Origin of the sequence: Streptomyces sp. SAI-135, assembly GCF_029893805.1 — a bacterium.
GTDB lineage: Bacteria > Actinomycetota > Actinomycetes > Streptomycetales > Streptomycetaceae > Streptomyces.
Genome location: NZ_JARXYP010000002.1, coordinates 865073 through 920807, shown reverse-complemented (window position 1 = coordinate 920807; position 55735 = coordinate 865073). Strand labels below are relative to the sequence as shown.

The window sequence follows — 55735 nt, the reverse complement described above, 5'->3', positions numbered from 1 at the left end:
GTCTGCCCCGGTGACAGGATGGAGAGGTGCCAGTCGTACCGAACGAACCAGCCGACGAGTCGAACCGGATCTTCGCCCTCCAGGAGGAGATCGGCCAGCTCAAGGAAGCGGTCGCCTCCCACGCGGTCGTGGACCAGGCCATCGGCATGGTCGTCGCGCTCGGCAGGATCACCCCGGACGAGGGCTGGCAGGTCCTCAAGGACGTCTCCCAGCACACCAACATCAAGCTGCGCAACGTCGCGGAGCTGATCCTCATCTGGGGGCGCTCGGGAGAGATCCCCCGGGAGATCCGCGTGGAGCTGGAGGAGGCGCTCGACCGTTACGGCCCCACGCAGATTCCGGGCGCGTGACCCGACTGACCCTGTGTGAGGGGCTCAGCCGTCGTCGGCCAGGACCTCCTCGCGCAGCTGCGCGCAGCACGTGCTGAGCAGCCGGGAGACGTGCATCTGGGAGATGCCGAGTTCCTCCGCGATGCCGCTCTGGGTCATGCCGCGGAAGAACCGCAGGTACAGGATGGTCCGCTCGCGCTCGGGCAGGGCCTTGAGGCGGGGCCCGACCGCCACCCGGTCGACGACGACGTCGAAAGCGGGGTCGGGACAGCCGAGCGCGTCGCCCAGGGCGTAGCCGTCCGTGCCGGGCATCTCCGCCTCCAGCGACAGCGCGGTGAAGCACTCCAGCGCCTCCGCACCGGTGCGCACCTCGTCCTCGGTCAGGTGCGCCCGCTCGGCGATCTCGGCGACGGTGGGCGCCCCGCCGGGGTTCTGCGCGAGCTCCTTGGAGGCCTGCCGGACCCGGTTGCGCAGGTCCTGCACCCGGCGCGGCACGTGCAGCGTCCACATGTGATCGCGGAAGTGCCGTTTGATCTCGCCGGTCACCGTCGGCACGGCGTACGCCTCGAAGGCGCTGCCGCGAGCCGGGTCGTAGTGGTCGACGGCCTTGACGAGCCCGAGGGCGGCCACCTGGTAGAGGTCTTCGAGGGACTCCCCGCGACCGCGGAAGCGGACGGCGATCCGCTCGGCCATGGGCAGCCAGAGCTCCACGAGCTCGTCCCGCAGGGCCTTGCGCTCCGGGCCTTCGGGCAGGCGGGCCAGGCGCCGGAACGCCGCGTTGGTGTCGGGGGCGTCGTCGTGCGGATGCGGCTTGGTTCTGGTGGCGACGGACATGTCGCGCACCTCCCTGAGCGGGTGCTGGAGGGACAGACACCGTGGGAGACGCGTACTCGGACTCTGAGGAGAGGTCCGGGGCCCGCCGGACGGGGTCCCCACGGACGTGCCTCCTGTCCGAAGCACGTAGAACCTCATTCCCGTTATGGGATGAAATGAAACAAAAACAGCAATCCGCACGTATTGCTTGACCAGACCTTGGGTGAGATACCTCTGACTCAGAGGTAATCTCGCGGGTGTGGAGGAGGAGACCTTCCCCGAAGAGCTGGCCGACGCGCTCGTCGGCGTCCAGCGGCTGCTCAGGCGCAGGCTGCGCGCCGGACTGACCGTGCCGCGGCTGCGCGGGGCCGAGGTCGAGCTGCTGCGCCTGGTGGAGTCCCGGCCCGGCATCGGTGTCTCCGACGCCGCCAAGGAGCTGTTCCTGGCCGGGAACTCCGTCTCCACCCTGGTCAATCAGCTGGTCAAGCAGGGGTACCTGGTCCGCGAGACCGACCCCGCCGACCGGCGCGCCGTCCGGCTGCTGCTCACCGGGAAGGCAGAGGTGCGGCTCAGGGACTGGAAGCAGCGGCGGGTCGCGCTCGTGAGCCGGCACGTCACCCGGCTGGACGCGGCCGATCAGGAGGCCCTGCGCGCCGCGCTTCCCGCCCTGCGCGCGCTCGCCGTCGATCTGCACGAGGAGGCCGAGGAGACATGACATCCCAAGCCGTTTCCTGCACGGGGCTGACCTACGCCTTCGGCGACACCAGAGCCGTGGACGGGCTGGACCTGACCGTCGGCGAGGGCGAGGTCTTCGGACTGCTCGGCCCCAACGGCGCCGGCAAGACCACCGCCCTCCGCTGCATCACCACCCTGCTCCCGGTCCCGTCCGGCATGATCCACGTCTTCGGCCGCGACACCGCCGAGGACCCGATGGGCGTGCGCAGGCTGCTCGGCTACGTCCCGCAGCAGTTGTCCGCCGACGCGAACCTGACCGGCCGGGAGAACGTCACCCTGTTCGCCCGTGTCTTCGACGTCGCCCGCAAGGAACGCGCCGAACGCGTCGCCCAGGCCCTGGCCGCCGTCGATCTCACGGACGCCGCCGACCGGCTCGCCGGCACCTACTCCGGCGGCATGGTCCGCCGGCTGGAACTCGCCCAGGCCCTGGTCAGCGCACCCCGGCTGCTGATCCTCGACGAGCCCACCATCGGCCTCGACCCGATCGCCCGCACCGGCGTGTGGGAGCACATCAACGCCGTACGCGAGGCGACCGGCATGACCGTCCTCGTCACCACGCACTACATGGACGAGGCCGACCAGTACTGCGACCGGGTCGGCCTCATGCACCGCGGCCGCGTCCGCGCCCTCGGCACCCCGGGTGAACTCAGGCGGGGACTGGCCGAAAAGCGGGGCACCGACACCCTGCCCACCCTGGAGGACGTCTTCCGTGACGTCGCCGGCAGCGGGCTCGAGGACGAGGGAGGGGATTTCCGCGATGTCCGAAGCACCCGCCGCACCGCGCACCGCGTCGGCTGACATCGGTCTGCTGCTGAAGCCGCCGGAGCCCCGCGCGGGCTGGCGGGTGCTGCCCGCCCGGGTCGCGGCGATGTGCGCCGTCGAGCTCCAGAAGCTCCGCCACGACCGCACCGAGCTCTACACCCGCGCGGTCCAGCCCGCCCTGTGGCTGCTGATCTTCGGCCAGACCTTCACCCGCATCAAGGCGATCCCCACCGGGGGCATCCCCTACCTCGACTACCTGGCGCCCGGCATCATCGCCCAGTCGGCGATGTTCATCGCGATCTTCTACGGCATCCAGATCATCTGGGAGCGGGACGCGGGCATCCTCAACAAGCTCCTGGTCACCCCCACCCCGCGCTCGGCGCTGACCACCGGCAAGGCCTTCGCGGCCGGGGTGAAGTCGCTGATCCAGGCCGTCGTCGTCATCCTCATCGCCGCCCTGCTCGGGGTGTCCCTGACCTGGAACCCGCTCAGGCTCCTGGGCGTCGGCGCGATCGTGATCCTCGGCTCGGCGTTCTTCTCCTGCCTGTCGATCACCATCGCCGGCATCGTGCTCAGCAGGGACCGCCTGATGGGCATCGGGCAGGCCATCACCATGCCGCTCTTCTTCGGCTCCAACGCCCTGTACCCGCTGTCCGTCATGCCGGGCTGGCTCCAGGCCGTCAGCAAGGTCAACCCGCTCAGCTACGAGGTCGACGCCCTGCGCGGCCTGCTGCTCGGCACGCCCGCCCGTCTCGCGCTCGACTTCGGGGTGCTGGCCTTGGCCGCCGCACTCGGCATCACCGCGGCCTCCTCGCTCCTCGGCCGGCTGGCCCGTTGATCATGCACGGGGAACGTGATGTGCGGCACGCCCGCGGAAGGGTTTTTCCAGCCGATCGGCGGATTCTTCCTGCGCACGGCTTGATCAGCGATCAAAGGGGGTGAATTCCCTGGCCACAGCGCATTCTGCTCATTTGACAGTGCATTGAGCACACAGATAGGAAGCAGCTCTCTGAGGTCGAAGAGGTGCACTGTGTACGAGCCGAACGTGGTCGGGGACTGGCAGGAGTACGACGAGCATGCCGGTCTGCGTGTCCGCGTCCACCGTCTGGAGGCGGCCGAACCGCCGCGTGGACGCGACGACGCCGCCGAAGGGCTCACGTATTTCAGCGTCCGGGTGACCGTCGAGAACAGGGGCGACCGGCATCCGACCGTCCATCTCGAGGACGGTCAGATCGACGTGCGGATCGGGCCCGACGGCGAGAGCGCCTTCATCGACTGGCGCAACTCGCAGTTCATCGAGGGGTTCGACGTCTACCCGCTGCGCCGCGCCACCGCCGTGCTGTTCGCGGCGGGACCCGAGACGAGCCTCGGTCAGATCGACGTGCAGATCCAGCTGCGCGTCGACGACGAGTGGGCCGACCGCCGCCTGTGGGCGGGCGGCATCGGACTCGACGAGGGCGCCGCGCACGTGGGCACGGCCCGCGAGGGTCTGGCCTGCCAGATCAGCAACTTCCTGCGGGACCAGGCCGAAGAGGGCACCGCCTGATCCCGCGCGGGCATCAGTGCGGGATGCCGTCGATGATCTCGCGGGCGCCCTGACGCAGCAGCGCCACCGCGACCGAGGTGCCCAGCGTGGCCGGATCGAGCCGGCCCGCCCACTCGTGGGCGTTGAGCCGCGTCTTGCCGTCCGCGGTGAACACACAGGCCCGCAGGGACAGTTCGCCCCCCTGGTCCACGCGCGCGTAGCCCGCGATCGGACTGTTGCAGTGACCCTGCAGCACATGCAGGAACATCCGCTCGGCGGTCGCCTCGCGGAAGGTGTCCGGATCCCCCAGCGCGCTGACCGCGTCGATCAGCTCGGTGTCGCCCTCCCGGCACTGGAGGGCGAGGATGCCCGCGCCGATCGGCGGCATCATCGTCTCGGGGGAGAGGATCTCGCTGATCACGTCCTCGCGGCCGATGCGCTCCAGACCGGCGACCGCGAGCAGCAGCGCGTCCGCCTCGCCGGCCGCCAGTTTCGCGAGGCGCCGGTTGGCGTTGCCGCGGAACGGCACGCACTCCAGGTGCGGGTGGGTGGCGGCCAGCTGGGCCACCCGGCGCACCGAGGAGGTGCCGATCCGGGTGCCCTCGGGCAGTTCGTCCAGGGTGAGGCCGCCCGGGTGGATCAGGGCGTCACGGACGTCGTCGCGCTTGAGGAACGCCGCGAAGGTGGTGCCCGCCGGGAGCGGGCGGTCGGCGGGCACGTCCTTCACGCAGTGCACCGCGAGATCCGCCTCGCCGGCCAGCAGTGCGGCGTCCACCTCCTTGGTGAACGCGCCCTTGCCCTCGACCTTGGACAGGTCGCCCATCCACTTGTCGCCGGTCGTCCGCACCGGCACGACCTCGGTGCGCACCGCGGGGTACAGGGCCGTCAACTCGGCTCGGACACGCTCCACTTGGGCCAGCGCCATCGGCGAGTCGCGGGAGACGATACGGACAAGTTCCGGGAGAGACATGCGGGACACGATAGACCCTGCGGAGGTTCCGTGTTTGACACTCAGGGTCCGACGGGTAGGGAGTAGCGCACCTTTTGCCTGGGGCGGGCGCCCAAGCGGTCGTAGAACCGCATCGCCCCGTCGTTCCAGGTCGGTGTCTGCCACTGCACCTCCTCCAGTCCCAGCGTGCGGGCCTCGGCGACCACGGCGTCCATGAGCAGCACGCCGAGTCCGAGACCGCGGTGCCCGGGGAGCAGGAACAGGCAGTCCATGTGCAGGTACTCGCGGCCCTCCCAGGTGGAGAGTTCGGGCGCGCAGGTGGCGTAGCCGGCCAGTGTGCCGTCCGGGAGTTCGGCCACCAGGCAGCGCAGACGGGGCGCGGGGGTGTCGAAGAGGAGCGCGGCCAGCCGGTCGGGCAGGTCCCGCGGGGGCGGCGCCGCCCGCTCGTACTCCGCGTGCCGGGCGGCCAGTTCGGCGACGGCGGGCAGGTCGGCGCGCACGGCCTGCCGGACCAGGGGAGCGCCGGTCATCGGATCTCGCCCGCGATCGTGTCCGCGCCCCAGGCGGTGAGCCGGCCGGCGAGCGGCCCGGTGCCGCCCAGGACGTGCCGGGAGTAGGCGTCCCGCTCGTGCGCGAGTACGGCGGCCTCCCACACGCAGGGCGCGAGTCCCGCCCGCCCGGGCCGCAGGGCGTCGGGCCTGCCCGCCGGTCCGGCGAAGATCGCCAGGTCCGCCATGTGGCCCTCGATCCAGCTGTGGACCAGGAGGTAGTCGCCGTCGCCGCCCGCGTGCACGATCAGGACGGCGAGTCCCAGGGAGCCCCGCAGCGGGCCGAGTTCGAGATGGCGCGCCGCGATCCGCAGCCCGGCCTCGGCGTCCTGGTCGGACACCGTGCGGCCGGGCGCCTCCAGCGCGTACACCTTCACCAGGTGACCGGCGGCCTCCCTGGTGCCCAACGGCCGGGCGGGACGGGCGTGGTGGGTGTCGGCGAGGGCGAGCAGGGCCTCGGAGCCGACGGCGGCGGGCAGTTCCTCGTGAAGATCCATTCGGCCATCATCGGATGCGGGGCCGGTCCTGTGCGACATGATGCGGGGACAGGTCTCAGGTCAGCGGCTCGCTGAGTTCGACCGAGCGCAGGGCGGCCGCGAGGGCCTGCTCGTCGCCGATGTCCAGGGCCGTGTCGGTGAGCTTGATGACGTGTTCGTCGCCGTGGGCCAGGGCGCGTGCCACGACCTCCTGCGCCGTGAGCCGCGCGGGAGGGACGTAGGCGACCGGTGCCGCGGGCGCGTACATCGCCGTGACCGCCGCCGAGGCCGTCCAGGCGGCGTGCAGGCTCGGCACCCACTGGTCGCGGGGCAGGGAGTCCAGGGTCCGCAGCACCGCGTTGGGCGCCGTCGCCGCGTGCACGAGCATGGTCGGCTCGCCGTGGCCATGGGTGGCGTAGCGGTGGGTCGCCGCGCGGACGAGCTCGGTGAGCCGCTCCTTCGCGGTGTCCGGATCGGTGACGTCGCGCGCCCACATGGGCAGCCGGTGTACGGCGGCCAGGCGGTTGCGGAATCCCAGGTGGCCCGGCTCGATGGCGGGTACGGCTTCCAGGGCGTCCGCGGCCGTTCTCGCGCCCGGCAGTTCCGCGAGCCCGGTCACGGGCTGGTGCCGTGCCGCCCAGTAGCCCAGCGCGTGCGCGAGTTCGGTGAGCCGGGGCGTGTTCTCCTTCGCCCGCACGGCGCGGACGGCATGGCCCACGCGGATGACGGTGTGGGTGGCACCGCCGTACATGCCCGGCAGCAGGCGCGGCCACCACTCGGCGAGGACGTCCTGCCAGGGGCGCTCGGCGAGCGAGCGGGAGTAGTAGTCGGTCCAGTCCGCGATCCGGCGCGGTTCGCCCAGTGCCGAGCGCCAGTTGTCGTCCGTGACGGGGTCGGTGCGGTCGGGGAAGTCCTCCAGCTTGTCCCGGTACAGGTCCAGCCACCGGTGCACCGCGCCGGCCTGCCCGTGCGCCGCGAGTGCCTCGACCACCATGGGGGCGTGGTTGCTCAGCCAGCCCTCCCGCTCCGGCCCTGCCGCGTGGACGCGGTCCAGGGCCTCTTCGAGGTGCCCGCTCGTGTCGCTCGTTTCGGTCGTGTCCATGAACAGGACGCTATGCGGGGCCGGGCCGGGGTGGATCGGGCGCGGGACGGAACCCGCGGGCGCGGGGGACCTAGGTCCAGCGCCCGATCGTGCCACCGGGTCAGGCGTTGGGGTCGAAGGAGATCCCCGACGGCTTCGCCGACGACAGGTGGGCGGCGAAGTTGGCGTCCTTGAGGCCGAAGTTGGCGCTGCCGAAGTCGTACGCGCTCAGCTTGTCGCGCAGCCCCGAGGGGTAGCCGTTCCAGCCGACCAGCGGCGGGTACTGCCAGGTGCCCTTGGCGTTCTCCGGCGGCTCGTCGTTCGAGTTGGCCAGCCGGAAGCAGTGCGTGCTGATGCCGTCCTTGTGGTAGACGATCTTCGCGTGGGTGCCGCTGAAGCGGACGCCGGAGGCCGCGCTGACGGTGAACGAGCCGTGGTTGGACGTCGACACGTACTGGACCGCGCCGTTCTGCACCCAGATCACGACGTGCTCCCAGTCGTGCCGGTGCCCGCCGATGCTGCTGTTCGCCAGCGCCTGGTCCTTCTCGAAGTACAGGCCGTACATGTAGGCGCACCAGCCGTTGTTGCACTTGTAGCGCGAGTACGTGTTGGTGTTGTCCAGGTCCGAGGCGTCATGGCAGTCGCCGCTGAGCGAACCCGTCGGCTTCAGACCGCCGTTGATCGTGCCGTCGGGGCCGATGGCGGGCGTCGGGTAGCAGCCGTCCGTGTCGTAGTCGAAGGCGGGCTGGTAGGTGAGCTCGGCGCTCTCGGCGTTGGCGGGCAGCGCCGTCGGCGGGGCGGCGAACGCGGCGGCGGGGAAGGCGAGCACGAGCGCCGCGGCGCCGGCCAGTCCGGTGAACCATCGCGTGCGGTGCTTCTTGAACGACGGTGACGACACTGCGTCCTCCTCGTGATCCGGGCGCAGCCCAACGGCTGTGGGTTACTGGGGAGTTCAGCTTCCCGGCTTTTCATGTCCGCGCCAAGAGGGTGAAGGCGTCGCTCCGGTTACGGCTCGCCCAATATCCGGATCACGAGGGCGCGTCGGGGAGGTCGGCCGAGGAGTCCTCCGGCGCGAGATCCGGCCGCAGCCGCAGCCAGGACGGCTGCCGCAGCAACCCCGCCCGGGTACGGGTGCTGTAGCGGACCTCGCCGACCAGCCGGGGCAGTACCCAGCGCGCGCCCGGGACCCGCGGCACGGGATCGAAGGGGCACGCGTCCGTCGCCGCGGCCGCCAACAGCGAGGCGAGCTCCGTGCGTTCCGTCTCGCTCCAGCCGGTGCCCACGCTGCCGACGTACCGCAGCCGGCCCTCGCCCCGCTGCCCGACGAGCACCGCGCCCGGCAGGCCCGTGAGCCGGCCCTTGCCGGGCAGCCAGCCGCCCACGACGACGTCCTCGCTGCGCATGTTGCGGATCTTGATCCAGGCGCGGGAGCGCACTCCCGGTTCGTACGGCGAGTCGAGGCGTTTGCAGACGAGGCCCTCCAGGCCGTGCTCACGGGTGGCGCGCAGGGCCTGTTCGCCGTGGCCCACGAGGGCGGCCGGGGTGGACCAGCGGGCTCCGGCGAGCTGCAGTTCGTCCAGACGGGCCCGCCGCCGCACGTAGGGGAGGGTGAGGAGGGAACGCCGGCCCAGGTGCATCAGGTCGAACAGCACGAGGTGCACGGGTGCTTCGGCCGCCCGGCGTGCGGCCCTGCCGGGGGAGTGGGCCAACTGCATGCGCGGTTGCAGTAACTGGAAGTCCGCGCGGCCCTGTTCGTCCAGGGCCAGGATCTCCCCGTCGAGCACCGCGGGCGTGCTGCCGAGCGCGGTGCCCAGCGGGCGCAGTTCGGGGTAGGCGGCGGTGATGTCCTCCCCGGACCTGGCGCGCAGCACCATCTCGCCGTCGCCGGTGAGGTAGGCCACCACCCGCTGGCCGTCCTGCTTGGTCTCGTAGGCCCAGCGCGCGTCCTGTGAGGCGGGCGGCAGGGTGCCGGGGGTGGCGAGCATGGGCGGGATCAGCGGCAGGGTCACGGGTGAGTTGTCGACGCGAGCACCGTCCGCCACGCGCCCCGCGCACCGGTTTCCCCTGAACGGGCGCGGCCCGGGGGCCTCTCAGCCCTCCTGGTACGGGTTCATCAGCTCTCCTGGTAGGCCGTCGACCCGGGCAGGACTCGGCACGGGAGTCCTCGCGGGGGCTCTCCACCCGGCGGTGGGGAGCGTGCCCCACGCCTCCGCGGTCAGATGATGCCGCCGTTGGCCCGCAGCACCTGGCCGTTGATCCAGTGGCCCGCCGGGCTCACCAGGAACGACACGACGTCGGCGATGTCCTTCGGGGTGCCGAGGCGTTCCAGCGGGGGCTGCGCCGCCAGGCGGGCGACGGTCTCCTCGTCCTTGCCGTCGAGGAAGAGGTCGGTCGCCGTCGGGCCGGGGGCCACGGCGTTGACGGTGACGTCACGGCCGCGGAGCTCACGGGCGAGGATCAGGGTCACGGCCTCGACCGCGCCCTTGCTGGCCGCGTAGGCGCCGTAGCCGGGGAAGGCGAGCCCGACGACCGAACTGGAGAGGTTGACGAGCGCGCCACCGGGGCGCAGCCGACGCGCGGCCTGCTGGTCGACGACGAAGGTGCCGCGGATGTTGGTGCGGTACAGGGCGTCGAGATCGGCGAGATCGAGCTCGGCGATCGGGGAGAGGGGCATCCTGCCCGCGGAGTGCACCACCGTGTCGACACCGCCGTACCTCGCCTCCGCGAGGTCGAACAGGGCGGCGACGGCGGTCTCGTCGGCGACGTCCGCGCGGGCGGCGCAGGCCGTGCCGCCCGCCTCCTCGACGGCGCGCACGGCGTCGTCCGCGGCGGCCTTGTTGCCCGCGTACCCGACGACGACCGCGAAACCGTCGGCGGCGAGCCGCTCGGCGATCTGCCGACCGATGCCGCGCGAGCCGCCGGTCACGATCGCGACACGCTGTTCCGTCCGGGGCTGAGTGGTCATGACTGCATCCTTTGTTAGCGCTGCTACGAGTTTCTCGTATCGACGATAACACAGTTGCGTAGCAGCGATAACCCTCAGCTCGTATCACCGCTACGAATGGCGTACGGTGAGGGCATGGATGCGAGGGAAAAGATCCTGGAGGCGGCCGCCGAGCTGCTGGCCGGCGCGTCGGCGGCCGATGTCTCCACGCGCGCGGTGTGCGAGAAGGCCGGGGTGGGCGCGCCGATGCTCTACCGGCTCTTCGGCGACAAGGCCGGTCTGCTGGCGGCCGTGGTGGACCGCGGGTTCGAGCAGTACCTCGCGTCGAAGCGGGCGGCCAGGCCGAGCGCGGACCCGGTCGAGGACCTGAAGAGCGGCTGGGACAACCACATGCGCTTCGCGCTGGAGCACCCCAGCCACTACCGGCTGATGTACTCGCCCGAGCTGACCGTGCCCCCGGCGGCCGCCCAGGAGGCGCACGACCTGCTGCACGGCATCCTCGAACGCTGTGCGGCCGAGGGGCGGCTGACGGTGCCGCCCGCCCTGGCCACACAGATGATCATGTCCGCCAATGTCGGGGCGGCCCTGTCGATGCTGACCAGGCCCGAGCAGTACGCGGACCCGAAGTTCTCGCAGCGGTTGCGCGACGCGGTGCTGGACTCGGTGACCCGGCCCGCCGACACCGGCACTGGCACCGTCGCCGGCGCGGCCCGGGAGGACGGCTCGGTGCCCGTCGCGGCGGCGACACTCGCGGCCCGTCTGCGTGCCGATCTGCCGCCCGCCCTTACGAGTGCGGAGGCGGCGCTGCTCCAGCAGTGGCTGGAGGAACTCGCCGAGGGCTGAGGGGTCAGCGCTCCTCGGGCGGCAGCGGTTGCACCAGACCCGACTGGTAGGCCATCACGACGAGCTGGGCGCGGTCACGGGCGCCCAGCTTGGTCATCGCGCGGTGGACGTGGGTACGCACGGTCAGGGGGCTGACGTAGAGCTTCCCGGCGATCTCCTCGTTGGAGTGCCCCTCGGCGACCCACGCCATCACCTCGCGCTCCCGGGTGGTGAGACCGGTCAGGTCGTCCGCGGCCGCGAGGCGGGTGCCGAGCCCCGGGGCCGCGAGGAAGCGGGTGATCAGGGTGCGGGTGGCGCCGGGGGGAGAGCAGGGAGTCGCCGGCCGCCACCGTGCGGATGCCGCCGAGCAGGGCCTCGGCGGTGACGTCCTTGCCGAGGAAGCCACTGGCCCCGGACCGCAGGGCCTGGGCGACGTACTCGTCGATCTCGAACGTGGTCAGGATCAGCACCCGGGTGTCCGACAGCTCCGGATCGGCGCAGATCGCGGACGTGGCGGCCAGACCGTCGGTGCCCGGCATGCGGATGTCCATGAGGATCACGTCGGGACGGTGGGCCCGCGCCAGGTCGACCGCGGCGGCACCGTCGGCGGCCTCCGCCACCACCTCCATGTCCTCGCACGAGTCGATGAGAATCCGGAAGGTGGCCCGCAGCAGGGCCTGGTCGTCGGCGAGCAGGATACGGATGGTCACGGGGTCCGTTCCTGGCGTGGCGCGGCGGAAGGCCCCATGGAGAGCCGGGGGTGCTCCGCCGGGTCCGGCCGGTCGCTGCCGGGCCTCCCCTCGCCGCCGTGCGGGAGTCCGGGCAGCCGCAGCCCGGCCGTGATGGCGACGACCGTACGGACATGATCGTCGGCGTAGCGCCGCAGGGGGATGCTCATGGGCTCTCCGGTCGTCCTGGAACCATGGTGGCCGCGGTCGCCGGGTGCGGCCACGGCGACCCGTGCCGGCCGAGGGCCACGTGTCCCCCCTCGCCCGCGGTCCGGATCGCCAGTCTGTCCCACACCGGGGCCGGTGTCGTCGTACCACCGCCGACCATTGCGGCTACTGAGAACGCAGTACACGCCGGTGGGTGAATCCTCCCTGGGCAGGACCCGATGGCCGCCGGTGAACGGCCATCGGGCGGGCGGCGTCAGCGTCCGGACGGCGTCTGCGCGGCCGGCGCCGGGGCCGCCGCCGTCTCCGTGGCGGGCACGGCGCCCGTGAGGAGGGCGGGCATGGAGCCGTAGGTGCCGGCGCCGGCTGAGGCTCAGCGCGTGGGGAGGAGCGGCTCGGCGGGAGCGGGGTCGCGCAGTCCGCGCAGCAGCAGACCGCCCAGCGCGGGCAGGGCGATCAGCGGCACCAGCGCGGTCCGCAGCGACGTGGTGTCGGCCAGCGCTCCCAACGCCGGTGCGGCCAGCCCGCCGACGCTCACCGTCAGGCCCAGCGTGACGCCGCTCGCCGTGCCCACCCGTCCGGGCAGGTAGTCCTGGCCGAGGGTGACGTGCAGGGAGAACGGCACGTACAGGCTGGCCGAGGACAGGGCGACGCACAGGTACACCGCCGGGCCGGGGACGAGCACCACCCCGGCGACGGCGAGCACCGTCAGGGCGTACGCCCCGCGCACCACCGGGAGGCGCCCGTACCGGTCGGCGAGCCGCCCGCCGAGGACCGTGCCCACGGCACCGCCCGCGTACAGCACGCACAGCGCCGCCGTACCGGCCGCATCGCCGCCGCCGACGCGCTCACGGACGTACAGCGAGACGAACGCGCTCAGTCCGACGAACACGACCGAGCGGCAGACCACCGCACCCGACAGCCGCAGGAACGAGGGCCAGTCGTCACGGCCGCCCCGCCCCGCCGCCGGTGCCGCCGCCGGGCGCGACCGGCACGCGCGCACCGCCGCCGCGCACAGGGCCGCGCCCACCACGGCCGGCACCAGCAGCAGGGGAGAGGCCTTCAGGCCCCCGGTGGCGATCACGGCGGCCACCAGCAGCGGGGCCAGGGCGAAACCGGCGTTGCCGCCGAGCGAGAACCACCCCATCCCCCTGTTGCCGCCGGACGCGACGGCCCGCGCGGCCCTCGCGGCCTCCGGGTGATAGGCCGCGACCCCGGCCCCCGACACGGCGACCGCCGCCAGGGTGAGCGGATAGGAGCCGACGACCCCGCTCAGCGCGACACCCGCGCCCGCGGTCAGCGCGCTCACCGGCAGCAACCACGGCATCGCCCAGCGGTCGGTGAGCGCGCCGAACAACGGCTGCACGACCGACGACAGCAGGGACGCGGCCAGGACGACGCCCGACGCGGCGGCGTAGGACCAGGCCCGCTCGGCGACGAAGAACGGCACCAGGGCGGCGACGGCCCCCTGGTACACGTCCACGCAGGCGTGACCGAGCGACATCAGCGTGAGGGAACGGTTCTTGGACACGGAACCGAGCCTCGCCCGGCAGCCGTCTGGCCCGCTTCCGATAACCTGCCCTGTTGTGTCGAACATCCGCCACACCCCGGTGGCCCCCACCCGCGCCCAGCACCTCGCCGCGGGCGAGCGCATCGAGGCCCACCGGCACGACGACCACCAGATCGTCTACGCCGGCTCCGGCGTCCTCGCGGTCACCACCGTCGCCGGCACCTGGTTCGCACCCGGCACCCGCGCCATCTGGATCCCCGCGGGCACCGTCCACGCCCACCGCGCCCACGGACACCTAGACCTGCACCTGGTCGGACTGCCCGCCGCGGACAACCCGCTCGGCCTGGACGCGCCGACCGTGCTCGCCGTGGGCCCGCTGCTGCGCGAGCTGATCCGCGCCCACACCCGTGACCCCGCCGACGACAGCCCCGAACGCCACCGTCTCCTCGCCGTGCTGCGCGACCAGCTGCGCGCCTCGCCGCAGCAGCCCCTCCGGCTGCCCGCCCCGTCCGACCCCCGGCTGGCCGCGGTCTGCGCGCTCTTGCACACCGACCCCGCCGATCCGCGCACCCTGGCCGCCCTCGGCGCCGCGACCGGCGCCTCGGAACGCACGCTCAGCCGTCTCTTCCGCAGCGAGTTCGGCATGACCTTCCCCCAGTGGCGCACCCAGTCGCGCCTCTACCACGCCCTGCGGATGCTGGCCGACGACGTCCCCGTCACCACGGTCGCCCACCGCTGCGGCTGGTCCTCCGCGAGCGCCTTCATCGACGTCTTCCGCCGCTCCTTCGGCTACACGCCGGGCACCCACAACCGCCGCTCCCCGTAACGAGCGAGGCCGCCGGACGAGGTTTTCGTACCGTCCAGTAATGTGCGCGGCAGCCCCCCCCGAAGGAGGAACCGTGTCACGGTCCCCACGTTCGCCCCTGCTGCTCGCCGGCCTGCTGGCCACCGCGGGCGCCGCCCACTTCGCCCGGCCGCGCCAGTTCGACGCGATCGTCCCCAAGGCCCTGCCCGGCACGCCCCGGACCTGGACCTACGCGAGCGGCGCCGTGGAGCTCGCGCTCGCCGCCGGTCTGGCGGCGCCGAAGACCCGGCAGGCCGCCGCGCTCGCCACCGCCGCCTTCTTCGTCGGGGTGTTCCCCGCCAACGTCAAGATGGCCGTCGACTGGCGCCACCGGCCCGCACCCCAGAAGGCGGCGGCCCTCGGACGGCTGCCGCTCCAGGTGCCGCTCGTGCTGTGGGCCCGCGGCATCGCCAGGAACGGGGAGGGCCGGGCATGAGCAGGGCACCGGAGACCGGCGACACCGTCGAGGACTTCGAGCTCCCCGACGAGACCGGCACCAGCCGCAAGCTGTCCGAGCTGCTCGCCGACGGCCCGGTCGTGCTCTTCTTCTACCCCGCCGCCCTGACCGCCGGCTGCACCGCGGAGGCCTGCCACTTCCGCGACCTGGCCGCCGAGTTCGCCGCCGTCGGTGCCCGGCCGGTCGGCATCAGCGGGGACACCGTCGAACGCCAGCAGGAGTTCGCCGGGCGCCACACCCTCGGCATGCCCCTCCTGTCCGACGCCGACGGCACGGTACGCGAGCTGTTCGGCGTCAGACGGGGCTTCTCCCTGGCCCCCACCAAGCGCGTCACCTTCGTCATCGCCGAGGACCGCACCGTGCTGGAGGTCGTCCGCAGCGAACTGCGCATGAACACCCACGCCGACCGCGCCCTGGAGGCCCTGCGCGCCCACCGCACGTGACGGCCGGGGCCCCGTTGCCCCGTTTCGGTTGATGCGGTCCGGCAATGGGACCATCCTGGACGATATGGAGCACGTCTCCGCTACGGCGGTCACCGATGCCGCGGGTGTCGTGACGGGGTGGAGCGAGGCTGCCCGGCGGCTGACGGGACACACCGCCCAGGAGGTCGTGGGGCGGACGGCCCGGGAACTGCTCGCCGAGGACCCGCCGCAATCAGCCGTGACAGCGCTGAAGGGGACCGTCGTACTGCGCCACCGCGACGGTTCCCTCCTCACCCTCGTCCTGGACGCCTGCCCCGTGCGGGGCGGCGACGGCACACCGACCGGATACGTGATCACCGGCCGGCGGCCCGGCCCCATCGAGCCCACTCTCGCCGGGCAGGCCTTCCAGCAGGCCTCCATGTCGATGTCGGTCTTCGACACCCGCCAGCACTACCTGCGCCTCAACGACATGGCCTGCCGGGTCATGGGAGTGCCGGAGGAAGCCCTGCTCGGCCGCTTCTTCGCGGACACCGTCGAGGACGCCGAACACACCCGCGGATTCCTGGCCACCTTGCGCCAGGTCGCCGAGACCGGCAGACCCGCCCGCTACGAGAGCTTCGCCGGCGCGCCCGCGCTCAACCACGAACACGCCTGGACCTGCGAGATGTGGCCCGTCCGCGAGGAGGGCTCCACCGAACCGGCCGGTGTCGCCCTGGCCGCCTTCGACAGCAGTGACCAGTACTGGGCCCGGCAGCGACTGGCCCTGCTGAACGAGGCAGCGGCCACCATCGGCACCACCCTGGACGTGGTGCGCACCGCCGAGGAGCTCGTCGCCCTCCTCGTGCCCCGCTACGCCGACTTCGCCAGCGTCGACCTCCTCGACTGGGTGCTCGGCTCCGACGAGCCGCCCACCGCCCTGGAAGGTGACATCGCGCTGCGCCGCGTCGCCCACGGTTCCGCCCACGAGGGCACCCCCGAGGCCGCCGTCCGCCTCGGCGAGAGGGACGTCTACCCCGCCCCCTCACCGCCCGCCCGAGCCCTGCGGGAGGGCCGGGCCGCCCTCAGCCAGGCGGGCGAGCCCGACTTCATGCGCTGGGTCGCCGAGCGCAACGCCCGCGCCCCCGCGGGCCGCTCCTACCGCAAGGGCGTCCACTCCGTGCTCGCCGTGCCCCTCAAGGCCCGGGGCACCACCCTGGGCGTCGCGGTCGCCGTCCGCATCGCCCACCCCGACGACTTCGCCGAGGACGACGCCGTCCTCGGCGAGGAACTCGCCAGCCGGGCCGCCGTCTGCATCGACAACGCCCGCCGCTTCGCCCGCGAGCGCACCACCGCACTGGCCCTGCAGAACAGCCTGCTGCCGCGTGGTCTGCCCGGACAGGCCGCCGTCGAGGTCGCCCACCGCTATCTGCCCTCCGGCTCGCTGGCCGGCATCGGCGGCGACTGGTTCGACGTCATCCCGCTCTCCGGCAGCCGCGTCGCCCTCGTCGTCGGCGACGTCGTCGGCCACGGCATCCCGTCCTCGGCGACCATGGGCCGCCTGTGCACGGCGGTGCGCACCCTCGCCGACGTCGACCTGCCCCCCGACGAGCTCCTCACCCACCTCGACGACCTGGTCACCCACCTCGCCTCCGGCGACCGCGACGACGAGGTCGCCGAGCTGGGCGCCACCTGCCTGTACGCCGTCTACGACCCCGTCTCGCGCCGTCTCACCACGGCCGCCGCCGGCCACCCGCCGCCCGCCGTCGTCCTGCCCGACGGCACCACCCGCCTGGTCCCCCTGAGCGCGGGACCCCCGCTCGGCGTCGGCGGACTGCCCTTCGAGGCCACGGAGATCGAACTGCCCGAGGGGTCCGTCGTCGCCCTCTACACCGACGGTCTGATCGAGGACCGGGACCGCGACGTCGACCACGCCACCGACGAGCTGTGCCGCGCGCTCACCGCGCGGACCGACACCCTCGACGACCTGTGCGACACCGTCCTCAAGGCCGTACTGCCCGAGGAACCCGGCGACGACGTGGCCCTGCTGCTCGCGCGTACCCGGGCCCTGGGCGCGGACCGGGTCGCCACCTGGGACGTGGCACCCGACCCCGCACACGTGGCCGCGACCCGCCAGGCCGCCACCGATCAACTGGCCGCCTGGGGACTGGAGGAGACGTCCTTCGTCACCGAACTCGTCGTCAGCGAACTGGTCACCAACGCCATCCGCTACGGCGAACCGCCCATCCAGCTACGGCTGATCCGGGACCGCACCCTCATCTGCGAGGTCTCCGACGGCAGTTCCACCTCACCGCACCTGCGGCGCGCCCACGCCTTCGACGAGGGCGGCCGCGGGCTGCTGCTGGTCGCCCAGCTCACCCAGCGCTGGGGAAGCAGGCAGACCGGCGGCGGCAAGACGATCTGGGCCGAACAGTCCCTGGAACCGACCGAGTTCTGAGCCTCGGGCTCACTCGAAGGAGCAGCCGGGGTTCGGCACGTCCTCCGAGTACGGCGAGCCGTGCGGAAGCACGTACAGCACCTCCAGGACCAGCGGGACGTCCCCTTCGTTGCGGCCGAGGTGGACGTCGCCCGGGCCGCCCGGCTCCCGCACCACGGTGCCCTGCGGATAGACGCCGTCACTGGCGCAGTCGGAGTGGTAGTGGCTGAGGGTGCCCTGCTTGACGTACCCGAAGACGGGGCCGTCGTGGTAGTGCCAGCCGGTCGCCTGGCCCGGCGGGACGGTGATCTCCCTCAGGACGTAGTCGGTGCCGCCCACGGTCTTCTGGGCGATCAGTGTGCCGGTCACTCCGGGGCCGGGCGGGGTCGCCTGTGCGGTGCCGCCGGTGAGGACGGTGGCGGCGACGACCGCGCCGGACAGGGCGGTACGGAGCGCGATGCGCATACGGAGGGCCTCCTGGCTCGTGTGCGTGTGCGACGACGTGTCGCGGCGACGCTGCGAACATAGAGGCCCGCAAGGCGAGTTGGGGCGGTGTTCGGAGGATCTTCCGGCTCAGTTCTCCTCGGCGGCGACCTGTGCCAGGGTCCGGCCGGACCGGACCGAGCGGGCCCGGCGCGGGTTCGGCGTGCCGTGCCCGCGCGCTCCGCCCGAGGCGGTCCTCACCAGCAGCCAGTCGCCCTCGTCACGGAAGCGGGTGAGGGCGTACGTGCCGCGCAGCTTCGCCCCGTGGAGCCGGAACGTGGCGTGTCCGCGCTCCAGCGACTCGGCGAAGTCGACGGGACGCCCCTCACGGTCGTGGCTCAGGGGCTCGTACGTGCCGCGGTCCCAGACGATCACCGTGCCCCCGCCGTACTCGCCCCGCGGGATCACGCCCTCGAAGTCCTCGTACTCCAGCGGATGGTCCTCCGTCGGCACCGCGAGGCGTTTGTCCTTGGGGACGTCGGAGGGGCCCTTCGGGACCGACCAGGACTTCAGCACATCGCCGACCTGGAGCCGGAAGTCGAAGTGCATCGTGCTCGCGTCATGGATCTGCACGACGAACCGGGGCGCGGTACCCGCGGGGGCCCGCCGGCCCTCCGGCTCACGCGTCCGTCCGAAGTCCCGCTTGCCGTGATAGTCCTTCAGTCGCTCACTCACCTGCGGCTCCCTCCGACGCTCCCGGGTACCCCGCCCGCCGCTCAGAACTCCTCGTGCTCCTCCGGGTCCCCGCCGAGGCGCCGGTGCCCACGGTCGCCGATCGCCGCCACCTCGGACTCGCTCAGCTCGAAGCCGAAGACGTCGAGGTTCGTGCGCTGCCGTCCGGGATCGCCGGACTTCGGGATCGGCAGGGCACCGAGCTGGATGTGCCAGCGCAGGATCACCTGGCCGGGCGTGACACCGTGCGCCTCGGCGGCGGCCGCCACCGCCGGGTCCTCCAGGAGGTCCGAGCCGCGCCCCAGCGGGCTCCAGCTCTCGGTGACGATGCCCTTGCCGGCGTGGAAGGCACGCAGCTCGTCCTGCGGGAAGAGGGGGTGCAGCTCGACCTGGTTGACCGAGGGCAGCACGCCGGTCTCCTTCTCCAGCCGCTCGATGTGCGCGGGCGTGAAGTTGGAGACCCCGATCGACCGTACGAGGCCGTCCTCGCGGAGTTTGATCATGGCCTTCCACGAGTCGACGTACTTGTCGACCCGGGGGAGCGGCCAGTGGATCAGATACAGGTCGACGTACTCCAGGCCGAGACGGGAGCGGGACTCCTCGAAGGAGGCCAGGGTCTCCTCGTAGCCGTGGTGCCGGCCGGGCAGCTTCGTCGTCACGAGGACCTCCTCGCGCGGGACGCCGGCCGCGGCCACACCACGGCCCACACCGGTTTCGTTCCGGTAGTTCGTCGCCGTGTCGACGAGCCGGTAGCCGCTCTCCAGCGCGGCGGCGACGGCCCGTTCCGCCTCGGTGTCGTCCATCGGCCAGGTGCCCAGACCGAGGGCGGGGATCGTCGTGCCGTCATTGAGCGTGTGCGTCGGGATGCTGATCACGTGCGGACCTTCCCTTGACTGTGTCGTCCTCCCACCTTCACCGACAGGGCGAGCAATGATCAACCGGACGGGCGGGACGAGGGCGGCGGACGGCACGGACGGCACCGAGGAGAAGCGGCCGGCGGGACCCGGGCGTCCCGGCCCTGGTCGTACGGCTACGGGAGCTCAGCGTCCGAGGGCGTGGGCGGTGCCGCCGCCCGCGGCCAGGGCGGCGGCGATCCGCCGATGGGCCTGCCGCCGTTCCTCCTCGAGGATCGGTGGCAGGAGCTCCTCCCACACCGGGAGGAAGGTCCCGCGGAGCTGGAGCAGGCCCGCGGGACGGGCGAGGAACCAGAAGTGGAGGTGGGCGGCACCGTCGCCCCACCGGTTGACGTGGACGCGGGCGACGCCGTCGAGACCGAGGACCGCCCGCTCCACCCGCTGGAGGAGGGGACCGAGTTCGGCCGCCCGCTCGGCGGGGAGGTCGGACAGGTCGTGGTGGCCGCGCGGTTGCAGCATCACGACCGCCGGGAGCCGGGACTCGGTGCCGACCGCGTCCACCCGCCAGTGGTCGTCGGCCCACAGGGCTTCCGTCACCGGTTTCCGGCAGGTCGGGCATGCGCCGGGGCCGTCCTCGCCGGAACGGGCGGGTTCGGGGAGGACGGGCGGCCGCAGGGGCTTGACCCTCAGGTCGCCCTCGAAGGGGAAGGTCTCCCAGTCGGCGACCGAGTCGGCGGGCAGGGGCAGACGTTCGCCCGTCGGCAGCCGCCGTACGAAGGCACCGGGCTGCTCGGGAGTTGCGGGTGTGGCCACGCTGGGCAGTCAACCATGGGTGACGTGCCCGCGGGGCACGGACCACAGGACGGATCCAGGCGACCGACGGAGCATGCATGACGACGGACCAGGGCACGGCGGAACGGGACGCGGGCATCGAGGTGAACCCGGTGGCCGGGCACATCGGAGCCGAGATCACGGGTGTCGACCTCTCGGACGACCTCGACGACTCGGTGGTCACCGCGATCCGGGCCGCGGTGCTGCGCTGGAAGGTGGTGTTCTTCCGGGGGCAGAACCTCGACCACGCCGGGCACGTCGCCCTCGCCCGCAGGTTCGGCGAGCCCGTCGTCCTGCCCAAGCGCGGCAGCGCCTCGCCGGCGGACTTCCCGGAGATCGAGACGACCGCCGACCGGCTGGAACTGGGCGGAAAGTTCGGCATGGAGCACGAGGAGTGGCTGCAACGCCGCCGGCACACCCTGCTGCGCGGCTGGCACTGCGACCACGGGGCACGGATCGACCCGCCCGCCGCGACGATCCTGCGCGCCGAGACCGTTCCGCCCTACGGCGGCGACACACAGTGGTCCAACCTCGCCGCCGCCTACGCCGGACTGTCCGCCCCCGTGCGGGAGTTCGTCGACGGACTGCGCGTGGAGCACCGGCTCGGCGTCGGCTACCAGCCCCGCCCCGGCGAGGACGCCTATGTCCGGCACCTCCTGGACCACCAGGTGGCCTCCCTGCACCCGCTCGTGCGGGTGCACCCCGAGACGGGGGAGCGGATCCTTTACGTCAACGGCTACTACGTCGAGCAGATCGCCGGCCTCTCCCGCGCCGAGAGCCGGGCGATCCTCGACATGCTCCTCGAACAGGCGGTCCGCCCCGAGTACACGGTCCGCTTCCGCTGGGAGCCCGGCAGCGTCGCCTTCTGGGACAACCGCGCCACCATCCACCTGGCCCCCAGCGACAACGCCCACCTCGGCTTCCCCCGGACCATGCACCGGGTGATGCTGGCGGGGGACGTGCCGGTGGGAGTGGACGGCAAGCCGTCGGAGGCGATCACCGGGACGGAGGTGGGGCGCTGGTGAGGGGGCGGGGTGGGCGCCGCTTCAGGCGCCCCGCCAGGGGAGCCCCCCGGCGGAGTCTGCTCCGGCCTCGGCCCGCCCCCTGCGGGCAGACCTACGCGCCCGGTTTCCACCCCAGCGCCGGGCCCAGCCTGGTCGCCATGTCCGTGAGGATCTGGACGTAGTCCTCGTGCTCGAAGGTGAAGGGCAGCGCGAACGCCACCTCGTCCACCTCGCGGAACGCGGCGTGCGCGTGCAGGCGTTCGGCGATCTGCTCCGACGTGCCGACGATGTCAGGGGCGAACAGCAACCGCGCCGGGCCCTGCGGGGCCGCGGTACGAGGGGTGCGCTTCGCCGCGTACTCCTCGTAGCGCGCCCGCTGCTCCGCGGAGGCCGAGTCGGTCGGGATGACGACGAGTCCCTGGGACACGCGGGCTTCCTCGCCGTCCGGGTGCGCGTCCCGGAAGGCGCGGATGTGCGACAGCTGGATCTCCGCGAAGTCGTACGGCCCTTCCGGATCCTCCGCCTTGACGACGCTGCTGGTCAGGAAGTTCATGCCGTGCTCGCCGGCCCAGCGCGCCGAACTCCGGCTGCCGCCGCCGTACCAGAGACGCCGGCCGAGGCTGGGGGAGTGCGGCTGCACCCGGTCCGAGAAGACCTCGAAGCCACGCGCCCCGCTGAACTCGCTCGCCGGCTCGCCGCGCACGAGGTCCAGCAGCCGTCGCACCCGCTCGTAGGAGAAGTCCTCGACGTCGGCCGTGTCCGGGTACAGCGCCCCCTTGACGTCGTCGAAGTGCATCGGCGGGCCGACGCTCACGCCGGGGTTGACCCGGCCGCCGGACAGGATGTCCACGGTCGCCAGGTCCTCGGCCAGCCGCAGCGGGTTCTCCCAGCCGAGCGGGATGACCGCCGTGCCGAGCTCGATCCGGCTGGTGCGCTGCGAGGCCGCCGCCATGACGGCCACCGGGGACGAGATGCCGTACTGGAGATGCCGGTGGCGCAGCCACGCGCTGTCGAAGCCCAGCCGCTCACCCAGCTCGATGATCTCCAGCGTGGACTCGTGCCCGCGCCGCGGATCCGCCTCGTCGAACAGGCCGATGGTCAGGAAGCCCAGCTTGCGCAGGGGGCGGGGGGTGGGCGGCACGGGCTCCTCCGGGGTGTTTGACATATCAAGCAGTACGGCAGTGCCAACCCGGTCGTCACACGTGATGTTCCCGGTCGTCGGGCTCGGCGGGCGAGGTCCGGGGCAGGGGGATGGTCACCTCGTCCTCGACCGGCGGGTCGAGCTCCTGGGCGAGGTTGCCGGTGGCCGCGAAGCAGCGCAGACGCACCGCCTCCGGGGTGACGTCCAGCCGCAGGAAGCACTTGAAGAACGGCGGGCTGTACGTCGCCGAGCTCGGTGAGAACAGCTGGGTGTAGATCTTGCGCACCGGGAGCCGGAACCGCGAGGTGCGGTCGGGCCGCCCGCCGGCGCCGAGGAGACTGGCGACCAGACGGGTGCGCAGGGTGACGCGGGCCGGTTCGCCCGGGAGACGGGTGGGCGGGATGCCCAGGCGCTCGGCGATCACCGCGGTGGCCTCGGCCTCGGTGAGGGTGAAGAAGCGGCGCAGGCGCAGCCGGCGGCCGTACAGCCTGCTGTAGAACGCGAGGGAGTCGCCGCGCAGGGGATAGCAGCGGAAGTCCTTCTCCGTCACGTTCGCGATCGAGACGTGCGGGATGGTGTGGGTGGCGTGCATGAACGCGCCGCCACCGCCCGAGACGACGTACTGGATGGTGCGGCCGTCCACGTCGACCGGGTAGCGCTGGTAGTTGTGGATGTCGCCGCCTATCGCCGCGACGTAGTGATGGGCCGGCTCGCGCACGATGTCGTCGACCGTCCCGCCGCCCTCGATGGCGCACGGGTGGTGCTCGCCGTCCACGTACAGGGGCGAACCGGTGACGAGGATCTTCGGGCGCGGGCCCTGGGAGACCTCGCGCAGCCAGGCGCCCTGTTCGGCGTCGAGCGTGCCGAGCAGTCCGGTGTCTATGCCGATGATGCGCACCGGGCCGGCGTCGACGGCCCAGTACGGGCCCGGCTGGACCGCCCGTTGGGACGGCTGCGCACGCAACCGGCGGGCCTCGTCGAGGTGTTGACCGTCGTTCGAGCGCGGCCGGTGCCACAGCAGGGAGCGCAGCCAGGAGCGGGTCAGGGGGCGGGGCGCGGGCTCGGGCTCCAGGGGCGGGGCGTCGTCGCAGAAGACGCGCATGAAGGCGCCGAGACCCTCGTACCAGTCGTGGTTTCCGGGTATCGCGTAGATCGGCGCCGGATAGTCCTGGTAGGGCCGGAAGAACTTCGTGCCGTAGTCGTCCGCGCTGCCCACCGGATAGATCACGTCACTGGCCACCACGGCGAACCGGGTGTCCTGACTGACCCTCAGAAAACCTGGCACGACGGCGTACTGGGGGTCGTCGCCCTCACCGGTGTCGCCGATGACCATGAACGAGAACGTCTCCGGGTCCTCGCGCCGGATCACCTTGTCGGCGGGTGCGCCGGCCGCGGCGCGCTGGGCCACCCAGCGGCTTCGGGTACGGCCGGTGGGGTCTCCGAACCAGGAGGCGACCACGCCGTTGCGGGCGGCCCACAGCGTCTTCGGGTTCAGCCAGGAGATCTTCTCGACCTCGGGCGGCATCAGCCGCTTGTACTCGCCGAGTCGGGCGGAGCCCCAGCCGGCGCCTTCGGCGGTATCGCGTGAGGAGTCAGACACCGGTGCACCGTAACAACGATCTAGACCGGGCGGGGAAGGGGGAGTGCGGTGGGGCGGCGCCCTGCCGGACGTCGCCGGATCGTGGGCGGCGCGCGGGGGTGGTTCTCACCTCCGCGGGTTGTGCGGGGCCGCCCATTGGGGATCCTGCGGTGCCCGGGCGTGGATCACCCTGACCTCATCGTTCCCCTGGTTCCTCTGGTCTTCCTGGTCGTCGAAGCGCAGACCGGGTGCCGCTTCCGTGCGCGCGGCCGAGGCGGACGGGCGGTTCCAGTCGCCCTCCCCGAGCACCAGGAGCGGGTCGAACATGACCACCACTCCGGCCAGCAGCAGAAAGATCGCCGGCCCCAGGAGCATGGGGAGCAGCAGCGAGGTGGGTGAGTCGCCCGCCCACGGGCCACCGGTCCTGCCGTGCACATGGACGCTGACCGCGGACATGCCCGTGTAGTGCATCCCGGTCACGGCGATGCCCATGATCAGGCTGGCGCCGAGGCTCGTCAGGAAGCCTCGGATCGTGACGGCCGCCCACAGGGCCGCGGTCGCCGCGACGATCGCGATGACCACGGAGAGCGCGACGACGGCGGGGTCGTAGTGGACCGTTCCGTTCAGGTGCAGCGCGGCCATGCCGAGGTAGTGCATGGCCGCCACGCCCAGGCCGGTGATGACGCCGGCGAAGGACAGGTTCAGGGGGCTGGCTCCCCGGTGGCCGACGATGAAGACGCCGATGCCCACGACGACGATCGCCACGGCGAGACTCAGGACCGTGAGCCCGGCGTCGTAGCGGATCCGGGTCTCCACGACCTGGAAACCGATCATGGCGATGAAGTGCATCGTCCAGATGCCGCAGCCGATCGAGGCGGCGCCGAGTGCCAGCCAACCCGCCTTCCACGATTGGGAGTTGAGCAGGGTGCGCACGATGCAGCGCAGCCCCAGGGCCCCTCCCAGGCACGCCATGAGATAGGCGGCGACCGGGGTCACCGCGCCGTAGCGGAACCCGTCCACCGTGCCTTCCATAAGCCAACTCCCCCCAGAGCCCTGGCTGGTTGTGGAGGAAGGGTTACGGCTCGGGATCCGGAAAGGCAAGGCATTACCCGGGGTAAACAGTGAACTCACGGAGCGCGATGTTGAACTTTAGTCACATGGGGGCGAGTTTCGGCCAAGGGGATTCAACAGGGCTCAAGAGGACCGTGATGCTGCGAGTGTTCTGTTCGCCCCCGTCTTCCGCGAACGTGTCTCGGTGCGTCAGGTGAAGAACTCGCCCAGCAGCGGCAGCATCAGCGACGTCCGGTGCATGAGGGTCATGTGGGTGGTGGCGGGCAGAACGGCCAACCGGGCGTCAGGGATGAGCCGTTGCATCTCCGCCGCGTGCTCCGCGCGGACGAAGTCGCTGTCGCCGACGAGCAGCAGGGTGGGCGCCCGCAGTGCACGCAGGTCGTCGGCGGTCCAGGGCAGCGAGGCGTGGGCGGCCGCCGAGACCTTGGCGAGGAAGTCCTCGAAGTGCTCGGGCCGGGGCGCGATGGCCGCGTAGGCGTCGGCCATCTGCCGGAAGTCGTCCTGGCTGGGCAGCCGGGGCGAGCTGTAGTCCGGGACGCGGACGTCGTCGTGGACCCCGTCCTGGCTGTACATGGTGGCGGCGAGCGCGAGCCGTCCGACGCGCTCCGGGTGTCGCACCGCGAGCTCCAGCGCGGTCAGCCCGCCGAGACTGAACCCGAGGAAGTCGGCCTGCCCGACGCCGAGTTCGTCGAGCAGGGCCACGACGTCCGACGCCAGGTCCGGAACCGTCATCGCACGGTCGATGTCGGCGGTGTGGCCGTGCCCCTGCAGTTCGGGGGCGATGATCCGCCGGTCGGCGGCCAGGGCGGGCAGTACGGCGGAGAAGGTCAGGCCGACGGTGAGGGCACCGCCGTGCAGCAGCACCAACGGGCGGCTCCCCTCGGGCGCTGTGCCGTGGGTCTCGTAGTACATCTCCAGGCCGCTGACCTTGGCGTAGGCGGAGCTGCTGGGCACGGTCATCACATCCGTTCGGCGTGAGTCGTCGGGAAGGAAGACCCCGTGGGACCGCGAAAGTCATCGGCGCGGTGTCACGCCTGGGGGTGCACCGGCCGCAGCACCATCAGCGGGCCTTCGCGCCCCGCGACCATGGCGAACGGAAACCGGTCCGCCTCCAGGCAGAGGCGGACGTCGTCCGGGTGGATGCCCGGCAGTCCCTGCCGGAAACCGGTCCGCCTCCAGGCAGAGGCGGACGTCGTCCGGGTGGATGCCCGGCAGTCCCTGCCGCGCACCCTGCTCCAGCGCGGCCGCCCAGCGGGAGTCCCGGGCGCGGCCAAGGTACGGTTCCGCGTCCTCCTCGGCGGACTCGACGCGTCGCCCGATGTACTCGGCGCACGCGCGGTCCTCCTCGGCCCGCCCCTCCTCGCCGGTGACGACGAACGTCACCTCCTCCGCGCCGCGCTCACGCAGCAGCCGCGCGGTGGCGCCCGCGACGACGAAACTCGCGCACAGCAGCAGCCGGGCGTCGGCCACCGCCAGGGCGCCCACCGTGCCCGCGGTCGTCTTCTGCACGATCGTGCGGCCGGCGAGATCGTGGTCCGCCAGCATGGCAGGGGAGTTGAACGCGTCGAACCCGGGCGCGGGCGCACCGTCCTTGAGGGCGAGCCATCCCGGACGAGCGGCCTTCAGCTCCAGGGCCTCGTCCTGCGAGGGGGCCAGCACGATCTTCTCGGCGCCACCGGCGAAGGCGTGCGCGGCCACCGTGAAGGCGCGAAGGACATCGACGACGACGGCGACCGCGGGAGCCCGCGTCAGCTCCGGGATCCCGAGCAAATGAGAGCGCATCCGGCCCATGGTGCCGCAGCCCGGCGGCACCCGCCCGGAAATTCCGGGGCCGGCGCGGGTGCCGCCCGCGCCCCCAGTGCGAGCAGGGTGCGGCTCCGACTGAGGCCGAGGGCGAGCAGCGTCGAGCACCACGGCGCCGGCCGCGCACCCCCTCCCGGCCGAGTGGTCAGCTCCCGTCGGTCCGCTGGAGCTCGGCGAGCGTCAGCACGTGGCCGCCGATGCCCCAGCCGCCGTCGGTGACCTCCTCGACGAGGACGAGGGTGGTGGCGCGGGCGCGTTCGCCGTAGACGTCCACGTAGAGCTCGGTGGTGCGGGTGATGATCTGCTGCTTCTGCTCCTCGGTGAGGGTGCCGGCAGGGACCTTGAAGTTCGCGAACGGCATGAGGATGCTGCTCCGTCTGTGATGGTGGCGGATTCCGTACGCACACCACAGTCGTCCGGTGCGGCGGGCCCAGCCAGGGCTGTGTCCACCCTGGGGTCGGCATCCCCTGGCTCCGCCGCCGCGTCCCGCGTGATGATGGCGGGATGAACCTTGCCGAGCTCGCCGTGTTCCTGAGGTCCCGGCGCGACCGCGTACGGCCCTGTGACGTCGGCCTGCCCACCGGACCTCGGCGCCGGGTGCCCGGGCTGCGCCGCGAGGAGGTCGCGCAGCTGGCCGGCCTGTCGGCGGACTACTACACCGAACTCGAACGCGGAGGCGGCGTCCAGCCCTCCGCGCAGGTGCTGGCCGCGCTCGCCCGGGCGCTGCGGCTCGGCGGCGACGAGCGCGCCCATCTGTTCCACCTCGCAGACCGGCCCGTCCCCACGGCGGCCCGGGGCTCGAACGCCCATGCCCAGCCGGCCCTGCTCGGCCTGCTCGACCGGCTCACCACGACACCCGCGCAGATCATCACCGATCTGCACGAGACCCTCGTCCAGAACGAACTGGCCGTCGCGCTGATCGGCCGCGCCCCCGGCCGCCGCGGCACGGCCGGGAGCTTCGTCCACCGGTGGTTCACCGACCCCGCCTCCCGCACCGTCTATCCCGCCGAGGACCACCCCCAGCACTCCAGGGCCTTCGTCGCCGACCTCCGGGCCGTCGCCGCCCGGCGCGGCGGCGACACGGAGGTCGCCGGGATGGTGGCCGAGCTGTGCCGCCGCAGCGAGGAGTTCGCCGCTCTGTGGGACATGCACGACGTCGCCCTGCGGCGCGTCGACCACAAGCGGATCGTCCATCCCACGCTGGGCGTCGTCGAAGTCGACTGCCACACCCTGTTCAGCGAGGACGGACGCCAGCGCCTGCTCTGGTTCAGCGCCCCGCCCGGCACCGAGGCCGCCGCCCAACTGGAACTGCTCGCCGTCATCGGCACCCAGGACATGTCCACGGACGACGAGAACACCCTGCGGTAGTCAGCGCGGCTCGCGGACGACCGCCACACCTCCCGCGGGCACGGTCACCGTGCCGCCGACCTCCTTGCCCGTGAGGAGCTCGACGCCCTCGGCGGGGATCTCGGCGCCGTTGCCGCCGTGGTCGATCAGGAACAGGAAGTCGGCGTCGGGGCCGGTGCGCCGGGCCGCCTCGACACCGGCCGGCAGACCGGACAGGACCGGCCGGACACCTGCCTCGTCGCAGATGCGGGCGAGCAACGCGGCCAGCGTCGCCGGGTCCGGGCGGGTCGCCAGGTACCAGGCGGACCCGTCACCCGCAGTGTGCCGGGTGACGGCGGGCACGCCCGTCAGCGGCCCGTCGCCGTAGGCGGCCACCGGCTCGGCTCCCGCGAGCCGGACGCGCTCGGACCACAGGGTGGCGGTGGCGTCCGCGGGGACCGCCCCGGTGAGGTGCAGCGTCTCACCGGGCAGCAGCGGGAAGTACTCGTCGGTGCTCACGCCGAGGACCTCGCGGAAGGCGCCTGGGTAACCGCCGAGCCGGACATGGCAGTTCTCGTCCACGGCGCCGCTGTGGAAGCCGACGGCCAGCGTGCCGCCGCTCTCGGCGAAGCCGGCGAGGTTGGCCGCGCCCTCGTCGTCGACCAGGTAGAGACTCGGCACGAGGACCAGGCGGTACGAGGACAGGTCCGCGTCGGGGCGTACGAAGTCCACAGCCACGCCGGCGTCCCACAGCGGCCGGTACCAGTCCCGTACGAGCTCCGTGAACCGCAGCTCGCCGCTGGGCTGGGACGGCTGCTCCACCGCCCAGCGGGCGCTCCAGTCCCACACCACCGCGACCTCGGCGGTCGTGGAGCTGCCCCGTACTTCGGCCAACGCCTCCAGATCCGCGCCGAGTTGAACGACGTCCCGCCAGATCTGGCTGTCGGTTCCGGCGTGCGGCAGCATCGCCGAGTGCCACTGCTCGGCGCCCGCCTTCGCGGCCCGCCACTGGAAGAAGGCGATGCCGTCGGCACCGTGGGCGACATGGGCGAGGGCGTTGCGGCGCATCTCGCCGGGAACCTTGGCGCGGTTGACGGGCTGCCAGTTGACGGCCCCGGTGGAGTGCTCCATCAGCAGCCACGGCCCCCCGGCCATGGAGCGCACCAGGTCGCCGCTCAGGGCGACGTCGACCTGCGACTCGGGGTCGGTGGAGCGCAGGTAGTGGTCGTTGGAGACGATGTCCAGCTCCGGTGCCCAACGCCAGTAGTCGAGTGCCTCGATGCTGAAGTTCACCATGAAGTTGGTGGTGGCCGGGATCGTGGGAGCGGCCTCCCGCAGCACGTCCCGTTCGGCGACGTACAACGACAGCAGTTCGTCGCTGCAGAAGCGCCGCCAGTCGAGCTGGTGGGTGGGGTTGGGTGCGGCGCCGGTGGCGCGGGGCGGGATGATCTCGTCCCAGTCGTAGTACCACTGGCTCCAGAAGGTGGTGCCCCAGGCGTGGTTGAGGACGTCCAGGTCGCCGTAGCGCTCGCGCAGCCAGCGCCGGAAGGCCGCCGCGCTGGTGTCGCAGTAGCAGGCCGCGTTGTGGCAGCCGTACTCGTTGTGGATGTGCCACATCACCACGGCCGGGTGGTCGGCGTAGCGCTCCCCGAGCGCCCGGGCGATCCGCAGGGCGGCGTCCCGGTAGGCGGGGTGGGAGGGACAGAAGGTCTGGCGGCTGCCGTACGACAGTCTGCGGCCGTCCTGGTCGACCGGCAGGGCGTCGGGGTGCTTGCGAAAGAACCAGGCCGGAGGGGCCGCGGTCGGGGTCGCCAGGTCGGCGGCGATGCCGTTCTCGTGGAGCAGGCCGAGGATCTTGTCGAGGCGTGCGAAGTCGTAGGCGCCCTCGCTCGGTTCGAGGAGCGCCCACGCGAAGATGTTGACGCTGACCATGTTCACGCCCGCCTCGCGCATGAGACGGACGTCCTCGGCCCAGACCTCCTCGGGCCACTGTTCGGGGTTGTAGTCGCCGCCGTAGGCGATTCCGGGAAGGCGAAGACGGCGTGCGGTAGTCAATTCAGGGATCACTTTCGAACGGGGCCGGTGTCAGCCCTTGTTGGCGCCGAGGGTCAGTCCGCTGACGAACTGGCGTTGGAGCGCGAAGTAGACGATCAGGGTGGGGATGGCGGTGAGGAGGGCGCCGGCGGCGATGAGGTTGGGGTCGGTGAAGTACTGGCCGGAGAGGTTGTTCAGGGCGGAGGTGATGGGCATGTTCTCGCCGGTGGAGATCAGCACGATGGCCCAGAAGAAGTCGTTGTAGATCCAGATGGACAGCAGGGTGGCCAGGGCGGCCATGGCGGGTTTGCACAGGGGCAGGACGATCTGCCAGTACATGCGCCATACGGAGGCGCCGTCGACGAGGGCGGCTTCGGTGAGTTCGTGGGGGAGCATGCGCATGTAGTTGGACAGGACGAAGGCGCAGAACCCGGACTGGAAGGCGACGTGGATGAGGACCAGGCCGAGGGCGGAGTCGTAGAGCTTGCCGCTCATGGTGATGCCGGGCAGATCGATGAGCAGGTACATGCGGTACAGCGGGGTGATGATGACCTGTTGGGGCAGCAGGTTGCCGGCGGTGAAGACCAGCAGCAGGAAGAGGTTGAGGCGGAAGTCGAAGCGGGAGACGTAGAAGGCGACCATGGAGGAGGCCAGCAGGGTCAGCAGCACGGCGGGGATCGCGATGAGCAGGGTGTTGCCGAAGTAGTGCAGCATGTCGGACTGCTGGAAGGCGTTGGTGAAGTTGTCCCAGCTCAGTGTGTCCGGCCAGGACACGTAGCCCTTGGTGCTGGTCTCGGAGTAGGGGCGCAGGGCGGCGAAGACCGCCCACAGCAGGGGGGCGAGCCAGGCCAGCGCGGTGATGACGAGGAAGGTGTGCAGCAGGATGCGGGCCGGGCGCAGGGGGGTGCGCTGCTTGGCCGGCGCGGTCAGGGTGCTCATGCGCGCCGCTCCTTGCGGAAGGTCGCGATCAGGTAGGGGATGATCACGACGAGGGAGATCAGCAGCAGGACGACGGCGATAGCGGAGCCGTAGCCGATCCGGCTGGACTCGCCGATGATGTTGTTGGTGATCAGGATGGACAGCAGTTCGGTGCCCTGGGCGCCCTTGTTGAAGACGAAGACCAGGTCGAAGGCGCGCAGGGCCTCGATGATGGTGACGACCAGGACGACGGTGTTGGTGGGGCGCAGGGTGGGGAAGATGACGTTCTTGAAGGTCTGCCACTCGTTGGCGCCGTCCAGGGAGGACGCCTCCCGCAGGGAGGGGTCCACGCCCTTCAGCCCGGCGAGGTAGAGGATCATCATGTAGCCGGTGTGGCGCCAGGACGCGGCGATCAGTACGGCCCACAGGTTCAGGTCGGGGTCGCCGATCCAGTCGATGTAGTGGCCGGGCTTGTTGGCGCCGATGAGGCTGTTGATCAGGCCGGTGTCGGGGTTGTAGACGAGCTGCCACACGAAGCCGGTGACCGCGAGGGAGACCACGACCGGCAGGAAGAACGCGGTCTGGTAGATGCGGGAGAAACGGATCTTCTTGTCCAGCTGCACCGCCAGGAACAGGCCCAGCGGGGTGGGGATGCAGATGAGCACCACGAACCAGATGATGTTGTGCTCGAGGGCGGGCCAGAACTGCGGGTTGTCGGTGAACAGCTGACGGAAGTTGTCCAGCCCCACCCACCGGATGGAGTCGAAGCCGATCCCGTCCCAGCTGGTGAAGGCCAGCGCGATCGAGGCCAGCGCGGTCACCCACACCAGCGCCACATGCAAGACGGTGGGCACCCCCGCCATGAAGGCGAGCGTGATCCGGTCCCGGCGGGTCAGCAGACGGCGGTGCCCGCGGGGCACCTTGCGGGGGGCAGCGCCCGCAGGCGGCACGGCGGCCGCCTGCGGGTTCTCGGTGGTGATGTCGGTAGTCATGGGCCGCTCAGCTCAGGAGGACGCGAAGATCGTCTTCTTCTGGCGTTCGATCGAGGACAGCACACCGTCCACGCCCTTGGGGTTCTGCAGGAACTTCTGCAGCGAGGGCTGCATCACCGTGGAGGTGAAGTCCGGCCGCGAGTCCCGGTCCATGAACTGCGTCAGGCTCTTGGCCCCCGTGATCATCTCGTACGCCTTCTTCTGCAACGGCGTGTACGAGGAGGTGTCGGCCTTGTTGGAAGCGGCCACCACACTCGTGTCGGACTTGAGGTAGATCTGCTCCGCCTCCGCCGTGCCCAAGAACTCCAGCAGCTTGGTGACACCCGCCTTGTTCTTGGGCGCCTTGCTCACCATGAACCCGTCGGCCGGCGCCTCCACCGTGTCCTGCCCGAACGCCGCATTGATCTCCGGGAAAGCGAAGAAGTCCAGATCGTCCAGGTCCGCCTTGTTGCTGAACTGCTGCGCCACGAACGTGCCCAGCACATACATGCCGGCCTTCTTCGCCACCAGCGTCTGGGCCGCGTCCTGCCAGGTACGGCCCATGAAACCGTCCTGGTGGTAAGGCAGCAGCTCCGCCCAGTGATCGAAGACGTTCTTGACCTTCGCATCCGTCCACGACGCCTTGCCCGCCATCAGCTCCACATGGAAGTCGTAGCCGTTGATACGGAAGTTGAGCTGGTCGAAGGTGCCCATCGCCGGCCAGGCGTCCTTGTCCCCGAACGCGATCGGCACCAGCTTGTCCTTCTTCATCTGCTTGCACAACGCCACCAGCTGATCCCAGGTGGCGGGCACCTCATAGCCGTACTGCGCAAAGACGCTCTTGCGGTAGAACACCGCCCACGGATACGTCACCAGCGGCACGAAGTAGTACTTGCCGTCCGCCCCCTTGGACAGCTTCTTCATCGCGTCCGGGAAGTTCCCGCCGATCTTCTCCCACACCTCGTCGATCGGAGAGGCCAGCCCCTTCTGAGCGAAGAACTGCATCCGGTACCCGGCGAACCAGTTGAACACATCGTCCGGCGTGCCCTGCAGATACGAGTTGATCTGCTCCTGGAACGTGTTGTGGTCCTTCGTGTTGACCTTGACCGTGATCCCCGACTGCTTCGTGAACGCCGTGTAGATCTCCCCGTACGCCTTCTTCGGCACCGCATCCGACTGGTTCGACCCCAACGAGACCGTCTTCGGGTCCGACGAACCACCACTGCCGCCACACGCACTCAACAGGGGTATCCCGGCACCCAGCAGAGCAGCACCACCCACCCCCTTGAGCACACCACGACGACTGGGCGAGGGAACAGAGAGACCCGAAGGGGAGAGGTGACGCATGTACGGCTCCTGACAGGGCGCGTCGTGCCGGGGCTCGGCAGGACGACCCGATGGTGGCGGCGACCAGGAAGGCGCCAACTGATCAGAATCAAACGTGATCGCACAGACGCGATCAGCGGCTGTCACGAAGATTGGGCTTTGCGCGGGGGCGGTGTCAAGGCCTTGCGGTGGATTCTCGGCGTGGGCCGGACGTCGAGGCGTGCGTACGGTCATCAGCCCTGCGCCCGGGTTTTCCGTCAAACCGGAACCCTGCGGAAACTCTTGACGTGCGGCTGGTGCGCCACGTAGATATGACCGCGCGATCAGACCGCGCGGTCATAGCTGCTGACCCGGGCCGTCGTACGGACGGTCGAAGGAGACCTCATGACACCAGGAGCGGTGCGCGAACCGGGTTCCCCCGTACCGCGCAGTGCCGATGTCGCGCGGTTGGCCGGGGTGTCGCGCAAGACGGTCTCCCGGGTACTGAACGACGAGCCCTACGTCTCGGACGAGGCCCGGCGCCGCGTCCTCGCGGCCGCCGACGAGCTCGGATACCGGCTGAACCACGCGGCCAGGGCGCTGGCCTCGGGACGTACCCGTTCCCTCGGTGTCGTCGCCCTGGGCACCGCGGGATACGGATCCGCAACCCTGCTGGTGCACATCGAACAGGCCGTATGGGACGCCGGCTACGCGCTGCGCGTGATCAACACACCGGACGACGACAGGGAAGGCATCGTCGGGGCTCTGGAGGCGCTCCTGGAACAGGGCGTGGACGGGGTCATCGTCTCCGAACCCGTGGTGAAGGGAGAGGTCCGGCTCCGCGTCGACGTACCCGTCCTCTTCCTCGGCGCACCGCCCTCCTTCACGGCCACCCGGACACTGACCATGAGTGTGGGCGCCCACGAACTGGCGCGGGCGGCCACCGAGCACCTGCTGGATCTGGGGCACGACACCGTCCACCACCTCGCCGGCCCGCGGAAGCGCTACGCAACGAAGGACCGTATCGAGGGATGGCGAGCGGCCCTCGCCGCGCGGGGCGCGCACGAACCGCCGCTGCTCAACGGCGACTGGTCTGCCGCCTCGGGTTACGCGGCGGGACGCGCACTCGCCTCGGACGACTCCGTGACCGCGGTGTTCGCCGCGGGCGACGAGATGGCCATCGGCCTCATCCACGCCCTGCGGGAGACCGGGCGGCGGGTGCCGGAGGACATCAGTGTCGTCGGGTTCGACGGCAACCCGGTCTTCGCCTACGTCACGCCGCCTCTGACCACCGTGCGCCAGCCCTTCGAGGCCGCCGCACGGGAGGGGGTCAGACTGCTCGTGCACGCCGTGGAGCGGCCCGACATCGAGCCTCCGCACACCGGCGAACCCCCGGTCGAACTCGTCGTCCGGGGCTCGACCGCACCCCCACCGACCCACCGGCACGGGCCACTGCTCCACACGCCCGAGCACTGATCGACCCATCGAGACCGGGGTCCGCTGCCCCACCCGGCACGGCCGCAGCACCCGTCGCCGAACCGAAGCCGCTCCTGATACGGACCGAAGCCGCAGCCGACCGCCTGCTCCGAGCAGCCGTCTGCCGGGCGCCAAGCCGCCCGTTCCTGTATTCCGCCACCCTCAGAGCGGCGGCGCCCGGACGCTCCAGAACGTCCACACCGGTCTGCAGCTCGACGTCAGCGGCACCTCCGCCGACTGTCACGGCTTCCGGGCCAGCCCACCGTGCTCGGCCACGACCTCCGGGGCGGGGGAGGCGGGGTCCGGACGCCACTGCGTGACGGGGACGACGCCGGGTTCGACGAGTTCCAGACCGTCGAAGAACCGGGTGATCTCGTCCACGGTCCGCAGGACGTACGGGACGGCACCGCTGTCGTTGTAGGCGTCCTGGGCCCGTTCGAAGACCGGGTCGACGCCGAGCGAGCCGTCGTTGAGGCAGAGGTGACTGCCCGAGGGGAGGGCGGTCATCAGCCGGGTGACGATCGAGCGGGCCTGCTCGTGGTCGGCGATGTGTCCGAGGATGTTGCTGAGGATGAGCGCGACCGGACGGCCGAGGTCCAGGGTCTCGGCGGCACCCGCGAGGATCCGGTCCGGGTCCGTCGCGTCGGCGGCGAGGTAGGCGGTGGCGCCCTCGGGCGTGGAGGTGAGCAGGGCGCGGGCGTGGGCCAGGACCATCGGGTCGTTGTCGACGTGGACGATCCGGGACTCGGGGGCGATCCGCTGTGCGACCTCGTGGGTGTTCTGCGCGGTGGGAAGACCGGTGCCGACGTCCAGGAACTGCCGGATGCCCGCCTCGGAGACCAGATGGGTGATGGTGCGGCGCAGAAAGGCGCGGCTGCCGCGGGCGATCGTGACGATGCCGGGGAAGACGGCGGTGTAGGCGTCTCCGGCCGCCCTGTCGACGGGGTAGTTGTCCGTGCCGCCCAGCCAGTAGTTCCAGATGCGTGCGGAGTGCGGCACCGACGTGTCGATCTCCGGATGTTCCGCTGGTCCGGGCGTCGTCACCGGGTCGGTCATGGGGCGAGTCCGTCCTTCAGTCGGGGCATGGATCCTGCACGCCTCAACCTAGGGGCCAACACCCGTTGCTCGCCTGCCTGTTGGAGGAACCCTGTCCGTGAGGATCCCGCCGTCGGGTCCGGGACGCTCGTCGGCGCAGGGTCGCGGGGGCTCAGCCGCCGCGACGCACCTGGGCCGCCCTCCGGGCCTCGGCGAGCTTGCGGGCCTCACCGGCCTTCCGGGACTTGCCGCCGGTGCCGCGGGAGGAGTCCTTGCTGGTGCCAAGCCCGCGGAAGGGCGCGTTGGTGTTCTTGGGCCGGGGCACGGCGGGCCCGCCGTCGAGCGGGGTCCCGGAGGGAGCCTTGGCCCCGGTGATCCGGCTCAGCACCGCCTCGCCCGAGCGCACCTTGGTGACGGTCGGCGCGATGCCGGCCTCCGCCAGCACACGGCTCGTCTCCCGGCGCTGGCCCGACAGCACCAGGGTGACGACCCGTCCGGTCTCGCCCGCCCGGGCGGTTCGGCCCGCGCGGTGCAGGTAGTCCTTGGTGTCGGTGGGCGGATCCACGTTGACCACGAGGTCCAGGTCGTCGATGTGCAGGCCGCGGGCCGCGACATTCGTGGCGACCAGCGCGGTGACCTGCCCGTCCTTGAACTGGGCGAGGGTGCGGGTGCGCTGCGGCTGGGACTTGCCGCTGTGCAGGGCCGCCGCGTGCACCCCGCTGGCCCGCAGGTGCCGGGTGAGCTGGTCGACCCCGTGCTTGGTGTCCAGGAACAGCAGCACTCGGCCGTCACGGGCGGCGATCTCCGTGGTGACCGCGTACCGGTCGGGACCGTGGACGACCAGGAGATGGTGATCCATCGTCGTGACCGCGCCCGCCGACGGGTCCACCGAGTGGACGACGGGATCCTGGAGAAAGCTGCTGACCAAGTGGTCGACATCACGGTCCAGGGTGGCCGAGAACAGCATCCGCTGCCCCTCGGGCCGCACCTGGTCGAGCACCTCGGTGACCTGCGGCAGGAAGCCCATGTCGCACATCTGGTCGGCCTCGTCGAGGACAGTGATGCGCACCCTCCCCAGGCGGCAGGCCTTGCGCTCGACGAGGTCGTGCAGTCGCCCGGGGGTGGCGACGACGACCTCGGCGCCCTCCCGCAGCGCGGCGATCTGCCGGCCGATCGACATGCCCCCGACGACCGCGGCCATCCGCAGCCGCAGTGCCTCGGCATACGGCGCCAGTGCCTCGGTGACCTGCTGGGCGAGCTCCCTGGTGGGCACCAGGATCAGCGCGAGGGGCTGCTTGGCCTCCGCACGCTGCCCGGCCGTCCTGACGAGCAGCGGGAGACCGAACGCGAGCGTCTTGCCCGAACCGGTGCGCCCGCGCCCCAGGACGTCACGTCCCGCGAGCGCGTCGGGCAGGGTGGCCGCCTGGATCGGAAAGGGTTCACGCACGCCGCGGTCGGTGAGGACCCGCAGCACCTGGGCCGGCAGCCCCAGTTCGGTGAAAGAGACGGCGGACGGCACTGCGCCGGCGTGGTCGGGGTGGTCCATGAAGAGCCTTCCGCAGAGGGGACGTACCGAGGAAGGCCCGGCAGGAAGTCATGAGCGCGCAAAGGGTAGACGGTAACACAAAGTGATGACAGAGGGTCCGCCGCCTGTCTGCGGGCACTGGCTGTCGGCTCGGGCAGGGAGCGGCTGCCGGCGACCCGGTCCGGCTGCTCGCGAAGGGGCGCGTGCCGCGCACGGCCGGCATCGACGCGTACGGCACGGACGCGGCGCCCGCCGTCGTCGCCTTCGCCTTGACAGGCGGGCTCTGGAAACCGCCGTCCCCGGCGACCGGGCCGCAGCCCTGCACGAGACCGCGCGCCGCCACCGCCACCGCCACCGCCACCGCGACCCCGATCTCGGCCGGATCGCCTTTCGTGACTGGTCCTCCGGCGGCGCGCTCGCCGCCCTGGCCAGTCGCCGACCAGCGGTTGTGAGCTGCCCGCCGGCGAGAGAGGTTCCTCGGCCATCCCGACGCGCACCCGACCGGTACGACGTCGACAACCTGCCCCTCGACGCGCCTCGCCTGATCCGCTCCCTGCAGCTCGCCCACGCCCTGGCCGACGCCGATGTCCCGCCGGTCAACACCCTTCGTCCCCTCACCGGCGAGCTGCTGGACCGGCAAGTGTGCTTCCTGAGGCGCCGCTTGAACGTCGAGCGGACGCGGACCCGGACCCCGGCCCGCGGCCCCGGTCGGCACCCGTCCTAGAAGGTGCGCTTGAGCAGGTCGAGCAGTGCCGTCCAGTGCCGCTCGTCTGCCTCGGGGTGGTACGAGGCGGTGTCGGCCTGGGTGAAACCGTGCGGGGCGCCGTCGTAGACCTCGCACCGGTGGCGTACCCCGGCCTCGGTCAGCGCGGTGGCGAGACGTTCGATCTGCTCCGGAGGGAGCGACGGGTCCTCGTCGGCGTGACCGAAGTACAGCTCTGCGGTGATGTTCCCGGCCACCAGGTGCGGGCTGTCCGGAGCGTCGGTCGCCAGGCGCCCGCCGTGGAAACCGGCCGCCGCGGCCACCCGGTCCGGATAGGTGCCGGCGGTGAGCAGGGACAGCCGCGCGCCCATGCAGTAACCGGTGAGCGCGACGGGGCCGTCGGCGACCTCGGGGCGGTCGGCGAGCCAGCGCAGATACGCCCCGGCGTCCCGCATCGCGAGCTCGGGCGTCAACGCCCGTATCACCGGAGTGATCTTGTCGAAGATCTCCGGCCGGGCCTCGGGGTCGATGAACTCGGGCAGCTCTACGACCGGTGCGCGGCCGTGACGGTAGAAGACGTTGGGCACGAGAACCGTGTAGCCGTGCCCGGCGAGCCGGTCGGCCATCGACCGCAGCTGGGGGCGCAGCCCGAAGGCGTCCTGGAAGAGCAGGACGGCCGGCCGGGGCACCCCGTCGCCCGGGTGGGCGAGATAGGCGTCGGCGGTGCCGTCCTCGGTGGGGACGTCGACCGCGGTTCCCTGTACGGAGCTCATGGGGGGTCTGCCTCTCTGCGCGTGCGACGGCGAGCGGGTCGCCGGCCCGGCGGAACCGGGCCGGGGCACATGCTTGCGCGTACCATCCAACTGGGCGTCGCGGCCCCCTCCCGCTTGAGCGCCGCTTTACTCGAACCGGCTGGTGTCACCCGCGCCGTGCCGCACGATCTCCGCCTCGCCGCTCGAGAAGTCGATCACCGTGGTCGGTTCGGTACCGCAGTCCCCGGAGTCGACGACCCCGTCCAGCACGTGGTCGAGCCGGTCCTTGATCTCCCAGCCCTGGGTCATCGGCTCCTCCTCGTCCGGCAGGAGCAGGGTGCTCGACAGCAGCGGCTCCCCGAGCTCGGCCAGGAGCGCCTGGGTGACGACGTGGTCGGGGATGCGCACGCCGACCGTCTTCTTCTTCGGGTGCTGGAGCATGCGCGGCACCTCCTTCGTCGCCGGGAGGATGAAGGTGTAGCTGCCGGGCGTCGACGCCTTGATCGCGCGGAACACGTCCTTGTCGACCCGCACGAACTGGCCGAGCTGCGCGAAGTCCTGGCAGACCAGGGTGAAGTGGTGCCGGTCGTCGAGGTGACGGATGCTCCGGATCCGGTCGATGCCGTCACGGCTGCCCAGCCGGCACCCGAGCGCGTAGCAGGAGTCCGTCGGATACGCGATCAGCGCGTCCGACCGGATGCTCTCGGCGATCTGGGAGATGGTGCGGGGCTGCGGGTTGTCGGGGTGCACGTCGAAGTACTTCGCCATTCGTCGAGCTTATGCGCTCGGCGCACGGGGACCACGCAGCGCCGACCGGCGCCCCGGTACGACGCCGGCACCACAGCGGCACGCCCTGCTGCCACCGCCCGTAGGGTTGCGTCACCGACGGACCGACGGACCGACGGACCGACGGACCGACGGACCGACGGAGTTGCGGGTCCGGATCCCTCCCGGCGGGTGCGAGCGGGCGCGGGGGCCTCGCGCGTCCCGGGCGGGCCGGCCCGCCGCGTTGGTACGGTGCGCCCCCGGCCCGCCTGATCGCGGGTCCCGAGGCCAAGACGGACCGCTCCCGCCGCGCTCCGGTGCTGGTGGCATCCGCACCTGCGATGCGCGCCTGTACGGCCGGGCTTCCGGGGCGAGGCCGGGTTCCGCCCGCGCCACCCCGCCGTACAGGTGTGATCCGTACGGTCGCCGGCCCCGCCCGTCCGTCGGGCGTGAGGTAACGTACCGAGCGGTATGTCAGCCGGAGCAGGGACGCGAGGGGCTTGGAGAAGGGCGACGTGGCAGGGCAGCAGGGCGGCCCCGGTGGGCGCGGGTCGGCGGACGCCGGGACTCCGGTCTGGGCGCGGGAGCTCCTCGACCATCTACGGCCGACCGGACGTGACGTGCGCCGGGTCGTCGCCTGGCTCGCCAGGACCCTGAACGGCACGGCCGCACTCCAGGACGACAGCGGAACCCTCGTCGCCGGTATCCCCATGGCGCTGGACGAGGGCCTGGTTGCCGACCTTCTCGCCGGACGCATCGCCTCCGCTGCCACGGCGGACGGGGACAGCCATCTGCGCCTGGTGAGGGTCGAGCACCCGAACCCGGTGTCCGCCGGGGCCGGAGTGCTCGCGGTGGCCCGCCCGGAACCCTTCGACCGGCGCGCCTCCGACATTCTCACGCACACCGTCCAGGTCCTCGAACTCCTGCTGCGCGTCCGTGGCACGGCCGAGGCCGGCCGGCGCCTGCGGCGGGCGACGTCCGATCTGCGGCTGGCCATCCTCCAGTTGCTCATGGTCGAGGACACGGTCTCGGCCCGCCGCGTCGCCGCCGGACTGTGGCCGGGTCTCCTCGACACCGACACGGCATGCGTCTACGTCCTCGAAGGCGACGTCTCCGAACGCGACCGGCTCGCCGAGGAGTGCCTCGGCGCGACCGGCGACCGGGCCCTGGTGGTGCGCTGCCCGGCCATGGACGAACACGTGATCATCGTGACCACGGCGGACACGGCGGCCGAGGCCCTGCGCTCGCTCGTCGACCGCAACCCCGGCACTCTGCTCGGCGGCAGCTCCCGGCAGAGCCTCGCCCGCACCGCCACCGCCTACGGGCAGGCGGTCAGCGCCCTCGCCGTGGCACGCGTACGACCGGACAAGAAGGCCCTGTACGCCGAACGCAACCGCCCCGAACGCCTGATGGACCCGGCCGCGCTGCGCGAGTGGACCGCCCGGCTGCTGCGCCCGCTGGACGCCCTCCCGCACCACACCCGCGCCGAACTGCTCGCCACCACCCGCCTCGGCCTGGAGTTCACCGCGGTGAGCGCCGCCAAGGTGCTCGGTGTCAGCCGCAACACCGTCCGCGCCCGCATGGAACGCGTCGAGTCCCTGCTGCGCACCGACTTCACGGACCTGGCCGTCCGCGCGATCGTCCACCTGGCCCTGAGCACCCAGGTCAGCCTCGCCGACGGACAGGACGGCCACGGTGCCGACCGCGGCCCCGACCGGCCCCGCGTCCGGCTGGGCGACCTGCTGGCGGGACCCGCGCTGGAGACCTGGGCACGCGAACTGCTGGGACGCCTGGGCAACGACGGCCGCGACCTGCGCCGGACCCTGCGCAGCTGGATCGCCGCCGGTGGCAACGCGGAGCGGGCCGCGCAGGCCCTGTCCGTCCACGCGCAGACCGTGCGCGAACACGTCCGCAGCGCGGAACCCGTCCTGGAACGCCGGCTGATCGCCTCCGGCGGCGACCTCTACGAGATCGTCCTGGCCCATCTGGCGACCGGTGAACTCGAACACCCCGTCCTGCTCCGGGACGATCCGGGCCATCCGGACGCACCTGTGCACGGGTGAGCCCTGTGCCGTGCACAGCGGGCATCGACGCGATTCACACGGGTCCGCAGGTCACGTACGTTCGACACACCGCGGGGGGAACGACCGGAACGGGGGACCGGTCGCGCCCCCCGCGACGTTTCTCCGCGCGCTGAGCCGCCGGGCCGCCCGCGAGACCGATCCCTTGGCGCGTTTTCGGCCCCGGGTGGACTGACCTGTGGACGACGGGTACTCGTCAGGCTCCGGAACGACTACCGCTGGAGGAGGCCGGAATGACCAGCAGCACGGAGACCGGCGGCGCGACCGGCACGCCGGACAAGGACTACAACCTGATCTGGTACGTGGAGGCGTGCCTGAGCAACGCGCTGCGACTGGAGAGCTACATCCAGGATGCCGAGCGTGGCAAGGACACCGAGGTCGCCGACCTGTTCCGCAAGGCCCAGGCGGACAGCCGCAAGGGTGCCGAGATCGGCAAGAACCTCCTGCGCGCCCGCCTGAACGGCGGCTGACCCGGCAGGTGCGGAAGGGCCGGACAGACGGGTGTCCGGCCCTTCCGCATGCACGGACAGCGACATCTGACATCAGACATTCGCGGCCGACCTGGCCGCACCGCCGGGTCGCACGGCTCGTGCCGAGACTCGGCGCATCCATACGGCAGCTGCACGGCACCTCGTGGGTTCCGCCGGGCGCGCCCCCGGCGGAACCCACGACGTCAGGCGACGAGCGCGGAGACCTCGCCCCGGACCCGCCTCGGTTCGAGGACCCGTTCGGCCAGGTAGCCGAAGAGCAGTCCGAACGCCGCCCACAGGACGGCCTGGACGCCGAGGGACGCCAGGCGGAACTCCCACAGGTCGGTGGCCGGGAAGCCCTTGGGGGTGTTGTCCCCGGCCGGCAGGGCGACCATCGCCACCGCCACCGCGGCGACGAAGGCCACGGCTGCCGCCGTGGAGGCGTTCCAGTTGCCCCAGGCCGGGGCCAGTCCGCGGCCCAGCAGGACCGCGCCGATCCCGAGGAGCACGCTGAGCGCGATCATCAGGACGAACAGGGCGGTGCGCTGGTCGAGGCTGTCCGGGTCGCCCACCGCGGGCGGGTTCGCCGGATACTTGAGGGTGGGCACGAGGTAGACGGTGAGGAACCCGCCGAGCGCCGCGAGCCCCGCCGTCGCCCGTGCGCCGAACCGGCCGATCCGGCCCAGCGCGAAGCAGAACGCCAGCGCCATGATGCCGCCGATGGCGACCCCGAAGACGAGGACGCCGGTGGCCAGTCCGGCCGTCGACTGCACGGAACGGCTGACGAGTTCCTCGCCGTGTTCGTGGGAGCCGGCCTCCTCGAAGGCGATGGCCGCGTCCACCGGGCCCTCCCCGACCAGGTAGGCGAAGACGAAGGCCAGGACGCCGGCACCGAGTCCGGCGAGCATGCCGCGCGCCAACAGGGCGCGTACGACTGTGGAGTTCATGGTGGTCCGCCCCGCCTCAGTGGCAGGGGAAGCCGAGCAGGTGGCGTGCGTCGTGCACCCACTCGTGGACGCCCTCGCCGGAGACGAGTGCGGTGGCGCCCTGTTCGGCGCCGACGAAGTACAGCAGGACCAGCATCAGGACGCCGAAGAAGACGGCCCAGGGGACGAGCGCCCGCACCGGCAGCGGTGTGACGGCAGGGATGGTGGGCGTGGGGGCGGCAGTGGACTGCGCCATGGCGAGACCTCCTCGGGAACAACGCGTCCCGGATCGTGTGGAGCACTCGACGACGGCATTGGGTCTGACTCACCACCACCTCGTCGGCCGAGGAGTGGCACACAGTGGCGCGACCGTGCCGGGCTTGCACCGGACTTCCGTGGCGCCGTCGTCCTTGTCGTCCCAGATGGTAGGGGCAATGAGGGCGTCGGCCAACATGGCGTACGCCACCTACGATGAACCACCCCCGGTGACTCGACGAAAGGGCCCGCATGACCGTCCGGCTCACCCTGCTGTGCGCGGCCGCCCGAACGGAACGCACCGTCCGCTTCGCCGACGGTCCTCTCGACGAGCGGGCACTGCACCGGGTGCGGGCCGTCGCCGGGACCCTCCCGAAGGCCGCGACCCTCCGCACGGCACCCTCGCGGCGCTGCACCGAGACGGCCCGGACCCTCGGCTGGGAGTCCGTCACGCCGGAACCGGCGCTGCGGGACCTCGACATGGGGTCCTGGTACGGCCGCACCCTCGACGAGGTCGCGGCCACCGACGGGTCACAGCTGGCCAGTTGGCTCGCCGACCCGGGGGCGGCACCGCACGGCGGGGAGAGCGTGACGCAGCTCTGCGACCGGGTGGCCGCCTGGCTGGACGCGCTGCCGCCCGAGGCGGGGCGGATGCTGGTGGTGGTGGAGCAGGCCGCGGCGAGGGCCGCCGTGGTGCACGCGCTCGCGGCGCCTCATGAGGCGTTCTGGCGGATCGACGTCCCGCCGCTGTCCACCGTCGAACTCAGCGGCCGCGGCGGCCGCTGGAACCTGCGGATGGCCGAACTGCCGCTCAGCCCCCGCCCACCGCGGTGACGTCATGAGCGTGGCCCCTTGGTTGCGGCGGTGCCTGTGGCACGCCACCGGCACGGCCCTGGGGGAGCACGCGCCGGCCCACGCCCCCGTGGGCGTACGCGACCGAAGCCGCCCGAAGCCGTCGCGCGCACGGCCACCTGCTCGGTGTGCGTGACGGGGGACCCGGCCGGCGAGTACGGCCCGCGAGGGGGCGACCTCACCCCCGGTGCAGCAGTTCCCGCAGCGCCTTCGCCACGTCCGTCGGTGCCTCCTCCGCCATGAAGTGGCCGCAGGAGACGGTGGTGTGGTGCAGGTCGCCGGCCCACGCTCCCCACAGCGCGGTCGCCTCGAAACCGAGCGCGGCGCCCCAGTCCTGCTGGAGCACGGTCACCGGCATGCCGAGCCGGTTCCCCGCGGCCCGGTCGGCCTCGTCGTGCTCGACGTCGATACCCGCGGAGGCGCGGTAGTCGGCGACGATGGAGGGCACGGCCTCGCGGCAGGCCCGCAGGTACTCGGCGCGGACCCGCGGCGGGATCGCGCCGGGCCGGTTCGCCCACACGTCGAGGAAGTGGCCGAAGAACGCGTCCGCGCTCGCGGCGATCATCCGCTCCGCGAGACCGGGCGGCTGGGCCATGAGGTAGAGGTGGAAGGCGACCGCCGCCGACGTGCCGTGCAGCGCGTTCCACATGTCGAGCGTCGGCAGGACGTCCAGACAGGCCAGGTGGGAGACCGCTTCCGGGTGGTCGAGGCCGGTACGGAAGGCCACCAGTGCCCCCCGGTCGTGTCCGGCCAGCGCGAACCGGGGGTGCCCCAGCCGGCGCGCGAGCGTGACGACGTCGGTGGCCATGGTCCGCTTGGAGTAGGTGTGGGGGCCGTCCTCGCGCGGCTTGTCGCTGTCGCCGTAACCGCGCAGGTCGGGGCAGATCACGGTGTGGTCGGCGGCCAGGTCCGCCGCGACGTGGCGCCACATCAGATGGGTCTGCGGGAAACCGTGCAGCAGGACCACGGGGGTACCGGTCCCTCCCACGGCCACCTGGAGGGTCACGTCCTCGGCGACGGACACGCGCTGGTACTCGAATCCGGCGATGGTGGGCTTCACGGCAGGTCTCTCCTCGGTCGTACGGCGGGTGGGAGGCAGCGGCGCCGGGGCAGGTGGCGCCGAGGAACCCAGCGTCCGGGGAGCGAATGAGCAACGGATGAACGCGTGTACGTTGAGCTGTGTGCACGTGGTCGAGTTCGGGGTCCTGGGGTCGGTGTCCGCCTGGGACGGGAGCGGGGAACCGATCTCCCTCAAGGGCCCGAGGCATCGCGCCGTGCTGGCCCGCCTCCTCGTCGCCCGTCGCCGGGTCGTGCCCGTGCCCCGCCTGGTGGAGGACCTGTGGGGGCAGGACCCGCCCGCGGACGCGGTGGGCACCGTGCGGACCTTCGTCGCCGGGCTGCGACGCGCGCTGGAGCCCGAGCGGCCCCGTCGGGCTCCCGCCCGCCTCCTCGTCACCGAGGGCCCGGGCTACGCCCTGCGCGCCGACCCCGCGCACGTCGACGCCTGGCGGTTCGAGCACGCCGTGGCCGAGGCGGCCGACCTGCCTCCCGCGCAGGCGGTGCCACGGCTGACCGGGGCACTGGAGCTGTGGCGCGGCCCCGCCTACGCCGACTTCGCAGAGGAGGCCTGGGTGCGCGCGGAACGCTCCCGGCTCGCCGGGCTCCGGCTGACCGCCGTGGAACGCCGGGCCGAGGCCCAGCTCGCCCTCGGCGCCGCCGCCGACGCGGCCGCGGACCTCGACGTCCACGTGGCCGAACACCCCTGGCGGGAGGACGGCTGGCAGCTGCTCGCGCTGGCCCTGTACCGCTGCGGACGCCAGGCCGACGCGCTGTCCGTCCTGCGGCGCGCCCGGCAGCTGCTGCGCGAGCACCTCGGCGTGGAGCCCGGACCCCGGCTGCACCGCACCGAGCAGGACATCCTGCGCCACGCCGACCACCTGGCCCCGGGCGCGACGGACACGGCCGCGCAGGTCTGGGCCGAGGCCTCCGCGTCGTACGCGAGCATGGTCCCCCTGCGGGCAGGCACCCGGCTGGAGTCGACCGTGGTCCTCATGCGCGACCTCGCCGTCACCGGGGGCGGCGGGCTGGAGGCGGCGCGCCGGCATCGCGCGGCGGCGGTGGCGGCGGCCGAGCAGCTGGGCGATCCGGAGCTGACGGCCCGCGTCATCGGCGTCTACGACGTGCCCGCCGTCTGGACCCGCTCCGACGACCCGGCCCAGGCCGAACGGCTGGTGGCCGCGGCGGAACGCACCCTGCGCCTGCTGCCGGCGGGGGCCCACGAGGCGGCGCGGGCACGGCTGCTGGCCACCGTGGCGGTGGAGTCCCGCGGCACCCTCCCCACCGGGACACGCGCCCTCCAGGCGGCCCACCAGGCCGTGGCGGGCGCACGGCGGCTCGACGACGGCAACCTGCTCGTCTTCGCCCTCAACGGCCTGTTCATGCAGAGCTTCGAACGGGCCGGACTCGCCGCCCGGCGGGACGGGATCGGCGCGGAGATCACCGAAATGGCCGCACGGCACGGCCTGTTCACCTACGAGGTCCTCGGCCGGCTGATCCGGCTGCAAGCCCGTTGCGCCGCCGCCGACTTCACGGCCGCCGACCGGCACGCGGCCGCAGCCGACGCACTCGCCGAGCGCCACCGGCTCCCTCTCGTCACCGTCTTCACCACGTGGTACCGCGCCCTGCGCACCGCGGTGACGGAGCCCGTGCACCGCGGCGAGTCCGCGTACCGGGAGGCCGCCAGGTCCCTCGAGGGCGCGGGCATGCCGGGTCTGGAGCGCGGACTGCTGCCCCTCGCCCTGTTGTGCCTGCGGCTGCACCATGGCCTCCCCCTCACCGCCGACCCGCACACCGACTGGGGCCCCTACGAGCCGTGGGTGCGCCCCCTGTTGCTGCTCGCCGAAGGGCGCGACCAGGACGCCGCAGGCCTGTTGGCCGAGGTCCCTTCCCCGCCCGGTGACCTGCTGTACGAGGCGCTGTGGTGCCTGCTCGCCCGTGCCGCGATCCAGGTCGGCGACCGTGCGCTGATGCGGCGCGCCCTGAGTGCGCTCGAACCGGCCCGGGGTGAACTCGCGGGCGCGGCGAGCGGATTGCTGACCGCGGGCCCCGTGGCGGACCACCTGGACGCACTCACCGCCGCTTTCACAGTGCACGCATCTTGACCTTGGTCGAACCGCAGGCTTAGCGTTCGGGCGTTCACCGCGATTGAAACGATTCAATAGCACTTTGGGGCACCCACATGCATGAAGCCATCCCGCAGCGCGGCGGAATCTCCCGGCGCGCGGTCCTGGCCGCCGGACTGACCGCAGGCGCCGTCGCGGCGCTCGGAGGGGCGATGCCGGCCGCGGCGTCGGGAACGACCGCCGACTGGTTCGCGGCCCCCGCGCCCTCCGTACGGCCGCGATTTCGCTGGTGGTGGCCGGACGGTCTCGTCGACCCGGACGAGATCGCGCGGGAGATCGACCAGATCGCGGACGCGGGCTTCGGCGGTGTGGAGATCGCCGCCGTCCACCACAGCATCAAGGACAAGTCGGTCCTGGACACCGCGCACCACGGCTGGGGGAGCAGACCCTGGCGGGAAGGGGTCGAGGCCGCGCTGCGCCGCGCGGCGAGACGGGGGCTCACCGTCGACCTCACCCTCGGCCCCAGCTGGCCCGTCGCCGTGCCCGGCCTCACGCCCGACGACAAGGCCGCCGCCAAGGAGCTCGCCCACGGCCGGGCCGCGGTGCCCGGCGGAAGCACCTATCAGGGCCCCGTCCCGCCGCCGGTCCACGCCCCGGCCGCGGGCGTGGCCCGCCGGCAGCTCCTCGCCGTGCAGGCCGCCCGGGTCGACCCGGCCAACTCCACCCGCAAGGAGACCGGCCTCGACCTCGCGAGCGTCCGGGACCTCACCGCGACCGTCACCGACTCCACGCTGACCTGGACGGCGCCCGAGGGCGGCGACTGGGTGCTCATCTCCTCCTGGGTGCGCGGGTCAGGCCAGCAGCCCGAGTCGGGCCCCCACTCCGCCCCGGCCGCCTACGCCGTCGACCACTTCAGCCCCGCCGGCACCGCAGCGGTCACCTCCTACTGGCAGGACCACATCCTGACCCCGTCCCTGCGGCGTCTGCTGAAGGCCGCGGGCGGCTCCTTCTTCGAGGACTCCGTCGAGCTGGAGACCGACGGCCTGACCTGGACGTCCCTGCTGCCCGAGGCCTTCGAGAAGCACACCGGCCGGCCCCTGCTCCCGTACCTGCCCGCCCTCGTCCTGGACAACGGCAACCAGGTCTTCGCCTTCGAGGCCCAGCTGACCCGGCAGATCCGCCACGACTTCTGGGAGACCGTCTCCGGCCTGTTCAACCGCAACCACCTGACGGCCCTGCGGGACTGGGCGCACACCCTCGGCATGACCCTGCGCTCGCAGCCCTACGGCCTGCAGACGGACGCCATCGCCTCGGCCGCGATCCTCGACGTCCCCGAGGGCGAGTCGCTCGGCTTCAAGAACCTCGACGACTACCGCTGCCTGGCCGGCGGCCGGGACATGGCCGGGCGGACCGTCCTGTCCTGCGAGGCGGGCGCCTACAACGGCTCCGCATACAGCACGACCTGGGACCGCTTCCTGCGCACCATGGGCGGCGCCTACGCGGCAGGCGTCAACCAGACCGTCGTGCACGGCTTCTCCTACGCCACCGCCCCCGGGGTCGCCTGGCCCGGGTTCGCGGCCTTCAGCCCGTACAACGGCACCGCCGGTTACGGCGAGTCGTGGGGCCCGCGCCAGCCCACCTGGCGGCACGCCGAGGACATCTCCGGCTACCTGGGCCGGGTCCACCAGGTGCTCCAGAGCGGTACCGCGCGAGCGGACGTCGCCGTGTTCCGGCAGACCGGCTACACCGCCACCGGCATCGGCGCCTCCTGGTTCACGGCGACCGGCGTCCCGCTCGGCTGGAGCCACCAGTTCCTCAGCGGCCCCCTCCTCGACCTGCCCTCCGCCACCGTCTTTGGCGGCCGGCTCGCCCCCGACGGCCCCGCCTACAAGGCGCTGTTCGTCGAGGGCGACTTCTTCTACGGCTCCACCCCGACCCTCGCCGTCGAGGACGCCCGCAAGATCCTAGCCCTGGCCGAGGCGGGACTCCCCGTGGTCCTGTTCGGCGCCTTCGACCAGGCGCTGACCCCGGGCGTCCCCGACCAGGGGGAGACGGACCGGCTGCGCGACCTGCTCGCCCGGCTGCTCGCCCTTCCCCATGTCGTCCGGGTCACCGACAAGACCGCGATCGGCGACGCCCTCGCCGGGCTGGGCGTGCGCGCCGACGTACGGCACGCGACCGCGTCCACGCTCCTCAACGCCCACCGGGTCACCGCCGACGCGGACTTCTACTACCTCTGCAACGGCAAGCACGCCGAGACGGTCAAGCCGCCCGTGGCCGCGATCGACCACGACGTCACCCTGCGCCGCACCCGCGGCGGCCGGACGGTGCCGTATCTGCTCGATCCCTGGACGGGCGAGGCGACCCGGCTCGCGCGCTACACCGAGGACGGGGACGACCTCACCCTGCGGGTCACCCTCCAGCCCGGCCAGACGATGATCGTCGCCCTGGGACGGCCGGGCCTGTTCGGCGACCGGTACGGCAGCAGCCCTCACGCCGAGACGACCGACGCCGACGCGGTGCTGTTCACCGAGCGCGGCCTGACCGTACGCGCCCGCACGTCCGGTACCTGGACCACCCGCCTGTCCCAGGGCCGAACCGTCACCACCAGGACGCCCGCCGTGCCCGCGCCGATCACGCCGGGCCGCTGGGAGCTGGAGGTCGAGGACTGGTACCCGGGCCCGGACACCGGCCGGACCGAACGCGTCCGGCGCAGCCTCACGCTCGACACGCTCAAGCCCTGGTCGCAGATCCCCGAGCTGGCCGACTCGGCGGGCGTCGGGCGCTACCGCACCACGGTCACCCTGCCGGCCGACTGGACCTCGTCCCACGGCGCCGAGCTGGAGCTGGGGCAGGTCAGCGACACGTTCCGGGTGAGCGTCAACGGCCGACGGCTGCCCGCGGCCGACCGACTTCACCCCGTCGTCGACCTCGGCCCCTGCCTGCGGCGCGGTGACAACACCATCGAGGTCGAGGTGGCGACCCCGCTCATCAACCGGCTCAGGGTCGAGCAGCCCACCGTGTTCGGCGGAGTCGCCCGTCAGGACCACGGCCTGGTGGGGCCGGTGCGACTGGTGCCGTACGCGCAGGCGGCCGTGGGCTGACCGGCACTGCCTGAGAGTGCGGTCGTCGACCCGTCCCGTGCCGGCCGGGACGGGTCAGGCGTGTTCCCCGTGAAGAGCGCAGTACAGGAACAGATGCGGTTCGGCGGCGGCCTCGGGGTGGTCCGGGGTGAACTCCACGAGCCGCTCCGACTCCACCGTCAGACCCGCGACGCGCACCACGGCCACGACGTCTCCGGCGGCGAAGCTGGTCGCCCGGACGGGCTGGCCCATGAACTCGATCGGCAGATCCTCCACGTCGGCCGGCACGGTGGCGAGGACCAGCAGACCGCCCGGCCGCAGGGCCCGGGCCAGCCGCCCCAGGACCTCCGACTGCTCGGCGCGGGTCATCTGGAGCAGCGAGAAGTAGACGCAGACCGCGTCGAACGAGCCCTGCTCCAGCGGCAGTTCTCGGATGTCGCCGTGGCGGAACGTGGCCTCGGGCACCTGCCGGCCGGCGAGGTCGACCATGACGGGGGAGACGTCCACCCCGAGCACCTCGTGGCCCGCGGCGGCCAGTGTCGACGCGGTGGGCCGGCCGGTGCCGCTGCCCACGTCCAGGACCCGGCTCCCGGGAGCCAGCCGCCCGAGCAGCCACTCCAGCGAGGCCAGATGAGCCTCGGAACGGGCGAACGCCTTCTCGTACTCCAGGCCCAGCGCGTCGAAGACCACTGCTGCCTGCCCTCGGTCGGCCACGGCTTCGCTCCCCCCTCGCGATGTCCCGGCATCGTAGCCCGGCGGGCCCGAGTCCGGCCCGGCTTGCGGACGAAAGCAGGGGCAGGGCAGGGTTCGACCGTGGCCACCCTGCTGATCGTGCATCACACTCCCTCGCCCAACTGCCAGGCGATGTTCGAAGCCGTCGTCTCCGGGGCCACGGCACCGGAGATCGAGGACGTCCGTGTCGTACGGCGCGCGGCCCTGTCCGCCACCGCCTCGGACGTGCTGGAGGCGGACGGCTGCCTGCTCGGCACGCCGGCCAACCTCGGCTACATGTCCGGCGCCCTCAAGCACTTCTTCGACCAGGTCTACTATCCGTGCCTCGACGAGACGCGCGGTCGCCCGTTCGGCGTCTACGTCCACGGCGGCAACGACGTCACCGGCGCCCTGCGCGGCATCGAGTCGATCACCACGGGTCTCGGCTGGCGGCGTGCGGCCGAACCGGTGACCGTCACCGGCGAGCCGGGCAAGGCCGACATCGAGGCGTGCTGGGAGCTGGGCGCCACGGTCGCGGCCGGGCTGATGTCCTAGAGAGCCGTCCCCGGGGCGCCGCCCGGAGTGACGAGACCGCTCTCGTAGGCGAGGACGACGGCTTGCACACGGTCGCGCAGGTCCAGCTTCGACAGGATCCGCCCGATGTGCGTCTTCACCGTCGTCGGACTGAGGAACAAACGCTCCGCGAGCTCGGCGTTGCTGAGCCCCGTCGCCAGCAGCCGCAGCACCTCCAGCTCACGGGGGGTCAGCCCGGACAGGTCCCGGTGCGGTCCGGCCGAGGGCACCGCCTCCTCCCGCTGGGCGAAGCGCTCGATCAGGCGGCGGGTGATGGTGGGCGCCAGCAGGGCGTCCCCGGACCGCACCAGCCGTACGGAGGCCACCAGGTGCTCGGGTGTCACGTCCTTGAGGAGGAAGCCGCTGGCCCCGGCGGTCAGCGCCGCGTAGACGTAGTGATCGAGGTCGTACGTGGTCAGGATGATCACGCAGACCCTGCCGGCGGTGTCCTCGGCGAGGATGCGCCGGGTGGCCTCGATGCCGTCCATGCCCGGCATGCGGATGTCCATGAGGACGACGTCGGGGCGCGTGCGCCGTACCGCGGCGACCGCCTCCGCGCCGTCCGCCGCCTCCGCGGTCACCTCGATGCCGTCCGCGGTGAGGATCATCCCGAACCCGGTCCGTACGAGGGCCTGGTCGTCGGCGATGACGGCCCGCAGCCGGTCGCCGCCCATGTCGTTCACACCGTGCGCCACGGCACCTCCGCTCTGATGCGGAAGCCGCCGGCCAGGGTCGGACCCGCCGTCAGCTCGCCGCCGTAGACCGCGAGACGCTCGCGCAGTCCGATCAGCCCGCGTCCGTTCCCGTCCGCGGGGACCCCGTCGCGGACTCCGCCGGTGTCCACGACCTCTATCTCCAGCCGGTCGCCGGACCAGCCGACGGTGACGACGGCCTCGGCGCCCGGCGCGTGCTTGAGGGTGTTGGTCAGCGCCTCCTGGACCACCCGGTACGCCGTGAGGTCCACGCCGGGCGGCAGCGGTTCCGGGGGCAGGGAGACCGCGACCCCGACCGGCGTCCCGGCGGCCCGCACCCGGTCCACGAGGGCGTCCAACTGCCCGAGGCCCGGCTGCGGTTCGAGGCCGTCGGCGGGGGAGTCGGGGCGGCCGGTGTCCGGCGCCGCCAACAGGCCCATCACATGCCGGAGTTCGGCCATCGCGGCCCGGCCCCCGGCCTCGACCGCGAGCAGCGCCTGCTTGGACCGCTCGGGGGCCACGTCCATGACCTTGCGGGCGGCACCCGCCTGGATGACCATCACGCTCACATTGTGGGTCACGACGTCGTGCAACTCGGCGGCGATCCGTGCCCGTTCCTCCTCCACGGCCCTGCGGGTCGCCTCCTCGTGGGCTCGTTCCAGCGCCGCGAACCGGTCCCGGCTGGCCGCGAGGCGCCGCTGCCCGAACCGGACGACGCTGGCCAGCACCCCCGCCACCAGCAGCACCACCCCGGGACTCGACCAGCCGGGCAGCACCGGCTGCGTCGACCGGAAGGCCACCCCGGCAAGGACGGCGGCGACGACCAGCCCGGCCATCGCGCCCGCCCGGTGCCGGCTGTGCATCACCGCGCTGTACGTACCGATCACGCAGGTCAGGACGTTGATCCAGGAGGCGTCGTCGCCGATGGCCAGCCCCGCGCAGAGCACCACCGCGAACACGGTCAGCGGATACCGCCGACGTGCGGCCAGCGGCAGCGCCGACAGCACCACCAGGACCCAAGGAGGTGCGGCGGCCGGGTCCTCGATCCGCGCGCCCGGGATCTCGGGAGGCATGGGCGGCACCGGCACGCCGTTCTCGAACCTCGACACCCGCACCGGCCCGTCGCCGGGATAGCGCGACGCCACCACCAGCGCGACCACCGTCAGCAGCACGGCCAGTGACACGTCGAACCACACCGACCGCCGTGACAGCGCGGCACCCTTCGCCTCCGGCCGCAGCGCGAAACGCACCTGCCGACGCCATCCCCGCAGGTACTCCGTCTCCATGCGCCCATTGTCGCGGGCCCGGCGTCGGCGGCGCGTCCCTCCCTGCGGTCAACGCCCCCTCCGGCGGGCGTACTTCGCAGGGATGACCCCGTCCGCGGGTCCTCCGCACGGAGGGCGGTATGTCGGTGCCCCGGCCGACGCGCCCGGCACCCGTCCTTCCCTACCTTCACCAGGCCGGCAAGGACACGACCCGACGACGGACAGGACGGGCACCTCCCATGACCGCAGTGATCGAACTGAAGGGCGTGGCCAAGCGCTACGACGACGCCGGCGCACCCGCGCTCGGACCGCTCGACCTCTCCGTCGCCCAGGGCGAGGCCCTCGCCGTGACCGGTCCTTCCGGCAGCGGCAAGTCCACGCTGCTCAACCTCGTCGCCGGCCTCGACAAGCCGACCGAGGGCACCGTGACCGTCGCGGATCGGCAGGTCGACCGGCTCGGAGAGCACGCCCTGGCCCGGTTCCGCCGGGAACGGATCGGCATGGTCTTCCAGTTCTTCAACCTCCTCGACGACCTCACCGTGCTGGACAACATCCGGCTTCCCGCCCAGCTCACCGGGACCTCCCGGCGAAGGACCGAGGCGCGGGCGCACGAGCTCATGACGGTCCTCGGCATCGAGAAACACGCCCGCGCCTACCCCGGCAGACTCTCCGGCGGCGAACGCCAACGCGTCGCCGTGGCAAGGGCGTTGGTGAACCGCCCCGCCCTGCTGCTCGCCGACGAACCGACCGGCGCCCTCGACAGCGCCTCCGGGCAGGACGTCCGGGAACTCCTCGTCGACCTGCACCGCGGCGGCCAGACCATCGTGCTCGTCACCCACGACCTCGCCCTGGCCGAGGCCTGCGCGAGCCGCACCATCCACCTGGTCGACGGCCATGTCGCCCTCGATTCCCGCGCCGGGGCCGTGCGATGACCGGCCCGCTCGTCCGCGTCGTACGCTCCGGGGTGGGCCGGCGCCGGGTGCAGACCGTCGTCATCGCCATCGCCACGATGATGGCCGTGGCGGCGGCCGTGGTCGCCGGTTCCCTCATGGTCGTCTCGGACGCGCCCTTCGACCGCGCCTTCGCCGAGCAGCACGGCGCCCACCTCATCGCCGAGTTCGACCCGGCCAAGGCCGGTGCCGCACAGCTCGGGGCCACCGGGAAACTGGCCGGAGTCACGGCGAGCGCAGGACCGTACCCCACCACGATCCTGCGGGTCACCGACTCCGCCGGCCGTCAGCCCCCGGCCATGACCCTGGTCGGCCGCACCGGCCCGCGCGCCGCCGTGGACGACCTGGACCTCACGGCCGGCCGGTGGGCGCGGAAACCGGGCGAGGTCGTACTGAGCTCCGCCTACCAGGGGCCCGCCTTCGGGGTGGGCGACACCCTGACGGCGTCCGGCACCACGCTCACCGTCGTCGGTTTCGCCACGTCGGCCAGCAGGACCGCCGACGTGTGGGCGACTCCCGCACAGGTCAGGGCACTCGCCGCGAAGGACACCCCGGTCAGCAGCCAGATGCTGTACCGCTTCGACGCGGCGGGCTCGAAGGGCGACATCGCCGCGGACCGCAAGAAGCTCCTCGCCGCCGTGCCCGCCGGAGCGCTCCTCGGCACCCAGTCGTACCTCGACACCAAACGCGCCGCCGACCAGGGCGCCGCCCCCACCATCCCGTTCCTGGTCGCCTTCGGGGTCCTCGGCATCGTCATGTCGGTGATCATCGTCGGCAGCGTCATCAGCGGCGCGGTCGGCACCGGCCTGCGCAGGATCGGCATCCTCAAGGCCATCGGCTTCACCCCGCGCGAGGTGGTCCGCGCCTATGTGGCCCAGGCGCTCGTCCCGGCGAGCGTGGGCATCGCGCTCGGAGTCGTCCTCGGCAACCTGCTGGCCGTACCCCTCCTCGACGACACCGAGCAGGCGTACGGCACCGCCGGCC

General features: G+C 72.3%; 55 protein-coding genes and 2 pseudogenes (1 of these 57 only partly in view). 22 read left to right on the top strand and 35 right to left on the bottom strand.

Going from position 1 to position 55735, the window contains the following annotated elements; genetic code table 11:
• Window positions 1-26: 26 nt before the first annotated feature.
• Window positions 27-350, top strand: a complete 324-nt coding sequence (locus M2163_RS08555) for an ANTAR domain-containing protein (RefSeq protein WP_280853410.1) — start codon at window positions 27-29, stop codon at window positions 348-350.
• Between the two features lie 24 nt (window positions 351-374).
• On the opposite strand, the gene M2163_RS08550 is transcribed toward M2163_RS08555, so the two are convergent.
• Complete coding sequence (locus tag M2163_RS08550; protein WP_280853411.1) at window positions 375-1163, bottom strand: RNA polymerase sigma factor SigF; 789 nt, start codon at window positions 1161-1163, stop codon at window positions 375-377.
• Between the two features lie 238 nt (window positions 1164-1401).
• On the opposite strand from M2163_RS08550, the gene M2163_RS08545 reads away from it, so the two are divergent.
• From M2163_RS08545 to M2163_RS08530, 4 genes are all read left to right on the top strand, one after another.
• On the top strand, window positions 1402-1857 hold the full coding sequence (locus M2163_RS08545; RefSeq protein ID WP_280893624.1) for a MarR family transcriptional regulator: 456 nt from the start codon (window positions 1402-1404) through the stop codon (window positions 1855-1857).
• Window positions 1854-2675, top strand: a complete 822-nt coding sequence (locus tag M2163_RS08540; RefSeq protein WP_280893623.1) for an ATP-binding cassette domain-containing protein — start codon at window positions 1854-1856, stop codon at window positions 2673-2675. Before M2163_RS08545 ends, M2163_RS08540 begins: the two co-directional genes overlap by 4 nt.
• Window positions 2635-3477 carry an ABC transporter permease gene (locus M2163_RS08535; RefSeq protein ID WP_280893622.1) on the top strand — a complete coding sequence of 281 codons (843 nt, stop codon included), beginning with the start codon at window positions 2635-2637 and terminating at the stop codon, window positions 3475-3477. Before M2163_RS08540 ends, M2163_RS08535 begins: the two co-directional genes overlap by 41 nt.
• A 192-nt stretch (window positions 3478-3669) precedes the next feature.
• The gene (locus tag M2163_RS08530; RefSeq protein WP_280853415.1) at window positions 3670-4185 is read left to right on the top strand and encodes a hypothetical protein; all 516 of its coding nucleotides are present in this window, start codon (window positions 3670-3672) and stop codon (window positions 4183-4185) included.
• Between the two features lie 13 nt (window positions 4186-4198).
• On the opposite strand, the gene hemC is transcribed toward M2163_RS08530, so the two are convergent.
• From hemC to M2163_RS08495, 7 genes are all read right to left on the bottom strand, one after another.
• On the bottom strand, window positions 4199-5134 hold the full coding sequence (hemC, locus tag M2163_RS08525; protein WP_280893621.1) for a hydroxymethylbilane synthase: 936 nt from the start codon (window positions 5132-5134) through the stop codon (window positions 4199-4201).
• A 41-nt stretch (window positions 5135-5175) separates the two neighbouring features.
• Window positions 5176-5643, bottom strand: coding sequence for a GNAT family N-acetyltransferase (locus M2163_RS08520; RefSeq protein ID WP_280853417.1), 468 nt, complete (start codon window positions 5641-5643; stop codon window positions 5176-5178).
• The gene (locus tag M2163_RS08515; RefSeq protein WP_280893620.1) at window positions 5640-6158 is read right to left on the bottom strand and encodes a hypothetical protein; all 519 of its coding nucleotides are present in this window, start codon (window positions 6156-6158) and stop codon (window positions 5640-5642) included. Before M2163_RS08515 ends, M2163_RS08520 begins: the two co-directional genes overlap by 4 nt.
• Window positions 6159-6213: 55 nt before the next feature.
• Window positions 6214-7239, bottom strand: coding sequence for a questin oxidase family protein (locus tag M2163_RS08510; RefSeq protein ID WP_280893619.1), 1026 nt, complete (start codon window positions 7237-7239; stop codon window positions 6214-6216).
• A 100-nt stretch (window positions 7240-7339) separates the two neighbouring features.
• A complete protein-coding gene (locus M2163_RS08505; protein WP_280853420.1) occupies window positions 7340-8116 on the bottom strand; it encodes an NPP1 family protein in 777 nt (258 codons plus the stop codon).
• Window positions 8117-8246: 130 nt separating this feature from the next.
• Window positions 8247-9227, bottom strand: coding sequence for a non-homologous end-joining DNA ligase (ligD, locus tag M2163_RS08500; RefSeq protein WP_280893618.1), 981 nt, complete (start codon window positions 9225-9227; stop codon window positions 8247-8249).
• Between the two features lie 206 nt (window positions 9228-9433).
• Window positions 9434-10183, bottom strand: a complete 750-nt coding sequence (locus M2163_RS08495) for an SDR family oxidoreductase (RefSeq protein ID WP_280853422.1) — start codon at window positions 10181-10183, stop codon at window positions 9434-9436.
• A gap of 114 nt (window positions 10184-10297) precedes the next feature.
• On the opposite strand from M2163_RS08495, the gene M2163_RS08490 reads away from it, so the two are divergent.
• Complete coding sequence (locus M2163_RS08490) at window positions 10298-11005, top strand: TetR/AcrR family transcriptional regulator (protein ID WP_280893617.1); 708 nt, start codon at window positions 10298-10300, stop codon at window positions 11003-11005.
• 4 nt (window positions 11006-11009) lie between these two features.
• Here M2163_RS08490 and M2163_RS08485 read toward each other — a convergent pair.
• From M2163_RS08485 to M2163_RS08475, 3 genes and pseudogenes are all read right to left on the bottom strand, one after another.
• Window positions 11010-11694: pseudogene (locus M2163_RS08485) on the bottom strand (response regulator transcription factor).
• Window positions 11691-11882 carry a hypothetical protein gene (locus tag M2163_RS08480; RefSeq protein WP_280893616.1) on the bottom strand — a complete coding sequence of 64 codons (192 nt, stop codon included), beginning with the start codon at window positions 11880-11882 and terminating at the stop codon, window positions 11691-11693. Before M2163_RS08480 ends, M2163_RS08485 begins: the two are co-directional and overlap by 4 nt.
• A 368-nt stretch (window positions 11883-12250) precedes the next feature.
• The gene (locus M2163_RS08475; protein ID WP_280897233.1) at window positions 12251-13381 is read right to left on the bottom strand and encodes an MFS transporter; all 1131 of its coding nucleotides are present in this window, start codon (window positions 13379-13381) and stop codon (window positions 12251-12253) included.
• 82 nt (window positions 13382-13463) lie between these two features.
• Between M2163_RS08475 and M2163_RS08470 the strand changes: the two genes are divergently transcribed.
• The 4 genes from M2163_RS08470 to M2163_RS08455 all read left to right on the top strand — a co-directional run bounded on the left by M2163_RS08470 (window position 13464) and on the right by M2163_RS08455 (window position 17544).
• The gene (locus tag M2163_RS08470) at window positions 13464-14213 is read left to right on the top strand and encodes a helix-turn-helix transcriptional regulator (protein ID WP_280893615.1); all 750 of its coding nucleotides are present in this window, start codon (window positions 13464-13466) and stop codon (window positions 14211-14213) included.
• A 73-nt stretch (window positions 14214-14286) separates the two neighbouring features.
• A complete protein-coding gene (locus M2163_RS08465) occupies window positions 14287-14667 on the top strand; it encodes a DoxX family protein (protein ID WP_280893614.1) in 381 nt (126 codons plus the stop codon).
• Entirely contained in the window at window positions 14664-15131 is a 468-nt protein-coding gene (locus M2163_RS08460; protein ID WP_280853428.1) for a peroxiredoxin, read from the top strand. Before M2163_RS08465 ends, M2163_RS08460 begins: the two co-directional genes overlap by 4 nt.
• Window positions 15132-15195: 64 nt before the next feature.
• On the top strand, window positions 15196-17544 hold the full coding sequence (locus M2163_RS08455; protein ID WP_280893613.1) for a SpoIIE family protein phosphatase: 2349 nt from the start codon (window positions 15196-15198) through the stop codon (window positions 17542-17544).
• Window positions 17545-17553: 9 nt separating this feature from the next.
• On the opposite strand, the gene M2163_RS08450 is transcribed toward M2163_RS08455, so the two are convergent.
• The 4 genes from M2163_RS08450 to M2163_RS08435 all read right to left on the bottom strand — a co-directional run bounded on the left by M2163_RS08450 (window position 17554) and on the right by M2163_RS08435 (window position 20345).
• Entirely contained in the window at window positions 17554-17988 is a 435-nt protein-coding gene (locus M2163_RS08450; RefSeq protein WP_280853430.1) for a cupin domain-containing protein, read from the bottom strand.
• A gap of 108 nt (window positions 17989-18096) precedes the next feature.
• Window positions 18097-18681: a DNA polymerase ligase N-terminal domain-containing protein gene (locus tag M2163_RS08445; RefSeq protein ID WP_280853431.1), complete on the bottom strand. Its 585-nt coding sequence runs from the start codon at window positions 18679-18681 to the stop codon at window positions 18097-18099.
• A gap of 41 nt (window positions 18682-18722) precedes the next feature.
• Window positions 18723-19553 carry an aldo/keto reductase gene (locus M2163_RS08440; RefSeq protein WP_280853432.1) on the bottom strand — a complete coding sequence of 277 codons (831 nt, stop codon included), beginning with the start codon at window positions 19551-19553 and terminating at the stop codon, window positions 18723-18725.
• A gap of 165 nt (window positions 19554-19718) precedes the next feature.
• Window positions 19719-20345, bottom strand: coding sequence for a hypothetical protein (locus M2163_RS08435; RefSeq protein WP_280893612.1), 627 nt, complete (start codon window positions 20343-20345; stop codon window positions 19719-19721).
• Between the two features lie 77 nt (window positions 20346-20422).
• On the opposite strand from M2163_RS08435, the gene M2163_RS08430 reads away from it, so the two are divergent.
• The gene (locus tag M2163_RS08430; RefSeq protein WP_280893611.1) at window positions 20423-21388 is read left to right on the top strand and encodes a TauD/TfdA family dioxygenase; all 966 of its coding nucleotides are present in this window, start codon (window positions 20423-20425) and stop codon (window positions 21386-21388) included.
• A 91-nt stretch (window positions 21389-21479) separates the two neighbouring features.
• Here the strand turns inward: M2163_RS08430 and M2163_RS08425 are convergent, their stop codons facing one another.
• The 6 genes and pseudogenes from M2163_RS08425 to M2163_RS08400 all read right to left on the bottom strand — a co-directional run bounded on the left by M2163_RS08425 (window position 21480) and on the right by M2163_RS08400 (window position 27322).
• Window positions 21480-22508 carry an LLM class flavin-dependent oxidoreductase gene (locus M2163_RS08425; RefSeq protein WP_280897232.1) on the bottom strand — a complete coding sequence of 343 codons (1029 nt, stop codon included), beginning with the start codon at window positions 22506-22508 and terminating at the stop codon, window positions 21480-21482.
• A 55-nt stretch (window positions 22509-22563) separates the two neighbouring features.
• Window positions 22564-24108, bottom strand: coding sequence for a metallophosphoesterase (locus M2163_RS08420; RefSeq protein WP_280893610.1), 1545 nt, complete (start codon window positions 24106-24108; stop codon window positions 22564-22566).
• A gap of 105 nt (window positions 24109-24213) precedes the next feature.
• Window positions 24214-25119 carry an MHYT domain-containing protein gene (locus tag M2163_RS08415; RefSeq protein WP_280893609.1) on the bottom strand — a complete coding sequence of 302 codons (906 nt, stop codon included), beginning with the start codon at window positions 25117-25119 and terminating at the stop codon, window positions 24214-24216.
• A gap of 228 nt (window positions 25120-25347) precedes the next feature.
• Window positions 25348-26118, bottom strand: a complete 771-nt coding sequence (locus M2163_RS08410) for an alpha/beta fold hydrolase (protein WP_280893608.1) — start codon at window positions 26116-26118, stop codon at window positions 25348-25350.
• Window positions 26119-26186: 68 nt separating this feature from the next.
• A pseudogene (locus M2163_RS08405) lies at window positions 26187-26940 on the bottom strand (2-phosphosulfolactate phosphatase).
• Between the two features lie 166 nt (window positions 26941-27106).
• Window positions 27107-27322 carry a 4-oxalocrotonate tautomerase family protein gene (locus M2163_RS08400; RefSeq protein WP_280893607.1) on the bottom strand — a complete coding sequence of 72 codons (216 nt, stop codon included), beginning with the start codon at window positions 27320-27322 and terminating at the stop codon, window positions 27107-27109.
• A gap of 143 nt (window positions 27323-27465) precedes the next feature.
• Here M2163_RS08400 and M2163_RS08395 point away from each other — a divergent pair, with 143 nt between their 5' ends.
• Window positions 27466-28329 carry a helix-turn-helix transcriptional regulator gene (locus M2163_RS08395; RefSeq protein WP_280853440.1) on the top strand — a complete coding sequence of 288 codons (864 nt, stop codon included), beginning with the start codon at window positions 27466-27468 and terminating at the stop codon, window positions 28327-28329.
• On the opposite strand, the gene M2163_RS08390 is transcribed toward M2163_RS08395, so the two are convergent.
• Genes M2163_RS08390 through M2163_RS08375 form a run of 4 tightly spaced genes read right to left on the bottom strand, consistent with a single transcriptional unit; the run spans window position 28330 to window position 33557 of the window.
• Complete coding sequence (locus M2163_RS08390) at window positions 28330-30342, bottom strand: beta-galactosidase (RefSeq protein WP_280893606.1); 2013 nt, start codon at window positions 30340-30342, stop codon at window positions 28330-28332.
• Window positions 30343-30372: 30 nt separating this feature from the next.
• Window positions 30373-31260 (bottom strand): carbohydrate ABC transporter permease, encoded by an 888-nt coding sequence (locus tag M2163_RS08385; RefSeq protein ID WP_280893605.1) that lies wholly within the window; start codon window positions 31258-31260, stop codon window positions 30373-30375.
• Window positions 31257-32231 (bottom strand): sugar ABC transporter permease, encoded by a 975-nt coding sequence (locus M2163_RS08380; RefSeq protein ID WP_280893604.1) that lies wholly within the window; start codon window positions 32229-32231, stop codon window positions 31257-31259. The genes M2163_RS08385 and M2163_RS08380 overlap by 4 nt, the downstream gene beginning before the upstream one ends.
• Before the next feature lie 12 nt (window positions 32232-32243).
• On the bottom strand, window positions 32244-33557 hold the full coding sequence (locus tag M2163_RS08375; RefSeq protein ID WP_280893603.1) for an extracellular solute-binding protein: 1314 nt from the start codon (window positions 33555-33557) through the stop codon (window positions 32244-32246).
• Window positions 33558-33920: 363 nt separating this feature from the next.
• Between M2163_RS08375 and M2163_RS08370 the strand changes: the two genes are divergently transcribed.
• The gene (locus tag M2163_RS08370; protein WP_280893602.1) at window positions 33921-34991 is read left to right on the top strand and encodes a LacI family DNA-binding transcriptional regulator; all 1071 of its coding nucleotides are present in this window, start codon (window positions 33921-33923) and stop codon (window positions 34989-34991) included.
• A 240-nt stretch (window positions 34992-35231) separates the two neighbouring features.
• Here M2163_RS08370 and M2163_RS08365 read toward each other — a convergent pair whose 3' ends face one another.
• Window positions 35232-36047, bottom strand: a complete 816-nt coding sequence (locus tag M2163_RS08365; protein ID WP_280893601.1) for an SAM-dependent methyltransferase — start codon at window positions 36045-36047, stop codon at window positions 35232-35234.
• Window positions 36048-36198: 151 nt separating this feature from the next.
• Entirely contained in the window at window positions 36199-37572 is a 1374-nt protein-coding gene (locus M2163_RS08360) for a DEAD/DEAH box helicase (protein ID WP_280853447.1), read from the bottom strand.
• Window positions 37573-37754: 182 nt separating this feature from the next.
• Between M2163_RS08360 and M2163_RS08355 the strand changes: the two genes are divergently transcribed.
• Window positions 37755-38003 carry a hypothetical protein gene (locus M2163_RS08355; protein WP_280893600.1) on the top strand — a complete coding sequence of 83 codons (249 nt, stop codon included), beginning with the start codon at window positions 37755-37757 and terminating at the stop codon, window positions 38001-38003.
• Window positions 38004-38271: 268 nt separating this feature from the next.
• Here the strand turns inward: M2163_RS08355 and M2163_RS08350 are convergent, their stop codons facing one another.
• Together M2163_RS08350 and M2163_RS08345 are read right to left on the bottom strand one after the other, a co-directional pair.
• Window positions 38272-39027: a dienelactone hydrolase family protein gene (locus tag M2163_RS08350; protein WP_280893599.1), complete on the bottom strand. Its 756-nt coding sequence runs from the start codon at window positions 39025-39027 to the stop codon at window positions 38272-38274.
• 126 nt (window positions 39028-39153) lie between these two features.
• Entirely contained in the window at window positions 39154-39774 is a 621-nt protein-coding gene (locus M2163_RS08345) for an L-threonylcarbamoyladenylate synthase (RefSeq protein WP_280853450.1), read from the bottom strand.
• Between the two features lie 512 nt (window positions 39775-40286).
• Here M2163_RS08345 and M2163_RS08340 point away from each other — a divergent pair.
• Together M2163_RS08340 and M2163_RS08335 are read left to right on the top strand one after the other, a co-directional pair.
• Window positions 40287-41834, top strand: coding sequence for a helix-turn-helix domain-containing protein (locus M2163_RS08340; RefSeq protein WP_280893598.1), 1548 nt, complete (start codon window positions 40287-40289; stop codon window positions 41832-41834).
• Between the two features lie 251 nt (window positions 41835-42085).
• Complete coding sequence (locus tag M2163_RS08335; protein WP_280853452.1) at window positions 42086-42322, top strand: hypothetical protein; 237 nt, start codon at window positions 42086-42088, stop codon at window positions 42320-42322.
• 203 nt (window positions 42323-42525) lie between these two features.
• Here M2163_RS08335 and M2163_RS08330 read toward each other — a convergent pair whose 3' ends face one another.
• Together M2163_RS08330 and M2163_RS08325 are read right to left on the bottom strand one after the other, a co-directional pair.
• Window positions 42526-43269, bottom strand: coding sequence for a CbtA family protein (locus M2163_RS08330; RefSeq protein ID WP_280893597.1), 744 nt, complete (start codon window positions 43267-43269; stop codon window positions 42526-42528).
• A 16-nt stretch (window positions 43270-43285) separates the two neighbouring features.
• Window positions 43286-43504, bottom strand: a complete 219-nt coding sequence (locus M2163_RS08325) for a CbtB-domain containing protein (protein WP_280853454.1) — start codon at window positions 43502-43504, stop codon at window positions 43286-43288.
• A gap of 251 nt (window positions 43505-43755) precedes the next feature.
• Between M2163_RS08325 and M2163_RS08320 the strand changes: the two genes are divergently transcribed.
• Complete coding sequence (locus M2163_RS08320) at window positions 43756-44337, top strand: histidine phosphatase family protein (protein ID WP_280853455.1); 582 nt, start codon at window positions 43756-43758, stop codon at window positions 44335-44337.
• Between the two features lie 196 nt (window positions 44338-44533).
• Here the strand turns inward: M2163_RS08320 and M2163_RS08315 are convergent, their stop codons facing one another.
• Entirely contained in the window at window positions 44534-45415 is an 882-nt protein-coding gene (locus tag M2163_RS08315; protein WP_280893596.1) for an alpha/beta hydrolase, read from the bottom strand.
• Window positions 45416-45512: 97 nt separating this feature from the next.
• Between M2163_RS08315 and M2163_RS08310 the strand changes: the two genes are divergently transcribed.
• Complete coding sequence (locus tag M2163_RS08310) at window positions 45513-47516, top strand: AfsR/SARP family transcriptional regulator (RefSeq protein ID WP_280893595.1); 2004 nt, start codon at window positions 45513-45515, stop codon at window positions 47514-47516.
• A gap of 77 nt (window positions 47517-47593) precedes the next feature.
• Entirely contained in the window at window positions 47594-50581 is a 2988-nt protein-coding gene (locus M2163_RS08305; RefSeq protein WP_280893594.1) for a glycosyl hydrolase, read from the top strand.
• Between the two features lie 54 nt (window positions 50582-50635).
• On the opposite strand, the gene M2163_RS08300 is transcribed toward M2163_RS08305, so the two are convergent.
• Entirely contained in the window at window positions 50636-51274 is a 639-nt protein-coding gene (locus M2163_RS08300; RefSeq protein ID WP_280893593.1) for a class I SAM-dependent methyltransferase, read from the bottom strand.
• A gap of 99 nt (window positions 51275-51373) precedes the next feature.
• Here M2163_RS08300 and M2163_RS08295 point away from each other — a divergent pair, with 99 nt between their 5' ends.
• Window positions 51374-51826 carry a flavodoxin family protein gene (locus tag M2163_RS08295; protein ID WP_280893592.1) on the top strand — a complete coding sequence of 151 codons (453 nt, stop codon included), beginning with the start codon at window positions 51374-51376 and terminating at the stop codon, window positions 51824-51826.
• Here the strand turns inward: M2163_RS08295 and M2163_RS08290 are convergent.
• Both M2163_RS08290 and M2163_RS08285 read right to left on the bottom strand, forming a co-directional pair.
• A complete protein-coding gene (locus M2163_RS08290) occupies window positions 51823-52518 on the bottom strand; it encodes a response regulator transcription factor (RefSeq protein WP_280897231.1) in 696 nt (231 codons plus the stop codon). The genes M2163_RS08295 and M2163_RS08290 overlap by 4 nt on opposite strands.
• 5 nt (window positions 52519-52523) lie before the next feature.
• Window positions 52524-53822, bottom strand: a complete 1299-nt coding sequence (locus tag M2163_RS08285) for a histidine kinase (RefSeq protein ID WP_280853461.1) — start codon at window positions 53820-53822, stop codon at window positions 52524-52526.
• A 218-nt stretch (window positions 53823-54040) separates the two neighbouring features.
• Here M2163_RS08285 and M2163_RS08280 point away from each other — a divergent pair, with 218 nt between their 5' ends.
• Both M2163_RS08280 and M2163_RS08275 read left to right on the top strand, forming a co-directional pair.
• On the top strand, window positions 54041-54733 hold the full coding sequence (locus M2163_RS08280; RefSeq protein ID WP_280853462.1) for an ABC transporter ATP-binding protein: 693 nt from the start codon (window positions 54041-54043) through the stop codon (window positions 54731-54733).
• Window positions 54730-55735, top strand: the beginning of a protein-coding gene (locus M2163_RS08275; protein WP_280893591.1) for an FtsX-like permease family protein. 1343 nt of this gene lie beyond the right edge of the window; only the first 1006 of its 2349 coding nucleotides appear in the window; it begins with the start codon at window positions 54730-54732; its stop codon lies beyond the right edge, outside the window. Before M2163_RS08280 ends, M2163_RS08275 begins: the two co-directional genes overlap by 4 nt.

Coding starts and splice junctions, on each gene's coding strand:
- M2163_RS08550 (WP_280853411.1), bottom strand. CDS start 1,163: ATGTCCGTCGCCACCAGAACCAAGCCGCATCCGCACGACGACGCCCCC.
- M2163_RS08540 (WP_280893623.1), top strand. CDS start 1,854: ATGACATCCCAAGCCGTTTCCTGCACGGGGCTGACCTACGCCTTCGGC.
- M2163_RS08535 (WP_280893622.1), top strand. CDS start 2,635: ATGTCCGAAGCACCCGCCGCACCGCGCACCGCGTCGGCTGACATCGGT.
- hemC (WP_280893621.1), bottom strand. CDS start 5,134: ATGTCTCTCCCGGAACTTGTCCGTATCGTCTCCCGCGACTCGCCGATG.
- M2163_RS08520 (WP_280853417.1), bottom strand. CDS start 5,643: ATGACCGGCGCTCCCCTGGTCCGGCAGGCCGTGCGCGCCGACCTGCCC.
- M2163_RS08515 (WP_280893620.1), bottom strand. CDS start 6,158: ATGGATCTTCACGAGGAACTGCCCGCCGCCGTCGGCTCCGAGGCCCTG.
- M2163_RS08510 (WP_280893619.1), bottom strand. CDS start 7,239: ATGGACACGACCGAAACGAGCGACACGAGCGGGCACCTCGAAGAGGCC.
- M2163_RS08495 (WP_280853422.1), bottom strand. CDS start 10,183: ATGACCACTCAGCCCCGGACGGAACAGCGTGTCGCGATCGTGACCGGC.
- M2163_RS08490 (WP_280893617.1), top strand. CDS start 10,298: ATGGATGCGAGGGAAAAGATCCTGGAGGCGGCCGCCGAGCTGCTGGCC.
- M2163_RS08480 (WP_280893616.1), bottom strand. CDS start 11,882: ATGAGCATCCCCCTGCGGCGCTACGCCGACGATCATGTCCGTACGGTC.
- M2163_RS08475 (WP_280897233.1), bottom strand. CDS start 13,381: ATGTCGCTCGGTCACGCCTGCGTGGACGTGTACCAGGGGGCCGTCGCC.
- M2163_RS08460 (WP_280853428.1), top strand. CDS start 14,664: ATGAGCAGGGCACCGGAGACCGGCGACACCGTCGAGGACTTCGAGCTC.
- M2163_RS08455 (WP_280893613.1), top strand. CDS start 15,196: ATGGAGCACGTCTCCGCTACGGCGGTCACCGATGCCGCGGGTGTCGTG.
- M2163_RS08450 (WP_280853430.1), bottom strand. CDS start 17,988: ATGCGCATCGCGCTCCGTACCGCCCTGTCCGGCGCGGTCGTCGCCGCC.
- M2163_RS08430 (WP_280893611.1), top strand. CDS start 20,423: ATGACGACGGACCAGGGCACGGCGGAACGGGACGCGGGCATCGAGGTG.
- M2163_RS08415 (WP_280893609.1), bottom strand. CDS start 25,119: ATGGAAGGCACGGTGGACGGGTTCCGCTACGGCGCGGTGACCCCGGTC.
- M2163_RS08410 (WP_280893608.1), bottom strand. CDS start 26,118: ATGACCGTGCCCAGCAGCTCCGCCTACGCCAAGGTCAGCGGCCTGGAG.
- M2163_RS08400 (WP_280893607.1), bottom strand. CDS start 27,322: ATGCCGTTCGCGAACTTCAAGGTCCCTGCCGGCACCCTCACCGAGGAG.
- M2163_RS08395 (WP_280853440.1), top strand. CDS start 27,466: ATGAACCTTGCCGAGCTCGCCGTGTTCCTGAGGTCCCGGCGCGACCGC.
- M2163_RS08385 (WP_280893605.1), bottom strand. CDS start 31,260: ATGAGCACCCTGACCGCGCCGGCCAAGCAGCGCACCCCCCTGCGCCCG.
- M2163_RS08380 (WP_280893604.1), bottom strand. CDS start 32,231: ATGACTACCGACATCACCACCGAGAACCCGCAGGCGGCCGCCGTGCCG.
- M2163_RS08375 (WP_280893603.1), bottom strand. CDS start 33,557: ATGCGTCACCTCTCCCCTTCGGGTCTCTCTGTTCCCTCGCCCAGTCGT.
- M2163_RS08370 (WP_280893602.1), top strand. CDS start 33,921: ATGACACCAGGAGCGGTGCGCGAACCGGGTTCCCCCGTACCGCGCAGT.
- M2163_RS08365 (WP_280893601.1), bottom strand. CDS start 36,047: ATGACCGACCCGGTGACGACGCCCGGACCAGCGGAACATCCGGAGATC.
- M2163_RS08360 (WP_280853447.1), bottom strand. CDS start 37,572: ATGGACCACCCCGACCACGCCGGCGCAGTGCCGTCCGCCGTCTCTTTC.
- M2163_RS08350 (WP_280893599.1), bottom strand. CDS start 39,027: ATGAGCTCCGTACAGGGAACCGCGGTCGACGTCCCCACCGAGGACGGC.
- M2163_RS08345 (WP_280853450.1), bottom strand. CDS start 39,774: ATGGCGAAGTACTTCGACGTGCACCCCGACAACCCGCAGCCCCGCACC.
- M2163_RS08335 (WP_280853452.1), top strand. CDS start 42,086: ATGACCAGCAGCACGGAGACCGGCGGCGCGACCGGCACGCCGGACAAG.
- M2163_RS08330 (WP_280893597.1), bottom strand. CDS start 43,269: ATGAACTCCACAGTCGTACGCGCCCTGTTGGCGCGCGGCATGCTCGCC.
- M2163_RS08325 (WP_280853454.1), bottom strand. CDS start 43,504: ATGGCGCAGTCCACTGCCGCCCCCACGCCCACCATCCCTGCCGTCACA.
- M2163_RS08320 (WP_280853455.1), top strand. CDS start 43,756: ATGACCGTCCGGCTCACCCTGCTGTGCGCGGCCGCCCGAACGGAACGC.
- M2163_RS08310 (WP_280893595.1), top strand. CDS start 45,513: ATGAACGCGTGTACGTTGAGCTGTGTGCACGTGGTCGAGTTCGGGGTC.
- M2163_RS08305 (WP_280893594.1), top strand. CDS start 47,594: ATGCATGAAGCCATCCCGCAGCGCGGCGGAATCTCCCGGCGCGCGGTC.
- M2163_RS08290 (WP_280897231.1), bottom strand. CDS start 52,518: ATGGGCGGCGACCGGCTGCGGGCCGTCATCGCCGACGACCAGGCCCTC.
- M2163_RS08285 (WP_280853461.1), bottom strand. CDS start 53,822: ATGGAGACGGAGTACCTGCGGGGATGGCGTCGGCAGGTGCGTTTCGCG.
- M2163_RS08280 (WP_280853462.1), top strand. CDS start 54,041: ATGACCGCAGTGATCGAACTGAAGGGCGTGGCCAAGCGCTACGACGAC.